This window comes from Thalassospira sp. HJ (genome assembly GCF_000948415.1).
Taxonomy (GTDB): Bacteria; Pseudomonadota; Alphaproteobacteria; order Rhodospirillales; family Thalassospiraceae; genus Thalassospira.
Genome location: NZ_JYII01000020.1, coordinates 115343 through 173013 on the forward strand (window position 1 = coordinate 115343; position 57671 = coordinate 173013).

Here is a 57671-nt window from a genome sequence, read left to right on the forward strand (position 1 = left end):
ATCCACCAATGGATTATCCGTACTAACATCTTCTGTGCCCCCGCTCAAAATATAAGCTTTTTGATAAGAGGCACGCGAGACAGCCCACTCAAAAGATGCTTTTTCATCAGCACTTGCTGAATCATAGAAGTCCACGATCTCACGATAAGCCCGTGTAGGGTTCTGAGGATTAGCGTTAACAATATCGGAAATCCTGTTGGCAACTTCATTCTCAGCAGCCAAGACTTCCATATCGGAAAAGAGCCCACCTTCGTTGCTCTGAACGGCATAAAGCATCTGGCGATCAAACTCAGGGAAACCAACCTCGTCCCATTCGTCCGCCGTGGTGCGCGACGTACCGGTTATGCCTAGCTTGGCATACCCGGCGTCAATCTTTGCCCGGGCATTCGCAGCCGCGTTGGCAAGCGTTCCCGGCGCGGGGGCCTCTTTGCCCGATGCTGGCGCGGTTTCGGAAGTCTTCTCTGATACCCCCGAACTACCGTCCGACGACTTTGCAGTAACAGACGACCGTTGCCCCGCATTTGAGGACAAATAGGAGTAGCTGTTTGCCAGAAACCCTGAAATAGAGGCCATGGTACCACCTTGGACATTAGATTTTACTTACTATAGGAGAGCTAATAATATTCTTTTCAACCTTAAAGTGCAATTAAGTTCAACCAGAGCATGCCAAGCATTTGCATTGCTCTCCCGATAAAATCCGTAAAGAGTCACACTTAAACAGGCGTAGCCAAACCTGCATCAGCCATGCAAAAACGCCTTCCGCCCATGCATGCGACGAAAGTTTCTTTTTAAATTAACTCTTTAGCGCAACAATAACGTGTACGGAGTGGAGCACTGCATTTTAGAAGGGGAATTCCATGCGGTTTCGCGTTGTCACGGGGATTTTTTCTATCCCTGCAATCTGTCTGGTTGTGTTGCTTGCAATCATCGCGACAGTGTCGTTGAACTACCAAACCAGTCTGCGTAACGGGAAGTTCGAACAGATTTCGCATCTGACCGAAGGTGCCGTGTCCATCGTTAATACCTATATCGCCAAAGCCAAAAGCGGCGAAATGAGCGAGGCCGATGCCAAGGCAGCCGCCCTTGCACTGCTCAACGATTATCGTTTTGACGGTGAGAACTATATTTACGCGACTGATTACAATCACTGTATGGTGCTTGATCCGCTGAGCCCCGAAGATGTCGGAAAATGTAATCCTGACAGCCGGGTGCGCAAAATGATCGTCAATGCAGCCAAGGCCGGTGGTGACATTATTACCTATGAAACCAAGAAGCCTGGCGAAGGGGACAAACTGATCGAGAAAGCGGCCTATGTCCGCCCGATCAAGGAATGGAACTGGGCGCTTGGTGCTGGTGTTTACATGGATGATGTCCAGTCCGAATTCATGTCGATTATCACCCATATCGTGATCATTTCCGCCATTGCCATCGTGATTGCAGGCATCCTGTCCTGGATCGTTGGCACACGGATTACGCGCGGTATTATTGGCCTGAATGACAGCATCCGCGCCATCGCCGAAGGCGATTACAACGAACCCGTCGAAACCGATTCCCGTTTCATCGAAATCGGCGATATGGGCGAAGGTGTTCTGGCGCTCCGTGACAAATCGGCACAAGCTCAGCAGCTTGAAAATGATGCCGCAGGCCTTAAGGCAAAATCCGAAGAGGAACGTCGCGCCAATATCCGCGAAATCGCGTCCAAGCTTGAATCCGAAGTCGGCGGCATTGCCGGTGCCCTGGATCAATCGGTTCAGCGCAGTAATGATCTTGCGATCAGCATGGCGCGCAATGCCGATGGCATTCTGGGTCAAAGCCAGCATGCCGCGTCAGCCGCCAATGAAGTGTCGCACAGCGTTGATGCGGTTGCAGCCGCGACCGAGGAACTGTCATCCTCGATCACGGAAATCAATGTTCAGATTTCCCAGATGTCGAACACGGTCGAACGGGCAACCGATGAAAGCCAGAGCGCATCGAATGATGTTGCCGGCTTGTCAGCCACCGTCGACAAGATCAAGGAAATCATCGGCCTGATCAACGACATTGCCGCTCAGACCAATCTTTTGGCACTGAACGCGACCATCGAGGCCGCCCGTGCCGGTGAAGCTGGCAAAGGCTTTGCCGTGGTGGCCAACGAGGTGAAAAACCTTGCCACCCAGACGGCAAAGGCAACCGACGAGATCGCAGCCCAGATCAATGACATCATTGATGGCACCGAACGTGCGGTGACCGGTATCTCGCGGGTTTCGGAAACCATCGAACAGGTTCGAGGGGCTTCGACCGCGATTGCAGCCGCGATTGAAGAACAGGGTGCGGCAACACAGGAAATCTCGGGGAACGCCAACCGCAGTGCGGATGGGGTCAAGGAGATCTCCAACAGTGTTGAAGACACCATGAACAACGCCCAGAGCACGACACAGGAAGCAGATGAACTGAAATCAGCATCGGCCGAACTTTCAAGCCGTTCGAGCGAGCTGACCCAGATCATCAAGCGGTTCTCGTCTGACCTGATGAAGCAGGCCGGGGCGTAAGTTCCAATTTAGGTTCCAAACCACGAAAAAAGGGCCGGACATTCATTTGTCCGGCCCTTTTTGAGTCTTGCTTTTGCTGCGGGCCTATTCCGCCGGGGGATGGTTATCCTTGCGGAAGGGATGGGCCGGATAGACGCCGAGGATGCGGACCTCGTGCGAGAAGAATTGCAGTTCTTCGAGCGCGTGGCGCAGGCCGAGCTGTTCGGGATGGGCTTCGACTTCGGCAAAGAACTGGGTCGCGGTGAAGTGGCCTTCGACCATGTAGCTTTCAAGCTTGGTCATGTTGATCCCGTTGGTGGCAAAGCCGCCCAGCGCCTTGTAAAGGGCAGCGGCAACGTTGCGCACACGGAAGACGAAGCTGGTCACAACCGGGGTGCCGTCATTTGCAATATCAAGCGGTTCGCGGGCCAGGATGATGAAGCGCGTGGTGTTATGCGCCGCATCCTCGACCTCGGTGCGGAGCACATCAAGGCCATAAATCTCGGCGGCGAGCACCGGCGCAATGGCGGCAATGGATTTATCACCACGATCGGCGACTTCCTTGGCACAGCCGGCGGTATCGGGACCGACCACGGCATTCACGCCGAGTTCCTTGCGCAGCTTGCGGCATTGGCCAAGCGCATGAACGTGGCTGTGGATTTCCTTGATTTCCTCGATCTTGGTGCCGGGGACGGCGACCAGCGCGTGGTTAATGCGCAGGAAGGTTTCACCGATAATATGCACACCGGATTCCGGCAGGATGTGGTGCACATCCGCCACGCGACCGGCCAGCGTGTTATCAATTGGGATCACCGCCAGATCGACATCGCCTTCTTCAAGTGCGCCAAAAGCGCCTTCAAAGGTCCTGTACGGTACTGTCGTTGCACCCGGAAAGGCGCGACGGGCTGCCTGATCTGAATAGGCACCGTGCATTCCCTGAAAAGCGATCCTTTGTTGCGCAGTCATCTGGCTGTTTCCTGAAGTAAGCATAAAGACTTGTTATAGAACCGCATCTATTGCGATGCGGTCGGATAGAAAACCCCAATTAAGCGCCCAAGACAAGTCGCGCGCGTTCGAGGTCTTCCTGGGTATCAACACCAAGCGGCACACCATCGACCAGGGCCACCGCGATCACCATGCCGTTTTCAAGCGCGCGCAGCTGTTCGAGCTTTTCGCGCTGTTCGAGTTCGGCGGGCGGCAGGGAAACGAAACGATCAAGGGCCGCGCGGCGATAGGTGTAAAGACCGATGTGATGATAAAGCGGCCCGTCGCCATGCGGTGCAGTCGCGCGCGTGAAATAAAGGGCGCGCGCAACACGCCCAGTGCCGAAGGCCGCAACCGCCTTGACCACGTTGGGGTTGGTGCGTTCTTCATCGCGTTTAATCTCAGCGGCCAGAGTGGCGATATCAACTGCCGGATCGGCAAGCGGTTCAAACACCGCACGGATATCGGCGGCATCAATGGTTGGCAAATCGCCCTGCACATTGACGACGGCGTCAAACTTGCCGTCGGGGTCGAAGGTTTCGAGTGCCTGATGGACGCGGTCCGATCCGCTGGGCAGATCCGGGTCAGTCAGAACGGCGATACCCCCGGCAGCGGTGATGGCATCAGCGATTTCCTGTTCGGCGCAGGCAACCAGAACCGGGCCGATTCCCGCCTCCGTCGCGCGTTTCCAAACCTGAACGATCATTGGTTCGCCACAGATATCGGCCAACGGTTTATTGGGCAAACGCGTGGAGGCCATTCGGGCGGGAATTACAACAACAGGATTGCGCGGGGTCGACATTTCTTCGCTCCAATAAGGCACAAATCACCCGGTTTTTGATCTTGCGCAAAGCGTGATGAGAACAAGCGATGGCAGAACACAGGTATGAATCGGCGCGACATTAGCCGGTTTTGGTGGGGAGGCGAAAGGCGGAATCGTTTTTCAAACAACACCAAGGTCAGGACTTATTAATTTGATTGGAATGGCAGAGCTTATATTTGTAAAATCTTAGGAAAATGCCGCAAAGCGGGTTGGTATCCCGCTTAAGGGATTTGACGCAGGAGTTTGCAAATATAAGCTCTGTCCTTCGGATCGCTCAGATTTGCACGGGCTACTTTGTCGCAAAACCTTGAAAGATATTTATCTTCCTGCAGTTTTGCTTCGCGTATCCGCACAAATCTGAGCGACCATTCAAACCAAATTAATAAGTCCTGACCTTAGACGAAAGTTCTAAAGCATGGATATTCGCCTTGGTGTTTAAGAAAGGTTGATGCAAATCGCTGAAACGTATAGTTTCCCACCGACCAGTTTTGCCTGCGGTTACACGTGTGTTTCTCTTGATCGAGGATTGCCGGGGACGCATGGGTAGAACATAAAGATAAAACCTGAGAGTGATTAGGCTGTAACGGGGTCCCGTCATGAACACGATGGAAATCAACAAGATCGTCGCCGGTGTTATTTGTGCTGTGCTTCTGGTAGTGGTTGTCGGCAAGGTCGGCAGCGCACTGGTCAGTCCCGAGGAACTGGAAGCACCGGTATATCCGTTCTCCGAAGATGTGATGGCGGGTGCCAGTGCCCCTGCTGCTGCTCCGGCGGCACCGGCTGGCCCGGAACCGATTCTTGCCATGCTGGCATCTGCCGACATGGGTGAAGGCGAGAAAGTCTTCAAAAAATGCGCATCCTGCCATGACGTCGAAAAAGGCGGTCCGAACAAAACCGGCCCGAACCTTTATGGCATCGTTGGTGCGGCCTTTGCGCACAAGGGTGATTTCGCCTACTCTGACGGCATGGCGAGCCACGGTGGCAACTGGGGCTTTGAGGAGCTGAACGAGTTCCTTTACAAGCCGCGCGATTACATCGATGGCACCAAAATGAGCTTTGGCGGTCTGAAAAAGGCATCCGACCGTGCCGCAGTTATTGCCTGGCTGAACACCAAGTCTGACAACCCGCTTCCGTTCCCGGATCCGGCAGCAGCCGAAGCTGTTGAGGAAGCCGTCGACGAAGCAGCTGCTGCTGTTGAAGACGCGGTTGAAGAAGCTGGCGAAGCAGTTGACGCGGCCACCGCACAGTAAAGCTTTCGCCTGACCGGATATTTAAGGTCAGCACGGATTTCGCAGGGGACAGGAAACTGTCCCCTGTTTGCGTTTGGGGATTTGATCAGGGCAGGAGCAAAGGGCATCCTTGCGTTCTGGACGCAAAGCGGAAATAGTACCGGCCATATCCCGCCTGACTTCAACCGCCTGCAGGAATGCCTTTATGGAAAATCTCGATCCGTTTTTGGAAATCGCCCACAAGCTGGCCGATGCCGCACGCCCAGTCGTGCGCAAATATTACCGCACCCCGGTCGCGGTTGATGTGAAGGCCGATGACAGCCCGGTCACGATTGCTGATCGTGAAGTCGAACGCACCATGCGCGATATCCTCAATGCCGAGCTTCCCGATCATGGTATTCTGGGCGAGGAACATGGCCGGGAAAATGTCGATGCGGAATATGTCTGGGTGCTTGATCCGATTGACGGCACCAAATCGTTCATTTCCGGCAAGCCGAGCTTTGCGACATTGATTGCGCTTTGCCACAAGGGCACCCCGGTTCTGGGCATTATCGATCAGGCGATCACCGATGAACGCTGGGTCGGTGTGATGGGTCAGGCCAGCACGATGAACGGCACGGAAATCAGCGCGCGCGAATGCGAAGACCTGAAAAGCGCGACCTTCTTTACCACCGCACCGGAACTGTTCAAGGATGGCGCCAAAAAGGCCTATGACGCGGTTTCGAAAGGCTGCCGGGTGCCGATGTATGGTGTTGATGCCTATGCCTATGGCCTGACCGCCCTTGGTCTGGCTGATACGGTGGTTGAGATCGGGCTTCAGGCGTATGATTTCTGTGCGCTGGTGCCGGTGGTTGAGGGTGCCGGCGGGGTAATGACCGATTGGGCGGGCAAGCCGCTTCATATCGACAGTGCCGGTGATGTTGTCGCCAGTGGCGATGCGCGCTGCCATCAGGATGTTCTCGCGACCATCAAGGCGGCGATGGCGTAACCTTACGCCGCCTGCCCCACGACCAATATTCTTGCCCGACACAGGAAATCCGATGACCAACAGCCACCCGTTTCTTGCCATGGCCCACAAGCTTGCCGATGCGGCGCGCCCTGTGCTGCAAAGCTATTACCGCAAGCCGCTTGATATCGATGAAAAGGGCGATGCCAGCCTTGTCACCGATGCCGACCGGGCAATCGAGCGCACCATGCGCGATCTGATCAATGCGGAACTGCCTGACCATGGCATTCTGGGCGAGGAATACGGGCCGGAAAACCTTGATGCCGAGTATGTCTGGATCCTTGATCCGATTGACGGCACCAAGTCGTTTATTACCGGCAAGCCCAGCTTCAATACCCTGATTGCGCTGTGCCGAAATGGCAAGCCGGTGCTGGGCGTGATTGATCAGGCGATTTTGGATGAACGCTGGATCGGGGTCGAAGGACAGCCGACGACACTGAATGGCAAACCGGTCACCGCACGCGAATGCGCGCACCTGAAGGATGCCACCATTTTCACCACGGGACCGGATCTTTTCGTCGAGGAAAAGGCAATTGCCGGATACGAGGCGATCTTTGGCGCGGCCAAGCAGCCGATTTACGGTATCGATTCATACGGATACGGCCTGATTTCCATGGGGTTTGGCGATGTGTTGGTCGAGTCAAACCTGCAGCCCTATGATTTCTGTGCCGCCGTGCCGGTGATCGAGGGGGCCGGGGGCGTGATTACCGATTGGGAAGGCAAGAGCCTTACGATCAACAGTGGTGATCTGGTGATTGCCAGTGGTGATGCGCGTGCGCATGCCGAGGGCTTGGCGGTTTTGCAAAAGGCCGTCGCGTAAGGCCATTGATGCCTTAAGCATTTGGCGATCTGGCACCTTTCGGGCACACTTGGCTTAACGCTCTGGATCAGGCAACAGGTTGGGCAGCGCCATGTTTGAATGGGTGATCATTCTTTTTCTCGGCTCCGGGCTGGTTTATGGGCTGCAATCGCGCCGCCTGCAACGCCGTAATATTTCATCGCCAATGATGATGGTTCTGACCGGGATGCTGGTGGCTGTACCACTTGGTATCTGGCAGGGCGCGCCAATGAATGCGCTTTCAGGCAGTGTTCATTTCACTACCGGCTTTGCCGAGATGACGCTGGCGATCATTCTGTTCCTGGATGCTGCGGTGCTTGATTACCGCCGCGAAAGTGCGGCGCGTAATGTGGCGCTCCGGCTTTTGCTGGTGGGCTTGCCGCTGACCATCGGGGTGACCTGGGCGTTTATCGTCGGGCTTGATCCATCCATCGGGCTGGTGCCAGCCCTGATATTGGCGCTTATCGTCAGTCCGACCGATGCTGCCCTTGGCCGACCGGTGCTGGAAAACAAGGGTGTGCCTGATCCAGTGCGACAGGGCATCAATATTGAAAGCGGGCTTAATGACGGCCTGGTCCTGCCGGTTTTCACAACAGCGGTGTTGCTTGAAGCCAATCTTCTCAGTGACGGGCGTCAGGGCTGGATCGCCGAAGCTGTTCTTGAGATTTCGGTGGGTGCTGTCATCGGGGTTGTCTGTGGCTATGTCATTGGCCAGGTGGTCAATCACGCCGTCCGGCACCGCACCATGGTGGCGCGGTTTGAAAGGTTGCTGGGCGTTCTGGCCGCCCTTTTCATCTTCCTTCTGGCCGAGGAGCTAGGCGGCAATGGCTTTGTTGCCGCCTTTGCCGGCGGGCTTGCACTTAATATTTCCAGTGACGACGTCAGGGACGCGATTGAAAGCTTTGGCGAGGCCGAGTCAGAGCTTCTGACCATGCTGACCTTCTTTGTCTTTGGCCTGATTGTCGTGCCGGCACTTTATGATGCCTGGACCTGGTCGATGCTGGTGTTTTCGATTGCAAGCCTTGCGGTGCTGCGCCCGCTTTGTGTGTGGATCTGCATGATCGGCAGCCCCTATAGCCTGGGCGAGAAGCTTTATATCGGCTGGTTCGGGCCGCGCGGCATTGCCTCGGTGATTTACATGCTGATTATGGCGACCATGATTGATCCGGGCGAGTTCAGGCCGCTGTTTGCGGCGGGCACCATGATCATTTGCATCAGCATCGTCGCCCACGGCATTTCGGCTGCCCCGGCATCGCGCGCACTGGTGCGCTATCTTGGGCGAAAATCCTGAGGGACAGGTTTCGGGTGGGACGACGTTAATCGCGCCCCTGCCCTACACTTATTCGGTTCTGTTTATTGCTGGCTGATGGCCAGCCGCACGCCAAGGGCGATGAACATGGTGCCTAGTGCACGATGCAGCCACGCACCAAGTTTGCGGCTGCCCTTGATCCGGCCTGCGGCCGAGGCCACCGCCAAAACCAGCATGCCCTCGACGACAAAGGCGATCAAAAGCACCATCAGACCCAGCAGCAAAAACTGAACCGCGCCATTGCCGCGCGCGGGATCAACGAATTGCGGCAGAAAGGCCATGAAGAAAATCGCGACCTTGGGATTGAGCACATCAATCATCACCCCCTGACGCCAGGCGCCAAAGACCGTCATCGGTTTGGTTGAAATCGGTGCGGCGGGCGCGTCAGATGCTTCATCTGTTTCGGATTTGGCAAAACTGCTGCGCAGCGCCCCAATCCCAAGCCACACCAGATAGGCCACCCCAATCCATTTGACGATGGCAAAGGCAAGGGCCGAGGTTGCCAGAATGGCCGACAGCCCGAAGGTCGCCGCGAGGACATGAACAAAAGCGCCGGAAATCACGCCAATCGATGAGAACAAACCGATCTTGCGCCCATGCACCGCTGTTTGCCCGACAATATAGGCCATGTCCGGCCCGGGCGAGATGTTAAGCAACAAGGCCGCAATCAGAAACGGCGTGTAGGCAACAAGAAGCTCGATCACGCGAGTAACTCCCGACCGAAATAAATCAGATCGATTTCAAGCGGGCCGGAACCTGCTTCGATCAACATGTTGGAGAGCTGCCCGCGATGATGGGTCTGATGGTTAAACATATGGCCCAGAATCAGATCGCGCGGCATGGTATAGGCGCCTGCGGTGACCGACTGATAGGTCAGATCGGATGAGACTTCGGCATCGGTCAGGTTGCGGGTGAATTCCAAGATCGCCTGATCTTCGGCCTCGCGTGCGGTGCGCAGTTCATCGAAATCTTCATAAAGGACCGTATCAAGCGGCATACTCACCGGACTGCCGAGCAAGCGGCCCATCCATAGGCGATCAGCGACGACAAGATGGTTGAGCGTGCGCATGATGGACGGGAAGAAGGCGCGGCGCGGTACGTCGAGTTCCGCCGCAGGCAATTTGGCGCAGGCGTCATATGCATGCCTGTTGGCCCAGATATTATACTGCGCCATGCGTTCGAAATAGGCCGCACCATTCATCTTTTCTCTCCGTCTTCTGCGATCGCGCGTTTCGGCTTGGGATCAGGATTTCACACCGGGGGTCGGTGTGCAGGTGGCGGGGTTCTGAACCGGGGCCGGGGTAACGTGTTCAAGCACCTGACTTGCCGGTTTGGGAACCCGTTTGGTCAGAATAACCACGTTGCCGACCAATGTCAGCGCAACACCGAAGATGATATTGCCCGTCCAGTGGAAATCCTCAAACCAGGTCGACAGCAACAACGCGACAATCGGAAACATCACGGAACTATAGGCCGCACGATCCGGCCCGATTTTTCCCAGAAGGGTCAGATAAAACCCAAAGCCCAGAACCGACCCGAACAGTGCAAGGTATACCCACGCGGCAAGGAAGCTAACGCTGGCATCAAAGGTCACCGGAATACCGGCAAGCGCGATATAGCCAAACAGCAACAATGTGCCATAGAGCATACCAAAGGCATTGGCCTGCATGACCGGCACACCGCGCGCGTGGTTGCGGGCCGATGCCATATTGCCCAGCGATGCGATGTAACTGCCCGCCAGTGACACCAGAAGCCCAATGCTGCCGCCGGCCGCCAGATCAAAACTGGCAAGATCATTGGCAAAGACCATGGCAATCCCGGCAAGACCAATGCTGGCGCCGATCAGGGTGCGGGTTTCGGGACGGCGGCGGAAGAAGATCGCGCCATTAATCATATTCATGATGACGATGGTCGAAAACACCACTGCCAGAAGCCCCGAGGTCAGATGCACACTGGCAACATAAATCAGCACATAGTTCAGCGAAAACAGACAGACGCCCAGAACCGCCATGAAGAAATGATCGCGTACGTTAAAGCGCATCGGCAAATGACGCACCACACACCAGGCCATCAAGATCAGCGTTGCCAAGGCAAAGCGATAGGCAACAGCCACTTCGGGGGCGACAGAAAGCTGATACTGAATGGCGATCCAGGTCGATCCCCAGATCAAAACAACGGCGGCATAAAGACCAAACATGGCCCGGAACTCCAAAAACTTTGAAGCCGCAATTTAGGGCAGTTCCAGTCCGCCACCAAACCAGCTTTTTTGATCCTGCCATTAGCAAAGCTAATCCATGAAACGGCAATTTAATGCGTTAAGGATCAGGCCTTTTTATCCGAGGCTGCCGAAGCGTCTGTCTCAGACTGATCAGGTTCGGACGCGCTGTCTTCTGTGGCGTCTTCGATCTGATCGTCTGAGACCTTGGTGCCTTCTTCGTCGATCTGCTTGGCTGGCGTTGATTTCGAATCACGGAGTGCCGCGTTCTTTTCAGCCCGCTTGCGTTTCTGCCAGTCCTTCCAGATTTCAAGCAACTCGCTGCGGGACTGGAAGATCGGAATGCGGCGTTTGGGTTTGGCTTTTTGCTGCTCGACCGCAAGGCCGACCTCAAGCAAGCCGTGCTCATCATCGGTGCGGCGCACGATGAGCTCGACGGTGCCATAGGGCATGCGATCACCGAGTTCGAGATCGCCGGGCAGATCGCGATCCATGATTTCGGCAACAGTCAGTTCGGCGTCACCATCTTCAAGTGCGAAGCCATAGAGGCGGGCGATATCGGCAATGCGTGTGTCGGCCGGGAAGCTGAAATCGCCAAACAGTTCGATGTCATTCGCACCTTCGGCCGGGCCGGCAAAGAGTTGGTCGAGCAGTTCGACATGGCGCGGCGGGGTGATGATATAGACCTGATCACCGGCCTGAATGTGGCCAGCGGAATGCGGGCGGAGCGACGCGCCATCACGCAGGATCAGGCTGGGCCGGGCCCAACGTGGAATACGATGGCCGGTGGCAACGGCACTGGCTTCGTGCACGCGATACACAACGATTTCCTGATTGGCGTTGCCCGGCAGTTCAAGGTCGATACGGTCGACCGGGCCATGCTTGGCCGGGACGATAATCCCCAACCAATTGGCGACCTTGCGGATCGTCCAGCCCTGCAACAGAAGGGATGTGATGACGACGATGAAGGCAGTGTTAAACAACAGCTGCCCTTCGGGCACGCCTTCGACCATCGGCACAATGGCCAGCAGGATCGACACCGCACCGCGCAAACCAACCCACGAAATAAAGGCCGTGTCATTGCGCGAGAAGTTAAAGAACATCAGGCACAGCCAGACCGCAACCGGACGGGCGATAAAGACCAGTACAAGGGCCAAGATCACGCCCGGAATAATCACCGCGCCAAATTCGGACGGGGTGGCAAGGAGACCCAATGTGACAAACATCGCGATCTGGGCCAGCCATGTGGTGACATGCTGGAAACGGCGGACGCCGACGCTCATTTGCATCTTGCTGTTGCCGGCATAAAGGCCCGCAACATAGACCGCCATGAAGCCACTGCCGCCAAGGATGCTGGTCGCGCCAAACAGGCTAAGTGCGAGTGCCATGGTAATGATCGGCACCAGACCCGGTTCAAGTTTGACCCGGTTGATCATCCAGACCAGCGCATAGCCGCCAGCAAGCCCGAACACACCGCCCAAGCCGATCTGCAAAACAAAGCGTTGCAGGAGTTCAAGGGCGATATTGTCACCACCACCAAGGATGATGAGTTCGACCAGCGAGATGGTCAGAAACACCGCCATCGGGTCGTTTGACCCCGACTCAACTTCAAGCGTACTGCGCGTGCGATCACGCAGATTGATCCCACCGACACGCAAAAGGAAAAACACCGCCGCCGCATCGGTCGAACTGACAATCGCCCCAAACAGAAGTGCCACCAGCCAGGGCACATCCAGTACCAGCCAGGTGACCCCACCAATCACACCGGTGGTAATCAAAACCCCGAAGGTTGCCAGCACCAGTGATGGCCCGGCGGCGATTTTTAATGTTCGGAACTGGGTTTCAAAGCCACTGTCAAACAGGATCAGGGCGAGTGCGATGGAGCCAATGAAATAGGCCAGCGGCGCATTGTCGAACATGATGCCGCCAATGCCGTCTTCGCCCGCCCCCAAACCAACAAACAGGAACACCAACAGCAAGGGTGCGCCGACCCGGAAGCTGACCAGACTGGTGAAAACGGCAACCACCACCAGAATCGATGCAATCAGGATGACCAGATTCATCGATTCAATCATTTCGGGGGCTCCTGTTTGACGGTGTCAGAATGGGCGGATCAGGCTGTTCGTTGGCAACTCACAAAGCAATAGCACTCAGATACTTAGGAAATGATGACCGACAATGCCATCACCCGGCTGTTGATTAAAATATTTCCGGGCAGCGTAAATTGGTCAGTCCGTTTCGGCCTGGGCCGGAACAAAAAGCGTTTCCTTTGACGTCGACAATGCAATTTCCGGCAAGACTTCGACGACACCGGGCATTTCCTTGATCGTGTCGGAAATGAAGGACTCCAGATGGGCGGTATCGCGCAGGCGTAGTTTGACGAGGAAATCAAAGCGCCCGGTCATGTGATGGCATTCAAGAACCTCGTCAGCCTTGATCAGGGATTTGACCAGTTTCTTGTTCCCCTTGGCCGGATCGGTGCGCAGCCAGACCAGCGCAGTCAAAGCGCGGCCAATGGCGTTTGGGTCGACCGAAATACGATAAGCCTGAATAATCCCCTGTTCGCGCAGTTTGCGCACACGATCATTCACCGCAGAGACCGACAGACCGACCTTGGTTCCCAAAACCGAATAGGACAGCGACGCGTCTTCCTGCAGGATGTCGATCAGTTTGCGATCAATTGCATCCATTAATCTTCCCCCTGAATGGATTTGATGGCGTTGATCTTACACGAAAATCGGTCTCACGCGAACTCTTCGCCAAATTTGCCGGGGCAGCCATGCGCAATCAGCTTGGCATCTCAACTCACGGGTACTGGATTTTTTCCGGATAGCTGCGTAAACCTTTACATGTAATGATTTTACCTCGCGCTACTTCTGACAATGCAGCCCTGATGGGCGCCCTGTTGATGATCAGTGCTGCAATGTGTTTTGCGGTAATGGCCGTTTTCATCCGCTATGTCACAGCCGACCTTCACCCGTTCGAAGCATCGTTTTTCCGTAACCTGTTCGGTTTGTTGCCGATGGTGCCCTGGATGGTGCGTCACGGGCGGAGCGGATTAAAGACCGAGCGGTTCAAGCTGCATTTCCTGCGCGGGGTGCTTGGTTTCGGGGCGATGTCCTGCATTTTTACCGCCCTTTCGCTGTCGCCAGCGGCACAGGTGATTGCGATCAACTTTACCCTGCCGATCCTGACCACAGTGCTTGCCGCCATTGTTGTGCGCGAAACCGTGCGTGCGCGGCGCTGGAGTGCGATTGCGATTGGCTTTGTCGGGGCGATGATTGTTATTCGCCCGTTTGGGCAAGAGTTTGAGACCGGCGCGATCCTGGCCCTTGGCGCGACAGTTTTCATGGCGTGTGCGATGACGACGGTGAAGATGCTGTCGCGGACCGAAAGTGCCAATGCCATCGTGACATGGATGGGCCTGATCATGACGCCTTTGTCATTGGTCCCGGCGCTTATGTATTGGCAGGGGCCGACCATGTGGCAGATGTTCATCCTGCTGGTGATTGCGGTTGCTGGCACCGCCGGGCAGCAATTGCTGGTTCGGGCCTATCGCACGGCCGATCAGTCCTATGTCATGATCTTTGACTTCCTGCGCCTGCCGTTTGTCGCGGCACTGGCCTTTATCATGTTTGGCGAAGTGGTCGATTTCTGGACCTGGGCGGGGGCGGCATTGATTATTGGATCGGCCCTTTATATCGCGCGGCGCGAAGCGGTTCTGGCGAAGCGCGCGAAGACACAAACCCGCCTGCCAACGACGGCCCCGGCCGATCCGCAAGCCATTCCGATCACCAAGATCGATCGCGACGCCCCAGCGGGGGACAAACCCGATGCGTAACTGGTTCAATTCATTGCCGCCTTATTTGCAGGCAACGGCGTTCGGGTTGATGGCATCGTTCAGTGCGGCGGTCTTTTCGGTGTTTGTCCGCCTTGCGACCGAGCACATCCACCCGCTGCAGGCGGTGTTTTTCCGCAATTTCTTTGGGCTTTTATTCATCGCACCGCTTGCGCTTCGTGCCGGTCTGGTGCCGCTCAAGACCAAGCGTTTTCCGATGTTCTGTCTGCGTGCGGTTCTGTCGATGGGGGCGATGAGTTTCTGGTTTTCAGCCATTGCCTATATGCCGCTCGCCGAGGCCACCGCGCTTAACTTTACCGTGCCGTTGTTTGGCACCATTCTGGCCGCGATCTTTTTGGGCGAGACAATCCGCAAATACCGGATCGCCGCCCTTCTGGTCGGGTTCTGCGGGGTGTTGGTGATTATCCGGCCGGGTAGCGAGACCGTGCAGCTGGCAAGCCTGTTTCCGATTGCGGCTGCGGTCTGCATGGCGTGTGCCGGCATGACGATCAAGTCGCTGTCGCGGACGGAAAATCCGACGACCATCATTCTGTACATGATGGTGCTGACGACGCCGATGACCCTGATCCCGGCGCTTTTTGTCTGGCAGACGCCGAGCCTTGAGGCGATCTTGTTGATGGTGGCGGGGGCCTTCATGGCCAACCTGACCCAGATCGGCAATACCAACGCGTTTCGGGTTTATGATTACGGCTTTGTCGTCGGGTTCAATTACCTGCGCCTGCCGTTTGTGTCGGCAATTGCGCTTGTGATGTTTGGCGAAATCCCCGAAATCTGGCTTTTGCCCGGTGCGTGCCTGATTGTCGGATCAGCGCTTTATATTGCCCGGCGCGAGGCGAAGCTGAACCGCGAAGCCAATCGGCTTAAGCGCGGCCTGTCGGCGACGGCAAGCGATCTTGATCCGCCGCCAGCACGCGATGAAGAGCGCAAATGAAAATCTGGTTTGCCAATCAACCTGCAACCATCAAGGCCAGTTTCTTTGCCTTGGCCGCAGCGATCCTGGCAGCCTGCTTTACCCTGACGATACGCTATGCCACGGCAGAATTGCACCCCTATCAGGCGGTGTTTTTGCGCTTTGCCTTTGGCCTGATCCTGATGATCCCGCTTGTGATGCGGCGCGGGATTGGCAGCCTTGCCACCAAGCGCCTGCCGCTGTTTGGATTGCGCGGGGTTTTGTCGGCGGCAGAGATGTGTTTGTGGTTCATGGCGGTTTTGTATTTGCCGCTGGCAGAGGCCACGACGCTTAACTTCACCGTGCCCCTATTTGGCACCATCTTGGCCGCCGTCATCCTGCGCGAACAGGTGCGCATTCACCGATGGCTTGCGATTGTGATCGGGTTTATCGGTGTGGCGCTGATTATTCAGCCCGGAACGGATACCATGCAGGCGGCCAGTATCCTTCCGATTGCAGCAGCCATCTGCATGGCATCGGCCGGGATGATCACAAAGCAACTGGTCGCAACCGAAAGCACCACATCGCTTTTATTCTATCTGATGATCATCACGACACCGGTGTCACTGATCCCGGCCTTGTTTGTCTGGCAAACGCCCAGTCTTGAGGCGCTGGGTCTGATGGCGGTTGCGGCCCTTATGATGAATGTGATGCAGGTTTGTAATGTCAAAGCCCTGCAACTGGCCGATTACAGTTTCTTTGTCGGGTTCTCCTATTTGCGTTTGCCGATCATTGCCGTGCTGGCGCTGATCTTGTTTGGCGAAGTGCCCGATATCTGGATCCTGCCCGGTGGGGCGATGATTATCGGGGCAGCGATCTATGTCGCCCTTCGTGAGCGCAAGCTTTCCAGACAGAAAGACTAGGGCAAAGCCCCAGCTCGGAACCATCCCAGAATAGCCCTTGCAGGTAAAAGATATAATTTGGTATACAAATACCAAATTAATCAGAAATACACGCGTCTGGAGGCGTCACGTCATGCGAATCAAGGGCTCGATTGCCATTGTTACCGGGGCTGCGTCCGGCCTGGGTGCGGCAACGGCAGAGACACTGGCAAATGCCGGGGCAAAGATTGCGGCCTTTGATCTGAACGAAGAGGGCGCCAAGGCCACGGCGGCCAAACTTGGCGGGATTGGCTATGGCGTGGATGTTTCCAATGCCGAAAGTGTCGAGCACGCGATTTCCGAAGTGGTCAAGGAACAGGGTATTCCGTCGATCCTTGTGAACTGTGCCGGGATCGTGCACGGCGAACGCATTGTCGGGCGCGAAGGCGCGGCCGATCTTGCGGCCTTTTCCAAGGTGATCACGGTCAATCTGATTGGCACATTCAACATGATGCGGGTTGCCGCCACCGCGATGAGCCAGAACACCCCATCCGGATCCGGCGAGCGCGGGGTGATTATCAACACCGCATCGATCGCGGCCTTCGAAGGCCAGATCGGACAGGCAGCCTATGCCGCGTCCAAGGGCGGGGTGGCGTCGCTGACCCTGCCGGCCGCACGCGAATTGGCGCGCCATGGGATTCGGGTGGCATCCATCGCACCGGGCCTGTTTGGCACACCGATGTTGATGGGCCTGCCGGATGAAGTTCAGGAAAGTCTGGCGGCCAATACGCCATTCCCGAAACGCTTGGGCGATCCGTATGAATATGGCCGTCTGGCGATGCATATCTGTGAAAATGAAATGATCAATGGCGAGACCATTCGCATTGATGGCGCGGTCCGGCTGGAACCGAAATAGTCCCACACCATTTCGCTTCTTATCACCGCAGCCAACGCGCCCTGCCGACCCCCAGCGGCAGGGCGTATTTTATTGCGCCCGTCTCAGGCTAGCAGTGTCAGTTGCTTCTCAATGTTCCTTGAAACCATCAATGGCCATCCAATATACCCAAAAGGGCATCATAAACCTTCTTAAGTAATAATATAAAATGCTGCTCATTCCTGCGTGACCAACGACGTGACAGGATGACGATCAATGAATTGTTTTCTCAGGCGCTCGGCGTTTGCAACGTTCGTGTTTTTGTTGTTCTGCAATGTGCAAAGCGCGCATGGGAGTGAAACTCTTGATGTCGTTTATCCCTTGCGCGTTGCACAAGAAAAAGGTCCGCACGATTTCGTAAAAGAAACACTCAAACTCGTGCTTCAAAAGTCAGGCGTGCCATTTCACATGCGTCCGTCGGCCACACCAATGCAACAAACTAGGGCCGTAAAGGAACTGCAGGAACATGAAGAGCTGACTATTCTCTGGGCTGGAACAAGCCCAGAACTCGAAAGAAAATTTCTTCCGATCCGTGTGCCGATTATGCGAGGACTTCTTGGGTATCGGCTATTTATCATCCATCGCGACCAACAACCCGTTTTTGACAAAATCAGGACAATTGAACAGCTTTGGTCGATGCATGCGGGTCAGGGACTGGGATGGTCAGATATCAGGATTCTGGAGAATGCCAACCTGACGGTGACCGAAGCACCTTATGAACTTATCTTTAAGCTCATAGACATCGGGAGACTGGATTATTTTCCACGCGGGCTATTGGAAATAGAACCAGAATTAAGAGAGTTCGGTCGCGACAATCCCAATATTACAATCGAAAAACGCCTGCTACTTGTATATCCGTTCTCAATGTTCTTTTTTGTTAATCGTGAAAATACAGCACTAGCTGATGCGATCTCGCGCGGATTTGAAGTTGCATATGCCGACGGCTCATTTGAGCGATTATTTAATCAGCATCCAAATATTCGGTCTGCTTTACAAATGGCGGACATATCAAACCGAAATAGAATTGATATCCCAAATCCATTCACGACACCTGAAACCAGTCAAATCCCGGATCGGTACTGGTACAAAAACGACCTGCATTCCTATCACGAAGGTGCATTTACGACCGACATGACGGAATAGGGTTCGAGGTTGAGCCTATGAGCGCGTTTTCATTCTAACTTTTTATAGCTTCGATGAAGCGGGCGAGATCAATGTCCTTTTGCGTGACACCGCCATCACTATGCGTGGTCAGGGTGACATCGACCTTGTTATAGACATTGAACCATTCGGGGTGGTGATCCATTTTTTCGGCCATCAAGGCGACGCGGCCCATGAAGCCAAAGGCAGCGTTGAAATCGCGGAATTTATAGCTGCGCGCGATGGACAGGCCATCTTCGGCAAGGGTCCAGCCGGGCAGATCAGCCAAAGCGGCTTCGATGGTGGATGTATCGAGTTTGGCCATGGGGTGCCTCCTTTTCGCAACGTTCTTGCGCATTGAAACATATGATCCGGCACAGCCCAAATCGGGTTAACCGAGCAAGTCCTGCACTCGACCGCGCAGCACTGGCAACAGGTCGCTTTCAAACCACGGGTTCTTTTTCATCCAGGCGGTGTTGCGCCAGCTTGGATGGGGCATCGGCAGGATTTCGTCACCCAGAAACGCCTCAGACCGCTGCACGGTTTCGGTCATGGTTTTGGCGCGGCGTTTGCCGAGATAGCGGGCTTGGGCATATTGCCCGATCAGAAGCGTCAGGCCGATATCCGGCAGATGCTGGCGAAGGGCGTCATGCCAGGTCGGGGCGCATTCCGGGCGGGGCGGCAGATCGCCCCCACGATCAAAACGGCCGGGATAGCAAAAGCCCATCGGCATGATGGCAAGCTTTGCCGGATCATAGAAATCATCAACCGACAGCCCCAGCCAGTCCCGCAACCGATCACCCGACGCATCATTCCACGGCAGGCCGGTTTCATGCACACGCGTGCCGGGCGCCTGCCCGATGACCAGAATGCGGGCCGATTTTGCCATGCGGACAACCGGGCGCGGACCAAGTGGCAGATCACCGGCACAGATGCGGCAGGCGCGGACTTCTGCCAACAGCTGATCAAGGGCGGCATCGCCACCCATCGGATCAATTTCGGGCAATTGTCCGCTTAGCCCCGGCATAGGTTATTTAACCTCTTCTTCCGCGATCACCCATTCTTCTTCTGCGGCGGCCTTGTACCATTCCTGCATCTCCGGCAGGGCAAGCATGGTTTCCATATAGGCATTGCCGATCGGGTCCAACGTCACGCCATAGGTTTTGAACCGCGAGACGACCGGGGCATACATCGCATCGGCAATCGAGAAATGGCCAAACAGGAAATCACCACCCTGCCCGTACCCCGTGCGGCACATCTTGAAGATTTCGCCGATGCGGTTGATGTCCTTATCGACACCCGGATTGCGGCCAAGACCCGGCAGGCTTTTGCGGCAATTCATCGGCATGGAGCTTCGCAAAGACCCAAAGCCGCCATGCATTTCAAGCGAGACCGCGCGCGCAATCGCGCGCACATCGATATCAAGCGGCCAGAGCATGGTGTCGGGCTGCTGATCTGCAATATATTCGAGAATGCCAAGTGCCTCCCAGATGGTTTTGCTGCCGTCAAAGAAGGCCGGGACCTTGGCACTTGGTGAGAAGACCGGGGCCTTGGCCGCCCATTCCTCTGTGCGGAGCGGAACGAGCTTTTCCTCAAATTCCACACCCGCCACGCGCAGGCCAAGCCAAGCACGCAGCGACCAGGAGGAATAGTTTTTATTGCCGATATAAAGAACAGGTACGGATTGCATGGCGGGCCCCTTGGAGCGTTTTGCGGATGGCGCGGATAATGAGCGGGACGAATACTATCTGGTCTTTGGCCGGCGGGTTCAAGCAGACAAACGCCCCTTTGAAACGCGATTGTTTCGCCGATTGCCCTTAGGGGGTGGCAGCCGTAAGATCAGGCAACATATCTTGTAAACGCATCCTGATGGGTCGCCAGCTTTGGCCACGGCCCTTTCAGTCGATTACCACACGCCACCAGCAGGGAAGTCCTAAATTGTACGAGCACATCATCGCACGCGATCCTTCTGCCAATCCGACCCTTATCACCCCGATCCTTGAAAGCGGCTTTGAAAGCTGGCTTGCCACGCAATCCGACGCGACCAAGTCATGGATCACTGCGAACGGGTTTGAGGGCAAGCGCGGAACGCAACTTTCCCTTCCCGGTGCGGATGGATCGGTGGGATCGGTTCTGATCGGGTACGCAGATGATGCCAAGGCGATCTGGGATTTTGCCGGTCTGCCGAAATCTCTTCCAGCCGGGACCTATGCCCTTTCCGACGATTTGGCGAAGGACGATGATCTTTATGAGAAGGCCGCCCTTGGTCTTTATCTGGGCGGATATCAGTTTGATCGGTATCGCAAGGATGACGGCAAAAAGGACAAGCGCGCCAAATTTGCCCTGCACGACAATGATGCCACCAAGCGCGCCGAAAACATTGCACGCGGTATTGGCCTTGCGCGCGATCTGATCAATGTGCCGGCCAATGACATGGGCCCGGCCGAGCTTGAAGAGGCCGCCAAGGCGCTGAGTGCCGAATTTGGTGCAAACGTGAGCGCGATTGTTGGTCAGGACCTGCTCACCCAAAACTACCCGGCCATTCACACCGTTGGCCATGGCAGCGATCGTGAGCCGCGCCTGATTGACCTTAAATGGGGTGAGGAAAGCGCACCGAAGATCACGCTGGTCGGCAAGGGTGTGTGTTTTGACACCGGGGGCTATGACCTTAAGCCGTCAAGCAACATGCTTCTGATGAAAAAGGACATGGGTGGTTCGGCACAAGTTTTGGGCCTTGCGCGCATGATCATGGCGGCCAACCTTCCGGTGCGGTTGCGTGTTCTGATCCCGGCAGTTGAAAACATGGTGTCGGGTCGTGCCTATCGCCCGAGTGACATTTTGCAAACCCGCAAGGGCATCACGGTCGAGGTTGGCAATACCGATGCCGAAGGCCGCATTGTGCTTTCCGATGCCTTGACCGAGGCGGCCTCGGAAGACCCGGACATGCTGCTTGATTTCGCGACCCTGACCGGGGCGGCGCGTGTGGCCCTTGGTTTGGGTCTGCCGGCCCTGTTTTCCAATGATGATGATCTGGCGAATGGCCTTATGGAAATGGGCTTGGCTGAAAATGATCCGCTGTGGCGCTTGCCGCTTTGGGATGATTACCGCAGCCAGCTTGATAGCAAGGCCGCAGATATGAACAATATTTCCGGCAGCCCGTTTGGCGGAGCAATCATTGCTGCCCTGTTCCTTGATCGCTTTGCCGAGGGGGCAAAAAGCTGGGCGCATATCGATCTGATGGCCTGGAACCCGTCGGACCGTCCGGGCCGCCCGACAGGCGGCGAAGCACAAGGCATCCGGGCTGCCTTCAAGCTGATCAAGGATCGTTACGGGAACCCAACCAAACCGTAAATTGTTTTTTTGGCAATTACACCTTTGACATCAAGGCAGGGGTCAGGTAGAGATTACGTATTCGTAACAAATAAATTATTGGGCACAAACATGTCGATCGAGATCAAACCGTCTCAGGCGCTTGACCTTTGGCGTATCGCGATTGTTGAAAGTGTGCGTCGGGATTCCCCCGACCTGTCGGCCCGACAGATGGCCTTGTTGCTGAGCGTTTACCTGACCCCGGCCCCGCATACGGTGCGTGGCCTTTCCGAAGCGCTAAACATTTCCAAGCCCGCCATTACCCGTGCGCTAGATCGTCTGAGCTCGCTTGGTATGGTCAAACGCAAGGTTGATGAAGAAGACCGCCGTTCGGTGCTGGTTCAGCGTACGGTCAAAGGCTCGGTCTTCCTGCGTGAATTCGGTGACATCATCGTCGCCGCCGGTCTTGAGACCGATTGATCCGGCTGTAAAACAAATCTGCCGACAGCCAAGCGCGGATTTCAACAGCGAAAAACGCCCCTATCCAAGGCCAGCCTTACGAAATCGGCCATTTAGGACAGCAAATCTTCCCCATCTTAAATGCATGACATCTGATATGGCGAAAAATCGCTATATACAGACCGGTTGGTCCGTAATGCGCCTACCAAAGACCACGGACAGCGCGTTCTTTCTTCTTTTTTGATCAATGTGTTAGGCAACACCCCGGCGACCCATAATTGGTCTATGGGCGCTATTCGGCTGAGTATTGGCTTGCAGGGGCTTCCGGGGCCGGATGAGGGCCCGCCATGGTTTCGGGCATCTCAATCAGGGCCAAAAGGCCTGCTGCGACGATCAAAACACCACCAGACAGCCGCGCGATGACGTTCGTGCCACCGCGCCTGACCAGCCAGGGCATCACCCGCGCAGCACCCATTGCGTAAATCATTACGAAACTGTAATCAAGAAACACGAAGGTTGCACCAAGGATCACCAGCTGCATTGCGAGCGGCTGACCGGGATCGACGAATTGCGGGAACAGTGCACCGAAAAAGGCAATCGCCTTGGGGTTTCCGGCCGCAACCAGAAAGCCTTCGCGAAACAGACGCAGGCCATTTGCCGGTTCAAAGCGCGCCTGACTATTCGTTTCGAATCCGGTTTTGATGCTGATTTCCGTGGGCTTGCGGAAGAAGGACATCAAACCGAGTACCAGAAGAAAGGCAACACCGCACCATTTGACAACGGCAAAGGCAGTTTCCGATGTTGCCAGGATCGCCCCGACACCAAGGGCTGCAATCAGCATCTGGATCATGTTTGCCGTGACATCGCCAAGAGCGGTCATCAGGGTCGGCCGCGCGCCATAACGCAGCGCATGCGACATGCCGATCAGGATGTTAGAGCCTGTTTCGATTAGCTTGCACCGCTTTTGTTCGTGTTTGGCGAATTGTTTGGCAAGGCACAGCGCGCCGGACGATGAGGTGCATCGTTCAAGCGGTGTAACGCCGCAAAACATCGCCAAACCGAACCCTCCGGGCCGGGACATTCCTCTGCCCCGCAGCGTCAAGGCCCTGGACCGTAGCACCGCTACGCTCTGCGATCCTTTCCTTGCCAGACAGAGGAATGTCCTCGGCAAAACGGTGCAAGCTAATCGAAACAGGCTCTGAGCCCGGTGTCAGGACAAGCAAAAAGACCAGCAGGGTAAAACTGAGCCAGATTTCAAAGGACATGGTTGGGGCAACTCCGGTGACGATCCGTCCCGGATATCACACACAGCCCGACAAATTGACAAGTGCCGGTTTGGCAATGGGCCATGCGTGAACTGCGTAAGGCCACGTCTGGCTGCGCCCCAAGATCACTGATGGGTTGGATAGAAGGTAAGCGCGCCGCCCCTAGCGGGGTTTGGCGTCGCCCGGCCAGAAGTCATAGAACATACGGATCTGGACCGAGCGCAGGGTGTCGGGCGGAAGGACGTTCTGCCCGGTGCGCAGGAGCTTGTTCTGAAGGGCGGCGAAATAGCGATTGCCGGCCGGCTGGAACGGGCTAAAGGGTGGTTCCTTGACGAGCTCCTCGCCTTTTTCCTCGGCCTCGGCGGCAGCTGCGGCTTCAGCGGCCAGCTCTTCCTCGGTCTTGGGTGGCGGGGGCGGGAGAAGATCGGGACCGACATATTTAAAGCTGCGCTTGCCCGGTTCGCGGCTTTCATAGCGCTGTTCGGTATCGCGATACATCAGACGCTGCAGATCGACCAGGAAGGCGTTGATGACCTTGGGCAGGCGTTGTTCGATCAACCCAGCCGCCTGACGCGAGGTTCCTTCAAGCCAGATATTAAAGACGATCTGGCGAATGGCACCGCTTTTGCGCAAGACGATGGTCAGGGAGACCGGATCAGGCACAACAACTGTTTCGGGAATTTCTGGAACAGCCGGTTCTTCGGGTTCTTCGGTCTTGGCGTCATCTGCGGGCGGATCGCTGGCCCGAGCGGCCGGGATTGCCAAAGAGAGCATGGCAAGCACCAGTGCCGTGATCAGCAGATGGCCAAAAAGTCGATGTCCGGTTCGATTTTGGATCGCACGTGACAACATATTTACCCTTAAACCTGACTTTACAGTCCTGTTTTTATTACCTTTTCAGACGGGTTGCAACCGATCAGGCGTCAAACTTCCGGCCTAGCTTGCAACAAATTCCGTTCCCGCCGCCCGAAGATCAAGGGCCGCTGCCAGCAGGGCCTTGGTGTAGGGCTGCGTCGGGTTGTCAAAGACATCAGCCGCCGCGCCGCTTTCGACCAGTTTGCCACCCTGCATGACCATGACGCGATGAGACACTGCACGCACAACGCGCAAATCATGACTGATGAACAAGTATGCCATTTTATGGCGCGCCTGCAAATCACGCAGCAATTCAACAATCTGCGCCTGTACCGACATATCAAGGGCAGAGGTCGGTTCATCCAGTACGATGAAGCGTGGCTTTAAGACCAATGCACGGGCAATCGAAATACGTTGACGCTGCCCGCCGGAGAATTCGTGCGGATAACGGTCCATGGCATTTTGCGGCAGGTCGACCTCCGACAATGCCTCGGCAATGCGGGCTTCGCGTTCGGCCTTGGACAGGGTTGGTTCATGGATTTCAAGCCCCTCGCCGACGATCTGGGCAATCGACATGCGCGGGCTGAGGGATCCGAACGGATCCTGGAACACGACCTGCATATCGCGACGCAGCTTGCGCAAATCCGCCCCAGCAAAGCCACGAATGTCCTGCCCGGCAAAGCGGATATCGCCACTTGATTTCAAAAGCCTGAGGATCGCCATGGCAAGTGTGGTCTTGCCCGAGCCACTTTCCCCGACAATACCAAGGGTTTCCCCCTGCTTGAGCGTCAGCGAAATCTGATCGACCGCATTGAGGTAATGATCAGGACGCCCGAGGATGCCCTTGCGGCCAATCGGGAACTGCACATGGATGTTGCTGGTTTCAAGCAGATCGCTTGCGTTTTCGGGCAAGGCAGGTGCTTCGCCACTAGGCACAGCCGAAAGCAGCTTTTTGGTATAGGCGTGCTTGGGCGCTTCAAAGAGCGCGTGAGCTTCGCCGGCCTCGACAATTTCGCCGTCCTTCATGACACAAACGGTCTGCGCCATTTTCTGAACGATCTGCAGATCATGGGTGATCAGCAAAAGCGCCATGCCGAGTTTGTCCTGCAGCTCCTTGAGCAGTTCAAGGATCTGCGCTTGAATGGTGACATCAAGGGCCGTGGTCGGTTCATCGGCAATCAGCAATTCCGGCTCGTTGGCAAGCGCCATGGCGATCATCACACGCTGGCGCTGGCCGCCGGAAAGCTCATGCGGCAGGGCCTTGAGCCGGGATGCCGGATCGGGAATGCCAACCAGTTCCAACAGTTCAAGAATCCGCGCCCGTGCCTTGGCCCCACGAAGGCCCTTGTGGAGCAACAACACCTCGCCGATCTGCTTTTCGATATTGTGCAGCGGGTTGAGTGACGTCATCGGTTCCTGAAAGATCATCGAGATCCGGTTGCCACGGATCTTGCGCAGCGGGCGTTCCTTGGCCCCAACCATTTCCTGCCCGTCAAAGACGATGGAGCCGGACGGGTGGCTTGCGCGCGGATAGGGCAGCAATTGCAGGATCGAAAGGGCCGTGACCGATTTGCCCGAGCCACTTTCACCAACAAGCGCCATGGTCTGACCGCGTTTCAGGCTAAAGGACACGTCCTTGACCGCCGTTACATCGGCGAATTTGACCGAGAGATCCTTGATCGTCAGGAGCGGTTGCGTATCAGTTGTTGAGGTCATTTCCGTCTCCTAAAACGTCTTGCGCGGATCAAACGCATCGCGCACCGCCTCGCCGATAAAGATCAGAAGACTCAGCATCACCGCAATGGCAAAGAAGGCCGTCAGACCAAGCCATGGTGCCTGCAGGTTGTTCTTACCCTGCGAGAGCAATTCACCAAGCGACGGCGAGCCGGGCGGCATGCCAAGCGACAGGAAGTCGAGCGAGGTGAGCGCAACAATCGATCCATTCAGCACAAACGGCAGGAAGGTGATGGTGGCAACCATCGCATTGGGCAGAACATGGCGATACATAATCCGGTAATCGGTCATGCCCAGCGCCCGTGCAGCCCGGACATATTCAAAATTACGCGCACGCAGGAATTCTGCACGGACAAGACCAGTCAAACTCATCCAGCTAAACAGCACGAGGATGAATAAAAGCGTCCAGAAACCCGGCGCAAACAGGCTTGCAAGAATGATCAGGATGAAGAGTTGCGGCAAGCCCGACCAGATTTCGATCACACGCTGGAAGCCGAGATCGACCCAGCCGCCGAAATAGCCCTGCACAGCCCCGGCGGCGATGCCGATTACGGAACTGACGGCAGTCAGTGCCAAACCAAACAGGATGGAAATCCTGAAACCGTAAATCAGGCGTGCGAGAACATCGCGGCCCAACTCATCGGTGCCCAGCAAATGGCGCATGGAGGGCGGGGCCGGTTGCGGTTCGCGCATTCCGAAATCGATGGTGTCATAGGAAAACGGAATAACCGGCCAGATGGCAAAGCCGTTCTCAGAAATCTTGCCCTGAATATAGGGATCATAGAAATCGGTCTCGACGTCAAAATCGCCGCCATAGGCCGTTTCGGGATGGTCGGACAGGATCGGGATATACCAGTCATCGCCATATTTGACGAAGATCGGTTTGTCATTGGCGACCAGTTCGGCCACCAGACAAATGACAAACAGGATGGCAAAGATCACAAGCGACCAATAGCCGCGCTTGTTGGCCTTGAAGTTCGACAGACGCCGACGGTTAAGCGGTGAGAGAACAGCATTGAACATGATCAATTCCCCCGCCCTTCGAAGTCGATCCGTGGATCAACGAAGTGATAGCTGAGGTCACTGATCAGGTTCATGATCAGGCCAAACAGCGTGAAGAAATAAAGGGTGGCAAACATCACCGGATAGTCACGCGTCATTACCGCGTTAAAACCAAGCAAACCGAGACCATCAAGTGAGAAGATCACCTCGATCAGGACCGAGCCGGTAAACAGCATACCAACCAGGGCACTGGGGAACCCGGCAATGATCAGAAGCATGGCGTTACGGAAGACGTGGCCATAGAGCACGCGCTTTTCGGTCAGGCCCTTGGCACGGGCGGTCACGACATATTGCTTGTTAATCTCATCCAGGAACGAGTTCTTGGTCAGCATGGTCAGGGTGGCAAAACCCGAAATCGTGAGGGCTATGATCGGCAGGGTCAGATGCCAGAAATAATCAACGATCTTGCCCCACAGGGACAGTTGTTCCCAATTTGACGATGTCAGCCCGCGTAACGGGAACCAGTCAAGATAGGCCCCACCGGCAAACAGAACGATCAGCATGACGGCAAACAGGAAGCCCGGAATGGCAAAGCCGACAATGATGGCAGCAGACGACCAGATATCGAAGTTCGAGCCATCACGCACCGCCTTGGTAATGCCAAGCGGGATCGAGATGATGTAAATGATCAGCGTCGACCATATCCCCAGCGAGATCGAGACCGGCATTTTATCAAGCACCAGATCGACGACATCGCGATCCTGGAAGTAGCTTTGGCCGAAATCAAACGTCAGATAGTTCTTCATCATCATCCAGAAGCGTTCGTGTGCTGGCTTGTCAAAGCCAAACTGCACTTCGAGCTGCTTGATGACTTCGGGATCGAGCCCTTGCGCACCGCGATAGTTCGATGTCGATGAGAAGTTGTTGCCCGAGGCCGATGGTGCGCCTGATGCAGAGCCCCCACCGCTATCCCCGCCCTGATTGGTAATGCGCGCGGTTGAAGAAACAGCCGTTCCCTGAAGCTGGGCTATCACCTGTTCAACCGGACCGCCAGGCGCAAATTGAATGATCGCGAAGTTCAGTACCATGATGCCAAACAGCGTGACCGGGATCAGCAGCAAACGCCGCAGAATATAGTTCAGCATGGCTTAGAATCCCCCCATCTTGAGCTTGGCTGATTTTTCGGGGTCGATCCACCAACGCATGACCGATGCCCCCTTAAGCGGGACATCCTTGGGACGGCCAAACACATTCCACCAGGCCAAACGTTCACCACCAAGATAGTATTGCGGAATCACGTAGTATCCCCACAACAGAACTCGATCGAGCGCATGGGTGGCAGTGACCAGCTCGTCCCAGCTATTTGCCGAGGCGACCTTGTCAATCATGGCATCAACCACGGGGCTTTTGATGCCAGCAAAGTTACGCGATCCGGGTTGATCGGCAGCTTCCGAGCTCCAGAACACGCGTTGCTCATTGCCCGGTGTCAGAGATTGTTGCCACCAGAACGTGATGGCTTCAAAATCGAAGGCCTGAATACGGTTGATCCATTGTCCGGTATCGATCAGGCGAATGTCCATGGTGATGCCAAGCTGTTTGAGGCGGGCCTTCATCACCAAAGCAATCTTTTCAATGCCCGGCTGACGAATGATCAGCTCGAACCGGAAAGGTTGCCCTGTTTCCTTATTGACCAGAACCTTGTCGCGCACTTCCCAGCCAGCTTCGTTTAGAAGCGTCATGGATTCACGTAGCGCCTTTCGACGCCCGTCAGCTTCGTCAAAGTTTGGAAGCTCGAAGGGTTGGGTAAAAAGTTCGGGCGGCAATTGATCGCGGTAAGGTTCCAACAAGGCCAATTCATTGCCGGTCGGGATGCCACTTGACGCCAGATCAGAATTGACAAAATAACTGTCAGTCCGCTTGTAGGCCCCATAGAACATGGCCTGGCTTAGCCATTGGAAATCAAAGCCGTATTGCAGTGCCTTGCGCACCCGCCAATCAGAAAACAGCGGCAAGCGGTTGTTAAAGACGTAGGCCTGCATGCCGACAGGCAAGTGATCCGGCAGGAATTCTTTCTGGATGTCCCCGCGTTCGACCGCAGGTGTTTTATAGGCGGTACTCCAGTCACGCGATGAATGTTCTGACCGCACCATATATTCCCCGGCCAGAAACGCCTGACGCTCGACCTCCGGGTCGAGGTAAACATCGTAGCGAATGGTATCGAAGTTACTCTGGCCGCGATTTACCGGAAGATCGGCCGCCCAGTAATCGGGATTGCGTTTATAGGTGATCCGGCGTCCTGCTTCGATGCTGTCGACCATGTATGGTCCACTGCCAACCGGGATTTCGAACGTGGTTTTTGAGAAATCCTTACCGTCCCAGAACTTCTTGGGCATGATCGAAATGCCGGCCACGGTCATCGGGGTTTCGCGGTTATTTCCGGGTTTGAAAGTGAATTTGACCGTCAACTCATCAAGCGCCTCGGCCCCGTCGATCTGGGAAAAATACTGCCGGTAAACCGGGCTGCCTTTTTCGACCAGGATTTCATAGGAAAACACCACGTCTTCGGCGGTGATGTCGCTGCCATCCTGAAAACGCGCGCGCGGATCAAGGTGGAAGATGGCAAAGGATCGGTCTTCGGGGACTTCGATCGAGTGCGCAATCAGACCATACATTGCATAGGGTTCATCCGCACTCGAAGTCATCAGGCTATCATAGATCAGGCCTAGGCCTGCGGCGGGCGTCCCCTTAAGGGTAAAGGGATTAAGCGTATCGAACGGCGAGATCGAGGATTGCACCAGCGTGCCGCCCTTGGGCGCGTCGGGGTTCACATAATCAAAATGATGGAAGTCCGGCCCGTATTTCAGATCGCCATAAAGCGAAATGCCGTGTGATCGGGTGGTCAGCGGCGCGAGATCGGCCTCATCCACCGGGACTGTCGGTGCCGGGTTAATTACCGGTGTTTCGCCGCCTTGCGCGTTCGCGGGGTTGATCGGCACCATGGCCGTAAACAGGGTGAGTGCACCGGCAAACAGGATGGATGTCATGGTCATGGCCAGACGTTCCCTGCCCGGCATTTTCATGCTGGCTGCATACGAAATCATGTGATTGTCGACTTCCCCTGATGCAAGCTGATCACTGCTTTATTATGTGGACTTAATCTGTGCGGTGCAATCGGTGGTCGGGCATTGACAATGTGTCATGCCGTCCACCTGTGAAAGATGCCACACTAGAAGTATCTGATAGTCACTACTAAATCGTTCAATTTCAAGGCACCATCACGTGACTTTGCCGTAGGACGAGTCTTTTTGGCTCAGTTTTCGCCGGGAGGTTTCAAGCTTGATCTCGGCCATCAACCAGTCGCGAAATGCCTTGACCTTGCGGCGCTCCAAACGGCCGCGCGGATAGACCAGCGAATAGGCATAGGGACTGTCGACCGGCAGATCAAACGGCACCGTCAAACGGTTGGTGACAACATATTCCCCGATCATCGCCGGATCGGAAATCACCACGCCAAAGCCGCTTGCCGCGGCCTCCATCGCCATATCAAGGGTGGCAAAAACCGGCCCCTTGGTGCCATCGACGCCCTGAATGCCCGTACCTTCAAGCCAGATGCGCCAGTCTTCGCGCTGGGCCGAGCAATGCAGAAGCGTCACACCCGCGAGGTCTTCGGGGGTTTTGAGTTGCTTGGCTAGGCTTGGGTGGCACACCGGCAGCAGGCGTTCACCGGTCAGGAATTCATGAACGAGCTGTTCGTTCGCGTGGTCGGCAAAACGGATGGCGATATCGACCTCGTTAAAATCGACCGAGGCCAGATCATCGTTATAGGTGCCCAGCTGGACCTGAAAATCGGGATATTCCATCTGAAAACGACCCAGCCGTGGCACGATCCAGCGCATGGAAAACGTCAGCGGGGCGGACACGGACAGCAAGGTGTCATCCGCGCGATCTTCGACCTTGGCCACCGCATCTTCGATGGCATCAAAGGCGGGTGTCAGGGATTCCAACAGGTTCTGACCCGCGCGGGTCAACCGCAGGCTTCTGTGGTGGCGTTCAAACAGCTGGCGACCAAGCACCTCTTCGAGATGCTGCACCTGTCGACTGACAGCCCCTTGGGTCACGTTAAGCTCATGTGACGCTTTGGTGAAACTTTCGAGTCTTCCGGCTACTTCGAAGGCACGAAGCGCATTTAGCGGCAATGGACGGCGTTTCATGACAGACACTTTGCATGAGTTTTAGTCATGCAATGATGACAAAAGGTGGTTTGAGCGCAAGCATTTTTTCCGGTAACCCTGAGTTAAGAGCGTGTTGTACTAAATCTGCTTCACTTTGTTTGTTTTTGGCGTGCCCTTTGGCAAGGCACAGCGTGCAGAGCGATGCGGCGCATCGGTCAAACGATGTAACGCCGCGAAAGGCCGCCAAAATCAAACCCTTCGGGCCGGGACATCCTTCCGCCCCGCAGCGTCAGGATCTTCGACCGTAGCCCCGGCTACGCTCTGCAGACCCTTCCTAGCAGGACAAAAGGATGCCCTCGGCAAAGGGATGCAGGTTTAGTACAGCACGCTCTGACAGAGATTATCGATGCAGGGCCGCTGAATTGTTGAGAGCAGGCCTAGTTTCAAAAGGATTAGAGCAATGGTTGCTATCACCAAAGAAGTTGGCGCATTCACCGCCACCCATCGTCATCACAATGCCACCAGCCTGCTGGAGCTGCCGCGTACTTGGGTCAAACGTTACGACCTGCGTCAGAAGCTGGCCGACATGGACGCACACATGCTGCGCGATATCGGTTGGACCGTCTATGACGCGAAACGCGAAGCGGCCAAGCCGTTCTGGAAAGCTTAACCCGCGCGCAAGCGCATTATACCGAGTATTTTGTCATGCAGAACAATGTATCCCCGCTGCACAGCGCAATTACTTTCCCGCTCCAGGTTCTGATTGAAGCCCTGATGGACGCGTGGAAAGGCCTTAGCCTTAAATAAGGCTTCAGGGTCAGAACCATTCAAACCAAATTGACTGGTTCTGACCCTGCGAATCCCTGAGCGCATGTTCCAGCCTCCCCCCGGAGGAACATGCGTAGATAAATGCCGGTCACAATCCCCTTGTGACCGGCATTTTTTATTGGCCTTGGCGATACGCTACTTCTTCTCGGGATAGCGCAGATACATCAGGTTTGCCGCGTTCAGCACCGAATACATCACCGCGAACTGGGCGTTGAATTCGAACTTTTCGGGCTTGGGATCAAACATGTCATAGATCTCGCCAATCGAGCGCTTGCCATCAATGCGCGACAGGATCGCAGGCGATGCCGAGGGCATGGTACGCGTCACGGCAAGCCCTGTGAAGGTGATCTTGATATTGCCGGTCTTGGCAACCGAACGCGCCAAGTTTGCCCCTTCTATACGAGTGAAGGTTGGAATCAATTCAGGCGACGGGACCGGTGGTTTGACCTTGTTCTTGGCCTTAACGACATAAAAAATGTGCTTGGTGATGTTGCCCGCCATCAGCTCTGCCAGCGCAGCGCGATCTCGGAACGGCACATGAACCGCCTTATCAAGCACATCATGGCGCGAACAGTAGGTGGTCGGGTCATAGCGCATCGGTTCGATAAAGTTCTGCAGGCGCAGGCCAGCGCCCTCGACAAAATCAAAGACTTCATCGACGCGATAGGCGCGGTCCTGCTGATGCAGAAGAAGGTCATAGAACCCGGCATCGCCACCATGGATGTGATCGCCGACAAACGGATTGCGTTTGAGCCAGTTGGTCCCGGGAAGCGAATTAAACAGCGCCTTGCCGAAATGAAGGCGTTTGGCCCCGCCGGCCTTGGCATTAAGGCGCTCCATCATTTCCTGCATGTGATAGACGCCCTGGCGACCAATCTCGCCATAGACCATTAGCCCCATGCCACCATTGGGTTTGAGCGCATCGGTCAGTGCCTTGAGCCCGGCATCGGGATCGGGCAGGTGATGGAGCACACCGCAGCAATCAATATAGTCGAACGGGCCGTATTCTGCGGCCAGATCAACAAAGGATCCGGTGACAAAGGTGACGTTCTTTTCAAGATTGCGGCGCTTGATGCGGGCTTCGGCAATGGCGCGCGAGCTTTCGGACAGATCGATATAGACGATCTCGGCCTTGGCTTTGCGGTCACGCGCCTGCTGGGCCAGCATAACCAGCGCATCGCCGGTGCCACCACCTGCGACAAGGATTTTGATTTTGCCTTTGGCCGATGGATCGCGCCCGCCAAAGACAAAATGAACGACCTCGTCCCAGTTGCCCGGCGATCCGGTAATCAGGCGCTTGTCCTCATCCTCCGGATTCCGGTCCGGATAGGGATAGGTTTCATACTGATCACGGGTCTTTTCAGAAGACTGGACGTGATCGGGCCTGTTTTTGTCGTCGGGCATTGCGGCGAAATCCGGCAGAGAAGTGGTTGGGACGCGGGTATCCTATACCAACGAATCAGAGCGTGTTGAGCGAAATCTGATTAACTTTGTATGTTTTTGGCGCGCACTTTGGCAAGGCACGGCGTGCAGAGCGATGCGGCGCATCGGTCAAACGGTGTAACGCTGCGAAAGGCCGCCAAAAACATACCCTTCGGGCCGACCAACCCTTTGCCCCTCGGCGTCAAAGTCCTTGCCCGTAGCACCACTACGCTCTGCGGACCTTTCCTTGCGGAACAAAGGGTTGCCTTCGGCAAAGTAAAACAGATTTCGCGCAACACGCTCTTGTTAAGAAAATCCGCGTATTTACCTGTTTGCACGACAATCGATCACAAGCTTGCCGGTTGCACTGCGATCGCGGATAGACGCCAGGGCCTCCATCGCGCCTTCAAGGCGATAAATGTGCGAAATCATCGGGCGGATCGCCCCGGATTTCAGGCGATCGAGCAGCTCTGCCATGCCTGCTTGTGCGATATCGGGATTCTGTTCGAGATAGGCGCCAAAATAAAAGCCGATGGCGGTGACATTCTTGACCAGCAGGATATTGGCCGGGATTTGCGGCACCGTGCCGCTGGCAAAGCCGATGAGAAGCATGCGCGCACCGGGCGCAACACAGCGCAGGCTTTGATCAAACACATCCCCGCCGACCGGATCATAGACGACATCGACCCCTTTGGGCTTTCCAAGCGGGCTTGTGATCTCAAGCACCCGATCGCGGATGTTTTCGGACTTATAGTCAATGACATGATCCGCGCCATGTTCGCGCGCGATCTGGCATTTGTCCGCCCCACCCGCCGTGGCGATTACAATGCCCCCCAGAAGCTTGGCGCATTCGACCGCCGTCAGGCCGACCCCGCCGGCCGCACCATGGACCAGAACAACCTCGCCCGGTTTGACTTCGGCGCGATATTTCAAGGCAAACCAGCTTGTGCCATAGGCAACCTGGAAGGCAGATGCACTTTCGAAATCCACACCATCTGGCAGCGGGATCACAAGACTGCCATCGGCAATCACCTGTTCGGCATACCCGCCCCAATCGGGCAGCGCCATGACCGCATCGCCGGGTTTGACATGGGTGACACCATCGCCAACGGCGCGCACCGTGCCACTGACTTCAAAGCCCGGAGAAAACGGACCAACGGGACGTTTTTGATATTTGCCGAGCAAAATCAGGGTATCGGCGAAATTGACCCCGCAGGCGGCAACATCAATCAGGACCTGACCGGGCCCGACGACGGGATCCGGGGCATCGATCCATTGTGGTTCTTCGCCAAATGCGTTGCACACCCACGCCTTCATCCCGGTTTTCCTGCCTGTTGTGATCCTGATGCCCGGCAGTGTGCCGTGCACAATAGTCCGAGACAAGCCGACAAAGGACTAAACCCGCGCGGGATCGGGCGGGTCGAACAGCAAAAATCGAACGGGATCAGAAAATGCGCTGACGCTTGCGCTTGCGGGTCAGCAGAAGAAGAATGGCAGAGGGTACAAACAGCACGACAAGCGCCGGGGCCAACAGAACAGGCACAAAGATGGTGTCCCACGCCCAGACAGAAATATAGCGCTGAATGACGGATTGCAGCAGGTTCAGGCTGCCGGTATCAAGGCGATACCAGAGCTCGCCCGCGGCGACCAATCGAAAACTGCCTGTTTGAAGCGCGGTAATGGAATCATCGACCAGCACGGCGATGCTGGCGAATAGCAGTAACCATCCCAACGCCCGGAAAAACCACATTATCCTCTCCAAACTACCTGTCAGGGTCGGTATATTAGCAAATATTGCCGATACCCTAACGGGTCTGTGCGACTGTCGTAAAGGGGGCTTTCACGGACCCCTGTTTCGCGTAACAGTCGCAAACGCTTACCTCAAACCTTACGGATGAGACCTCAACAAGAAGTAAAGATTATGGCAAGGCCTTCATTACCAAGGGTTTCAGACGGTTAAGTACCAAAACAGCAGGGTGCTTTACGGGGGTATTCAGGGGGATTTGAGCAAAGTGAAAAAAGAGGCTGATTGGGCCTTGTCAAGCGCGGGCGTCTCGGCTAATGTCCGCCCGCTTTCGCGATATATCAAAGATCGCATGTGGAGAGGTGGCCGAGTGGTTTAAGGCGCACGCCTGGAAAGCGTGTTGGGGTGTAAGCCCCTCAGGGGTTCGAATCCCCTCCTCTCTGCCACTTAGCTCAAAAAACTATTTCCTATCTGCAAAAACAAGATCTACCCGCCAGCTTCGTTGTGTCGAGGTTCGTTTTCCGTGGATTTGGCACATTTCCCGATAGCAAGCCATTGAGCAGATTGAACTAAGGGCTCTACATAACCTCTCTTAGTCCTGATCATTGCGGCGAATAAAGAACCCTGCAGTAATCCAACCCTGCCTTACGTCTGCGATCCAAGAACTTTGGACATCTGCAAGTGAACGACCACACCAGAGTGCCATTTCTTCGAGCGCTGCATCGATACTGCCCAATCGCTGGATCGAAGTCAGAAAACGAAAGTGAAACGGGCTGAGGGGAAAAGTCGTCGTTTGGAAATCCTTGCGCACAATCGCAACCAGTTGCTGCACTGGCGCAGGATAGAGCGGAGATTTTCCGGCGCGCACTTCGTGATAATACCAGGCAACCGGAAAACGGAACTGTGCCAGAACGAGACCGGGTAACAGAATCAATTCATTGTCTGGCGTTTGGATTGACGGCCACGGTTTACCCTCGTGCCCAGGGGCATCGAAAAGATGAAACAGCATTCGTTCGTAGGTTGCCAGATCAATCATGAAATCGACCCAGGGCTCGCGCTCTTCTGGGTGCAAATCACGATCGGGGCGGTTTTCTTCCATCCACGCGGCAAAACGCCGACCAAGTTCGTAGAGCGTGTAGCTATCAGACGGACAGGTTCTCAGATACTCATCGGCAAAATCACAAAAAAGGTCCTCTCCGAGCGCATGGAGCGTGGCAGGAAATTGTCCCATCAAGCAAATTCTGAGCCGGATGATGTAGCTACGCTGATAAATGCCAAGGCATGACGCCGCATCCAGTTGCGCACCGGGCAAAAAGGTTTCGGTCACGCTTTCCCCATCGACCCTGCCGGGCGCAATCAGCGCACTCATCATCCAGCGCTGAACCTTTGACAAAGAGCCGCCATCCGCTGTCATGGTATTTGGATCCTGCTGTCATTCATGACGTTCGGCACCAGGAAATCTACCGGCGTGGAAGTGGTTGTTTTGCGTCGTTGCGGTACCATTTGTTCAGGGAGCGGGGCAATGTCATCAATATAGGCCTGCGCACGCAAGACTTCTGCATGAACACGTTCAAACTCCGGCACGTCACCATCCCATTCCAAAAGCACGGCAGCACCACCAGTCTTCTGCCAGGCTGTTCGGAACAGTTGCCATACGTCGTCACATACGGGGCTGTCATGGGTGTCGACTATATGCGTGCCGCAATGCTGATGCCCGGCCAGATGCATTTGAACCACCCGATCAAACGGGAATGCCTTCATATAGTCGGATGTACTGGTGCCAGCATTAAAACAGGTAACGTAGACATTGTTCACATCGAGCAGAAGCCGACATCCCGTGGCATCACAAAGGGCACGCAGGAAATCCGGCTCGCTGATTGTTGACTTCTGGAACTGCACATAGCTGCTGGGGTTTTCAAGAACCAGTGGTCGCTCCAAAACATCTTGTGCCTGCCGGACCCGCTCAACGACATGGTCGAGCGCCTCTTCTGTCAACATCATCGGAAGAAGGTCGTGGCTGTTAAGCCCCAAAATGCCTGTCCAGCAGAGGTGATCACTAACCCAGCGGGCGCTGACATCGTCTGCAAGCTTTTTGAGTTTTGCCAAATAGGCCATATCAAGCGGATCGGTGCTCCCGATTGACATGGAGACACCATGCAACACAACCGGATAACGTTCGGCAATCTGGTCTAGTACCCAACGGGGTCGCCCACCTGAATCCATGAAGTTTTCCGAGATTGCCTCGAACCAATCAACTTCGGGCCATTCCGCCAAGATATGGTCAAAATGACAATTGCGCAGCCCTATGCCCAGACCCAGCAGCTCGAAAGCCGGGTCCGGGTGGGAGGATTGCACTTCGCTTTTATCAGCAACCTTATCCATCAGGCACAGCTGCCCGCGCCACTCATGCCACTGGCACCACAAGCCGTCATACCCTGACCACTATAGTCCTGAATCCACTCAATAATGGGACCATATTTAAACAGATGAGGATGCGGAACGGATGGCGGTGTTTCTGGCAGATTTGGGTTCTTGGCTCGTAGTTTTGGATAAGTTTCTTTCTCAAAGATTTCGCGCGCGCGCGACCAGACGCCCTTACCCTGGTTTGGACCCATCGTGCTGAAGCGTTCAGCATTGATTGGCGTCGCACACGAGCCAAGGGTTGCACAGTCATTGCCACCAGGATTGTTTTGTTCCTCTGCCGTGCCATACAGGCCACATCCCCCCTGACCGGCACAATTGTTTTTCACATGGCAGGTATGGTCTGCGACAAGTGGCTGGGACGGATTGGCATAATTGTAAGCCAGTGCTGTGGAACAATAACCCTGCCCTGCACAATCATTCTGACGAGTCCGGCCCTGATTGGCACAAGAATTCAAACCCATACAGGCGTGCCGAACTTCATTTGCACCAATTTCCGCTGGCGGGTTCGCCGGAAATTGCGGAAGCCCTCCCCAATAAGGGCTGACATCAAACAATGTCGGGATCATATCAATATAATACTTGATATAACTATCCGTGTACCACTTGGCGGTGCCATACTTATTATCGAGCTCGGCGCACATTTTTTTCAAGTTTGAAAATGCCTGATCGCGCGTGCCCAAGTCGATATTTTCAAATGACGGTGCGAAAGCAACCTCCCTTACCAGAGATCCACACGTTACCGTCGCCTGCTGCGTACGCATGGCTTGGAGAACCTTATCCAGGATCCAGATCATCGAACGATGCAGGGCCTGATTGAAATAAACCTTCTGAAATTTAGGCCCAACCTTAAAGATGGTCTCGGTCATGATCAGCATATATTGGTAAAGACCATTCACCACATCTGCACATTCCTTGAAACCTTGGCCATACTGTGCTGCCTCAGGATTGGTTGGAACGTTATAGACAAAACACTCCAAATTTTTGTTCGTGATAGGGTCCTGTGCAGGCTTCGGCGGCTTAGGATTGGCCGGGATTTTTTCATGCTTCGGGTCATAGCCCTCAAGTTTCGATTGCAACGTTAGAAACTTGTAATAATGGGACAATTCTTGGTCTGACGGATCGTCAAACTTACTTGGACCATAACCTTCACCCTGCGCATCGATGGTTTGAATTGCCAGAAGCGCACTTTCGCAGCTGTCAACCGTCAGCAATGCCACACCACCGGCATGGCTGTCATCATGGCTGGTAAAATCTGCAACGCGGGCTGCTGAACCCACGACCGGTGTTGGAACAGGACGGTTTTTATTAAAGTTGCCGGTCGGATAAACCGTATCGATATTGTTCGGGGAATAGTTGGTATCCTGAATCTGCCAAGCACGCGCGCCGACCTGGAAATCCTCATCAAGGATATATTTCGAAAGGATAATGCAGCGGACATAGGAATAAACTTGGCCGATTGTGTCCCAGTTATCGCTTTGCGGCGGCGCGTCGGATGTGGCCGGATATTCGATCTCCAGGAACTTCCACATCTGTTCGAGCGAAAACGGCGCGAGCGGAATTTGCATTGGCTTGCAATCAGGTCCCAGCTTCTCATGGTGCGGCAAATTGGCCGGATAAGGCCACGGGGACTTGCCATAGAGTTGCGGCTCCCCCCCCAACGAAAAGAGGATGTTGCATGCCAGCGACATGTGCAGCATTTCCTCGACCGCAACGCTCATGATCAGGGCACCGGCCTCGTCAGCAAAACGGGAAACAGGTGTTGCCGGAAAGCCATCCGGCGTCCGGTCAATGGAATAATAAGTGTAAAGATAGATTGGCAAGGTCGCGAGTTCGATCTCCACAGCGATTTGAAGATGCTCTTTGAGTTCCTTGAGGGCCCGATCACGATTCCATTTTGCAGATTTGTTGATCTTGTTAATCAATATCTTTTCCGCCTTGGTCGGCGGCAGAAGCTTATCGCTGCTAGCTGTGGTTTTTGTCATGGGAACATCCTTTAACTTGAACAGAGTATGTCGGATGATATGCGCGCACATTCATGGCGACTTGCCCAAGCACACATAATCAACAAGCGACCTCAGGCATTCTAAACCTTGGTCATCGTGTTCGCTGTCACATGTGGGAAAGTGAGCAACCTGCCACCCACCGGAAGCTGCATCCAGATGGTCTGGCTGTATTGCAGCTGGGTGAAATTGTCTGTGCCATCGAAAGCTTCGAGCCAGTATGTAAAATCGTAGCCTTGCACATTCGCATGTTGCTGCTCGAACCCGATATTGGTTACCGCGCCCTTACCGTTGGATGTGCTCATCGCCAAAGTAAGGAAACCAGAACATGGCCGCGCGGCAAGGGCTTCGTTCAGAACCAGGTTCGGGTTGGCTGTATAGTTGGGCTGGGGATTCATGACAGGATCAAGGTTGGTGTATTGCGGCGGCAGACTGGAAAAACCCTCTGGCAATACGCTTACGGGTAGAATTTCTGGCACCCCATTGATGGGGCCGGCATTTAGATCATAGTTTCCCAGCGCAAGGATAGAGTTGCCATGCGGCACAGATACCTGTTTCACCAGATTGAAAGCCTGCGTGGGTGGCATGCTGTTGGTGACATTCTTGTTGCCGATTCCCGGGCTGTCGCCGTTTCCGTAAGGTCCGAGTTGCTGGAACCCGTCGCGGAGGAACAACAAAGACCCATTTTCGGCGTGAACGAGTGCGTCGGTATTCGGACCTTCGGCGAAATACACGCGCTGTTCATAGAAAAGGGTATAGGCCGTCTGAGCGCCAATTCCGCCGCGATTTTCGGCGTTACCGTGAATGGCCGAAAAGGTTAATTCTTCATAGTATGAGAAGTTCTTGAGGATGAAACCCGATGGACTGGTCGGGTCCACCTGCGGCAATGGCATCACATTATAGGAATATGGAGATTTGGAATCACCTTTTTCCGTGCCTGGCAAGTTCTGGTTTGTCCATGTACCGATCAGATAATGCAGAGGTCCAAGATCGGTTATTGGTACACCGGGTGAGGTTTGAACTGGCTCTGTGATGAGCGGCTTAGACAAGTCCGGCTGGGTATTGGGCGAAGTATCCTGCATATTCATAACCTTTCCGGTTGATGAATACCCCCCAAACAAACAGATATGACATTGTCGCAACGACCAATACGCTTCTCTTAACTCCTCGCAAAGCAGTTATCTTTCGAGGAAAATCAGTCAGTGCGAGACCTTGTTTGTCCATTATGAAGTGCGGGAAGCATTTCATTTAAAAACGATATTTTCGCAATATTCTCTCTATTGTTTTCTACTTATAGGTTTATATAATTTTTCTAAATTAATAGCAATGAAAACAATTATTACGAGATTATGATTGTTAAATTTCTCCGAAATATTGCGTAAATTATCGCTGGGCACTGGACCCAAACAGATCAAGATCGTAAATTCTTGGTCTGTTCATCGATGTGAGATACTTAGAAAATTGCTTAAGTTTGGGCAGTTCGTATGCCCGATCTATCCTGCGTCCGGATTACCGGTCGCGAGCGCAAAAAGCCATTTGCGCAACAGACTATCAAGCTGTTCGCGTTCCTTCTCGCTTAGTGCTTCCATAATTTGATGCTGGTTGGCGACATGGTCGGTGACGGCGGCGTCGATCAGCTCGAACCCCTGATCGGTGAGGGCAATGACGAAGCCGCGACCGTCTTCCGGGTTGCGCTGGCGCGTGACGAGCCCGGCCTTTTCAAGCTTATCGAGGCGATTGGTCATGGTGCCCGATGTCACCATGGTCCAGTCGATGAGTTCCGACGGGCTTAGGGCATAAGGCGGGCCGGAGCGGCGCAGGGTTGCCAGGACATCAAAGCTTGCCGGTGACAGATCGTATTTTTTGAAAACACGTTCGTGGGCAGCGCTTAACTGATTGCGCAGCCGCCCCACCCGGCCAATCACGCCCATTTGCGTGACATCGAGGTCGGGTCTTTCACGGCGCCACTGCGCGAGAATGCGATCAACTTTATCCATGGTTTGATGTTCTCCCAAATATTTATCTTGACGTCAAGATTTCTGAATATATCTTGACGTCAAGATAAATGGAGGTATCCCATGAGCCGAACGACTGATTTATGCCTCACAGCACTTGCCCCGATCATCTGGGGAAGTAGCTATATCGTCACAACGGAAATGCTGCCCGACGGCTTTCCGCTGACCGTTGCGCTTTTGCGGGCGCTGCCGGCGGGTTTGATCCTGTTGCTTGTTGTGCGGCAATTGCCGCCTGCGGGATGGCGGACCCGGGTGTTTATCCTGGGTGCACTGAACTTTGCCGTGTTCTGGTCGATGCTGTTTGTCGCGGCCTATCGCTTGCCGGGCGGGGTGGCGGCAACGCTTGGCGCGATCCAGCCGTTGCTTGTGCTGTTTCTGGCCCGCTTCGCGCTTGGATCGGGCATCACGATGCTGGGGATTGTTGCCGCGGTTTCGGGATTGATCGGGGTGGCGATGCTCGTGCTTGGCCCGACCAGCAGCCTTGATCCGGTTGGCATTGCGGCTGCCCTTTTGGGGGCCGCATCGATGGCAGCCGGCACCGTGATGACGCGTAAATGGCAGCCGCCGGTTTCGCCACTGACCTTTACCGCCTGGCAATTGACCACAGGCGGGTTGCTTCTGATCCCGGTCGCGCTGGTCGCTGAGCCCGGCTTTCCGGCCCCTAGCCTGACCAACCTTGCCGGACTGGTGTGGCTGGGTCTGATCGGAGCGGCGCTGACCTATTACCTGTGGTTCAGGGGTATTGCGCGACTGGGTCCGACGACCGTGACAAGCTTTGGCTTTTTAAGCCCGACCAGTGCGGTTTTGCTCGGCTGGATCATTCTGGGCGAGGCGCTCAGTTCCCTTCAGATGTTTGGGGTGATTGTCGTGCTGGCGAGCATCTGGCTTGGCCAACGCGCCGCCCGCCTCAAAGCGTCACCAGCCGCAATTCAGCCCGCGATAACCGACCCTGCCCCTCGCACCACCTGAAAATTTACGCCCCACATATATAAGGAAACGTCCGATGAAAATTGTCCTGTTTGGCGCCACTGGCGATGTTGGAACCGCCACCCTGCATGAAGCCATCAAGCGCGGCCACAGCGTCACTGCGATTGCGCGCAATATCGATAAGTTGGCGCATATGCCGGGTGAGGTTGCACGTGAAAGCCTTGATGTGCTGACCAATCCTGAGCGGATCACCGCGCTGATGGCAGAGCATGACGTCGCGATCAGTGCGCTGCGCCCGATCACGGGATCGGAAAGCCTGCTGGTCGATCTGAGCAAGGTGCTGCTGGATGCGGCACGTAAAACCAAAACCCCGATTTATCTCACCGGTGGCGCTGCGACCCTGAAGCTGGCGAATGACAGTGGCCACACGGTTCTGACCGCACCGGACTTCCTGCCCGATGCCGTGCGCCCGATTGCCGAGGCCTGTGCGAAGCAGGATGCACTGTTTGATCAGTATGACGATGTGCAATGGACCTGCCTGCGTCCGCCCGCGATGCTGTTCCAAGGTTCGCTGACCGGTCAGTATGTGCGCGGCACCGATACGCTTGTGCCCGATCATGACGGGATGGCGCGGATCAGCTTTGCCGACTTCGGCTATGCCATGGTCGATCTGATCGAAGCCGGCAATGGCGGGCAGCAGCGCCTGACGGTGGGGTATCAGAACAAGGCGGCTGCCTGAAGAACCACCTGCACTGTAATATAGAACAGAAAAACGGGCGGCTTTCATGGCCGCCTGTTTCTCGTTGCATAAATATGATCAGGAAGAAGCTTTGATGCGGGCAAAGACTTCATCAAGGGCAATATGAAGGGCATCGGTGCCCTTTTCGCGGATGAAGGTTTGCGCGACCTGTTCGTTCAGGCCGCCTGCGGTGATGTGGCCGTCATAGAGATCGGCAAAGCTTTGATCCGGGGATTTGTCGGTGTTTTGCGCAAGGCCGGAAAACAGGGCCGCGAGGTAACGGCGTGCATCGGCATAGTCGGATCCCTGTTTGACCATCCATTGTGCGGCACTTTCAAGCACGGTGAAATAGGTCGCCATCAGGGCACTGCCCGCCGCATAGCTATCAAAGGCATCAATGGTCGCGGCCGCCACTGCGCCGCCGAGCTTTTCAAACAGGGTCATGACATCGGGCGAGCCCGGATAGACCGCCGTAACGCAGGCATGATGTTCGACCGGCGGCAGGGGAATGGCGCGGTCACATTGCGCGTTGGTGCCAAGCCAGAACTTAAGATCAGCAATCGGAATGGTCGCGATCAGACTGACAATCTTTTTGTCGTCGGGTACGCGCAGTGTTGAGAGAACATCCCCGGCAATTTGCGGCAAGACCGCGAGAAAGATCATGTCCGACTGATCAATGATTGTCTGATTGTCGTCTTCGACCCGCACCCGGTCAAAGTCGGCGGCGAGTTTTTGCGAGATATGTGCGCTTCGGCGTGAAACGATGATTTCGCTTGCCGGGTAGTCACTGGTCAAAAGACCGCGAATGACCGCATCGCTGATTGCGCCGGTTCCGATAAAGCCAAGTTTCATTGAAAATCCTCTGTGACGAAGGCACCGGTCAGGTCCGGCTCCTGGATCGGGCCGTCCTTGCCATCGTAGGCGGCGATCACGCGAAATTCCGGACCATCGACGGTGGAATGGCTTTCATACAAACAGAAACGATCAACAGTGAACACCCGCGAACTCACATCGCCATGATCGACAATCGCCTGTTCGATGGATGCGCGCGCCGCATCGCGATTGCGCCCGAGCGTGATGTGCGGGGTGAATTTGCGCATATCCATATCCGGGCATTCATCCAGCGCCACAAGCGCGTTTTCCACCCGGTTGGCAAGTAGGCGGAGTGCCGGTTGATCCTTTACCCCGGCCCAGAAAATGCGGACCTTGCGGCTTGAGGCAAACATATCAAGCCCGGACACCTGCAGATCAAACGGTTCGAACGCGACCTGCGACAATGCCTGATCAATTTCGCCAGCAAGGCCTGGATCGACATTGCCGATGAATTTAAGCGTAATGTGCATGTTTTCCGGGGTCTGCGCATCCAGCCCCTTGATCGCGCGCCCCAGCGGATAAAGCTCCACCGCAATATCGTGGGGAATTTCCACACCAACAAACAAACGCATGTCTTAAGTCCAATTCAGGTTCGGGGTGGAAGTAAACGACGTCACGCCAAAAACGTGACGTTTATCCGGTTGAGCGTTCCGGCAGCGGCAAGGCGTCATCCTCGCCATCGATCTGCGGGAACTTGCCCGCGGCCCAGTCGGCTTTGGCGGCCTCGATCCGATCCTTGCTGCTTGATACAAAGTTCCACCAGATATGACGTTTGCCAAGTGGCAAACCGCCGAGCAGCATCACCCGGCAATCGGTTTTGGCAACGATATCAGGGATTTCTTCGGGCGCGACATAGGCAAGGGTTTCGCTGTCATAGCTTTCGCCATCAATCAGAAGTGTGCCGGAAACAACATAGACCGCGCCTTCCTGATTTTCGCCGGGCAGAAGCAGCTGTGCGCCTTCGTCCATGGCGACATCAAGGTAATAGAGCTTGGATTTGACCGGCACGGGGGCGGTTTTGCCAAAGGCCTCGCCTGCGATCAGGCGCATGTGAAGACCGGCATCCTCGATGATGGGCAGGTCATCCTTGGGCACGTGATAAAAGGCGGGATCAGATTCTTCGTCCTCTTCGGGGAGGGCGACCCAAAGCTGCAAACCATGCAGGGCGTGAACGGAATTGCGCACAATCTCGGTTTCGCGTTCGGAATGGGTGATGCCCCGGCCCGCATGCATCCAGTTGAGATCACCCGGGGTGATTTCAATATTGCTGCCGAGACTGTCGCGATGAAGGATCGCACCATTGAAAAGATAGGTGACGGTAGCCAACCCGATATGGGGGTGCGGGGGCACATCAACGCCGTGGCCAGTTTCGAATTTCACCGGGCCCATGTGATCAAAGAACACAAACGGGCCGACCGCGCGCGCTTCGCGATGGGGCAGAATGCGCCGGACCGTCATATCCCCAAGATCAGCTTCCTTGCCAGTAATGCGGGTCACCATGGGTCGCCTCCGTCTTGGATTAAAGGGATACGGCAGGTTTCCCCGCCGTATCTCTGAAGTCTGGGATCAAAATCTGACGATCCTGTGACCGAAGGGCGAAGGCCTTACGGGCAGGGATAGGTGTAGATTTGATGGATTTTCTCGATCTCTTCGAGAACGTGATCCGAAAGCGTGATGTTGGCCGAACCGATATTGGATTTCAGCTGTTCCATGCTGGTCGCGCCAATAATGTTCGACGTCAGGAACGGGCGCGAATTGACATAGGCCAGCGCCATCTGGGCCGGATCAAGACCGTTATCACGGGCAAGCTTCACATAGGCCTCGGTCGATTTGATGCCGTTTTCCTTAAGGTAACGACCGAAATATTCCGGCCATTTGGAAACGCGCGCGCCTTCCGGACGGGCACCACCAAGATATTTGCCCGAAAGGGCCCCGCCACCCAGCGGCGAATAGGCGAGAAGTCCGGCATCTTCGCGGATCGAACATTCAGCCAGACCAACTTCATACTGACGTGTCAGAAGGCTATAGGGGTTCTGAACCGAAGCCACACGCGGCCAGCCGTTCTTTTCAGCCAGGGCCAGAAACTTCATCAGGCCCCACGGGCTTTCATTCGAAAGCCCGATATGGCGGATCTTGCCGGCCTTGACCAGCTCATCAAGGGCCTCAAGGGTTTCCTCGATCGGGGTGAATTCTTCTTCCGGGTCGTGGGTGTAGCCCAGTTTGGAGAAGAAGTTGGAATTCCGATCCGGCCAGTGGAGCTGATAGAGATCGACATAGTCGGTTTTAAGACGCGCGAGCGATCCGTCGATTGCCTCAAAGATCTGCCCGCGGGTCAGACGCGGCCCGCCACGCACATACGGGAAGCGATCCGCCGGACCGACGACCTTGGTGGCAATCACCAGATCATCACGACGGCCGCGTTTTTCGAGCCAGTTACCGATGATGGTTTCAGTGGCGGTAAAGGTCTCTTCCATCGCCGGGACCGGATACATTTCGGCGGTATCGATGAAATTGACTTCGTTGGCAGTGGCGTAATCAAGCTGTTCGAAAGCTTCTTCCTGTGTGTTCTGCTGGCCCCAGGTCATGGTGCCAAGGCAGATCACGCTGACATCAATGTCAGTCCGCCCCAGTCGACGATATTCCATATGAAATTCCCCTGTTTTGCACCGCGCGACCCACTGGATCGATGCGGCACATGATTTTGCAATGGTATGAATATATCCGCTTGATCGCGTGATGAAACCGCTGGCGGGGAAATTTCTTGTTATCGGGTGTCAGGCGGGCTTGGCGATGCCCTAGATAAACAGGGTCAGAACCCCAGTATAGCCATAGAAACGGTCATTGCAGATTTCGCCATTGCCGTAAAAACCGGTCAGCGGCAAATCACCCAATTCATCACGGATGATCATCATTTCGCGGCTTTCGGTGCCAAAAAGATGCGGGCCACGGGCGACACAACTGCAATAAAGCGCCCCGCGCGGTTTACCCGGCAGGCGTTTTTGCAAATCAGCCAGCATGCGGCGCAAATCCTGTTCGGCGGCCGCCCCATCGCGGCGGACAAAGCGGATGGCGTCACCCGCCTGCACATCGCCGCTGATCGCGATCATGTTGTTTTGCGGATCAATGCCCATCAGATTGCGCACGACGAAATCACCGGTATCAGACCCCGGCACCATCAGGGCGGCGTGATAGCGGCCCGATGCCATGGATTGCTCACCGCCGTCGGAATCAAGCTCTTCCTTGAGCACCTCAAGTGCGGGGCGATCATCAAGGGTGGCGACAATGCCTTCGCGGCCTTCGGTCACGCGATGGACCGGACCGACGGGGGTGCAGGCCTGACTGATGCCGACCTGAACACTGGTCTTGCCATCAAACAGAACGCCCGAAAGACCACCATCCACCACACGATCAGCAATCTGTGGCGCGCCACGCTCGCCCGAGGCAATACCGCCCACCAGATAGGTCGACCCCAATCGCGCCAGCTCAGCCAATTGACCAAGGCTGTCGGGGGCACCCGGATCGCCATGCACCAGACCAAAGATCGGCTGCAGACGATCAATCGCGCTTTGCAGATCAGGGGCATCAAGATCGGCATCGGATTTGAGCGGTTGGAAGATATGAAATTCGTCACGGGCAAAGGGGGCGACCATGACAGAAGCCGCCGGAACGCCGAAATAGGCCCGGCCAGAACCGCAGACCCCGACACCGGACGTTCCAATCCAGTGTTCAATCGACAGGCGGGAACGCAGGAAGGTCAGGATACTGCCAAGATCTTCGGCAAGCGGTTCGGAGACATATAAAAAAGCCAGCGCCTGCTTTGGCAGCGGTTCCTTTTCGAGAAGTTCTGCAAGCTCGGATGCGACCGAGGCCCAGTTTTCGCCGCTGGCATGTGCCGCCCGAAATTCCGCCGTCATGCTGTCTCCCGTTACTGACTGGTCAGGCTGCCCGGGTCTTGTGCCCGGTCGCGAACCAGAAATCCACTTTCCTACATCTAAGCATTGCGCCAACCCTTCGACAAGGGCCAGCAGGGTGGTTTGTCACCAAGCCCGGGCCAACCGTCAGGCGACATGTTTGCGCAAAATCTCCATCGCGGCATTTAGCTGCGTCATGCGCTGGTGGGAACCATAATTGCTGTCGGGATGATGGATAGCGGCAAGAACGCGGTATTTCGCACGGATCGCGCGCAGGTCCGGACGGGCACTGGGCGGAAAGCCCATGACATGAAGGGCCTCATTAAAGGTCGTGACACCGCGATCCAGCGGATCAAAGGCCAGATTATCAACAATCTGACGCAGACGTTCGAGTTCTTCGCGCGATTGCAGAAGCTCAACAGGTGGTTCTGCCTGACGTTTCTTGAGCGCGCGTGCCTCTTCGAGGGCAGCCCGTTCGGCGGCGAGAACATCAGATTTCTCGACGCGCATATTCACATCACCGGCATCAAAATCGATCGCCATCTGCAGTGCCTTGCGCACCGTGACCACCGAAAAGCCCGGCGGCAGGCGCAATTGCAGGCGTGGCTTGCGCCGCCACGGGCGCCCTTCGGCCGGGCCGGATTTCAAAACGATGGTTTCGCGGTCGCTTTTCGGCGGGTCGCCGGGATCCTGATATTCCTCAATCGCCTTTTCCGGGACGATCAGCATGACCGAGCGCGCCAGATCGGCGGCATTCACGCCGCGCCGTTCTGCCAGTTGTAGCACCGCATCGCGAAAGATCGAGGAACAGGGAATGGTGTAGGACTGCTTGACGGTGGAAGAAGACGACACAGAACAATCCCTTTAAGGCATTGAAGTATTTGACTTAAACTAACGAAACCGAACGTTGAATGCGCAGATCACACTTGCCGTTCAGCTTGATATTTAGGAAGTGTATCGACGGATTCCGGCCCCTGCAACTGCATTTGCAGTCAAAATTGAATCGCTTCCGATTCATTCACAGGCCAATTGGCGACTCGTTGGGAATCAATGGAATCCCCTTAGGACATTCAACACATTGATATCGCTGATAATTTGTTAGTCGACGTGTATTTCCCACACCCGCTACGCCTATTTCGGCCAGTTGGAAGTTATCCACAGAGCGCACATTGCGAGCACAAGTGCGAATTTGATCTAATGTATTGAATTATAACGATTTATCGTAAGTTCACTGCAAAACACGGTCAACCTCCCGGCAAAGCCAAAACCTCCAAATTCCGAATTTGCAGGCTGCCTTCTGTCGGGGAAGATTTTCAAAAACAACATACGCAGTTAACCGAAAGACAGTTCGGAACATAACCGAAAGTAAATGAGGTGTTAATTTCACACCAAACACCCTGTTTTGGTCCCCAAATGGGGATTTTCAGGCGAGATTCATGGGGCGAACACCACTCCATGGGGTTACATAACTTGTTGAATTTAATCGATTATATATCTTCCAACTGTAATCCCCAGGCCTTTGGCGGGTGCGTCGGGGTAATCGTTTCGGGTTGTTGATGTTTTCTATCTACATATGCAGTTTTTCACTGCTTTGATGCGGCATAATTGCGCTGATTTGCGGATTTGTGAAATTTTATAACCTGCTGAAAGCCGCATAAACCCTTGGAAAGCGGTTGATTTTCCGCATCGCCGTCAAACCCGGCGCAAGAATTGTTCAGGCATCCTTTTCCCTACCGCCTGTTCGCAGCTGCGGTGATGCGAAGCATGGATGTGTTAGCAAAAGCGGGGTTTGGTTAAGGCTATGGCGTGCCGAATTCATCCCGATCGCCGAAATTGGCTGTTTTCGGGGGATTTCGCGCCAGGCGCCTGCACGGCAACGCAGGGTTTTCGCTGTTTAGCTGGCGTCCGTGGTTTGCAGCAGGCCAATTACGGCGGGCAGGATCCGCTTGACAATGACCTCGACACCTTCGGCATTGGGATGCATGCCGTCATCCTGATTAAGGCCGGGTTCCGCTGCAACGCCTTCAAGGAAAAACGGATAAAGATCAACCTGATAGCTGCTGGCAAGGTCAGGATAGATGCTGTTGAATTCATCACCATAGGCCGCCCCCATATTGGGCGGGGCCATCATGCCAGCCAGCAAGACATCGACATCCATGCCGCGCAGTTTTTCAAGGATTTCTGCCAGGTTCTCGCGGGTTTGGGACGGTTCCATACCGCGCAGCGCATCATTGGCGCCCAGTTCAAGCAAGACGGCATCAGGCTTTTCAACCAGTGCCCAGTCAAGGCGGGCAAGGCCCGCTGCCGTGGTATCGCCCGAGACGGAGCTGTTGATGACTTCGACGTCATGGCCAGCTTCCTTAAGCGCTGCCTGAAGTTTGGGGGCGAAGCCGTTTTCATGGGCAAGGCCATAGCCCGCCATCAGGCTATCGCCAAATAAGACAAGGGTTTTTGGCGTTTGATCGGCATCCTGCGCACGGGTTTCATAGGCAAAACCGCCCACCCCAAGCGTTGCAACGGCAAGGGTCGCAAGCGCCAAGCGCGCGGATTTGCGCGCCCGCGATGACAGCTTGTGCGTGAACTTGATTACAGTGTGACCTTGCCCAAACGCCAAATTCATTACAAATCTCACCTTGATATGCTGCGATCTTGCGAGAACGGTTTGCAACCGTTTACCCTTATAGAACGCAGACGGAAGTCATTCAGATCAAAAGAAGTCTGAACCAGAAACGTCCTGATCCGTAAGCTTATGTAACCTGCTTTGTTGATCTTGCAACGGACAACCCGATAGGACCTGAAATGAGTGTGACCGAAACCACCACGATACCGGAACAAAATATTGCGGCATCTGGTGAAGTGCCAAAACAGACAATTGATGTGCAAAACCTGAAGCTGCGGCTGCAGGGTCCGGCCGGGATTGTCGAGATCCTAAAGGGGGTCGATCTTTCGATTGGCGCTGGCGAGCGCGTGTCCCTTGTTGGTCCGTCCGGGTCGGGCAAGACATCCCTTTTGATGGTTATTGCCGGACTGGAACAAGCCCAGGAAGGTGTGGTGAAGGTCTGCGGCAACGACTTGCGCGCCCTTGATGAAGATGGGCTTGCACTTTATCGCCGCCATCATGTCGGCATCGTGTTTCAGGACTTCCATCTGATCCCGACCATGAGCGCATTGGAAAACGTTGCGCTTCCGATGGAATTTGCCGGACGCAAGGATGCCTTTGAAAAGGCGCGCGAGGAATTGGAGCATGTCGGGCTGGGTCACCGTACCGATCACTATCCGGGACAGCTTTCAGGCGGGGAGCAGCAGCGCGTGGCACTCGCCCGTGCGCTAGCCACCGATCCGGAGCTTTTGCTGGCAGATGAGCCGACCGGCAACCTTGATGGTACGACCGGTGAAACGATTATTGAATTGCTGTTTGATCTGACCAAACGGCGCGGGTCGACTTTGCTTTTGATTACCCATGATCCGGGGCTTGCCGAGCGGTGCGATCGCACGGTGATGCTGCGCGACGGCGAAATCGTTTCGCATCTGGAATCGCAGTCATGAGCACAGCGGTTACTCCCACAGATGGCGCGGACCGCCTTTGGTCCATTGCCTGGCGGGTCTGCCGGCGCGAGTTGCGCGGCGGGCTGTCGGGTTTTCGTATTTTCCTCGCCTGCCTTGCGCTGGGTGTCGGCTCGATTGCTGCTGTCGGAAACGTTTCGGAATCCGTTCTATCAGCACTCGAGCGCGACGGACGGAAGCTTTTGGGGGGCGATGTCGAACTCCGCCTGACCCATCAGGAAGCCACCGGCGATCAGATCGAGTGGTTAACCGCCAACACCGAACGGGTCGCCGAACTGGCCACCATGCGCACCACGGCCTATGGCCCGGACCAGCGCCGCCTGGTGGAGCTTAAGGCGGTTGATGATGCCTATCCGCTGTTTGGCGAGATGGTGCTTGCCGATAGTGTGCCCTTTGAGGGCATCCTTGATCAGAAGGATGGCGTTTGGGGGGCTGTGACCGAGGCAGGCTTGCTTGAACGGCTTCGGATCAATGTCGGTGATACGGTTGCCCTTGGCGATATTGATGTTCAGATCCGCGGCGTGATCGCAACGGAGCCCGACAAGGCAGTTGGCTTTTTCAACTTTGGCCCGCGCCTGATGGTGTCGATGGACGGGTTGATGGAGACCGGGCTGGTGCAGCCGGGAAGCCTGATCCGCTATTATTACGCTTTGGATATCAATGATAATGAAACCCCGACCGCCTTTCGCGAACGGCTTGAAGAGCGGTTTGAGGATGCGGGCTGGCGCATTCGCGATACCGCCAATGCAAACCCGGGGCTGAAACGCTTTATCGAACGGTTGACCCTGTTCCTGACCCTTGTTGGTCTGTCGGCCCTTCTGGTCGGCGGCATCGGGGTGGCCAATGCGGTGCGCAGCCATATCGAAAGCAAAACATCCGTCATTGCGACACTTAAATCTATCGGGGCGTCGCATGCGCTGGTGCTGCGGATTTACTTCCTGCAGATCCTTGTGCTGGCCCTGATCGGGATTGGTATCGGGCTTCTGATCGGTGCAGTGACACCGGCACTGATTGCGCCGCTTCTTTCCGGGCGGTTGCCGATTGATGTGACACTGGGTCCGGCATTGCCGTCGCTTGTCATTGCGACCAGCTTTGGCGTTCTGACCACTTTGGTCTTTGCCCTGCCGTCGCTTCTGCGCGCACGTGAGATTCCGGCAGCGCGATTGTTCCGGGCCAGTGCCGGCCTGTTTAGTGGCAGTCCGGTGCGCAAGCGTGACCTGCCCTATATCGGTGTGCCGCTTGTTCTGTTGCTGATCCTGACTGTGCTGACTGCGACCGACAAGGCGATTGCCCTTGGCTTTATTGGCGGGTCGGCCGCGGCCGTGGTGATTTTCACCTATGCCGGGCAAAGTATCGTATCCCTTTCGAAACGGTTGATCACGGGACGCAGTGCCTTTTCCAGACTGGCGCTGGCCAACCTGCACCGTCCGGGGGCAAGCACCGTGCCGGTTGCGCTGTCGCTTGGATTGGGATTGACGTTGCTGGTGACGATTTCGGGGATCGAGGGCAACCTTGATAACGAGATCAACGAGAACCTGCCGGACTCTGCCCCGGCCTTCTTCTTCCTGGATATCCGCCCGGATCAGATTGATCAGTTCCGCGGTCAGCTTCTGGCACAGGATAATGTTTCGGATATCGAACAAACACCGATGTTGCGTGGTCGGGTCACAGCGGTCGATGGCGTTAATTCCAACGATGTCGGGCCGGGCGATGATCGCTGGTTCCTGCGCGGTGATCGCGGTTTGACCTTTGCGGCCACCCCGCCGCCCGAAACCAAGCTGGTGCTCGGTGAATGGTGGCCGGCTGATTACAATGATGCGTCCAAGCCGCTTGTTTCGATCAGTGCGGATATCGGCAATGCCTTTGACCTTGAGCCGGGCGACACATTGACCGTCAATGTGCTGGGCCGTGATATCACGGCCGAGATCGCCAACTGGCGGGAGATCGAATGGCAAAGCCTTCGCATGAATTTCGCGATGGTGTTTTCACCGGGCCTGATCGACAAGGCGCCCTATAGCCTGATCGCGACTGCGCATATGCCGCGCGAAATGGAAGAACCGGTTGATCGCATGATCGGCCTGGACTTCCCGAATGTCTCGGCGATCCGGGTGCGTGAAGCACTCGAAGCGGCCAACGCCATTCTGGCCGGGATCGGAACGGCACTTAATGCGACCAGCATGATTGCGATTGTCGCAGGTGTGCTGGTGCTGGGCGGGGCGGTTGCGGCCGGTCGGCGCAAACGCATCTATGATGCCGTGGTGCTCAAGACCTTGGGCGCAACACGGGCCAACATCCTTTATGCCTATGCGCTGGAATACGGGATCCTTGGCCTTGCCACCGGCGTGATCGCGGCCCTGGTCGGATCGGTTGCCGCTTGGTCGGTGTTGGTTCTGATCATGGAAGCCAACTGGGTATTGCTGCCAATGACCATCATCGGACCGATTGCGATTGGCCTGTTTGCCACACTGGCAGCCGGCTTCGTCGGTACCTGGCAGGCACTGCGTAGCCCGGCCGCCCCGTTGTTGCGCAACGAATAAGCCAGCCGACACCAAAGACCTTAAGCAGACAAGGCCGGATCCATGGGGACCCGGCCTTGTTTTTTGCAAAAACCGTTTCGTAAACGATTTGAAATCAGGGACTGAAGATCAGGCCATATCGCGCAAGACACGGCGGACCACCTTGCCGGTCGTCGTCATTGGCAACTGATCAAGGAAGGCGATCTCGCGCGGGTATTCGTGTGCCGCCAGTCGGGTTTTGACGAAGTCCTTGATTTCGCTTTCAAGCTCCGGGCTTTGGGCAAAACCATCGGCCAGCACGACAAAGGCCTTTACGATCTGGCCGCGCTGATCATCGGGTTTGCCGATGACACCAGCCATGCGGATGGCAGGATGAGCAATCAGACAATCTTCGATTTCGCCCGGGCCGATGCGATAGCCCGCCGAGCTGATGACATCATCATCGCGCCCGACAAAGCGGATATAGCCATCGGCATCGACACAGCCCATATCGCCGGTCAGCAGCCATTCACCGACAAACTTGTCACGCGTGGCTTCGGGATTGCGCCAATATTCAAGGAACATCACCGGATCGGGCGCACGCACGGCAATGCGGCCCATTTCACCGGGCTCCAGCACCTTGCCACCGAGATCAATCACCGCGACATCGTGCCCGGGTACCGGACGACCCATAACGCCGGGCTTTGAGGCCATCATCGACTGACAGGAACTAACGACCATGTTGCATTCAGTCTGGCCATAAAACTCGTTGATCGTGACGCCAAACACCCGGCGCCCCCAATCAAGGAGTTCTGAGCCCAATGCTTCACCACCACTTGCAATAGAGCGAAGTTTAAAGTTGAACTTTCGCGCCATATCGTCACCGGCGGCACGCATCATCTTAAGCGCCGTTGGCGGCAGGAAGGTATTGCGCACGCCATATTCGGCCATCAGGCGAAAGGCATCTTCGGGGGTGAATTTTTCAAACCGGTGGGCCACCACGGGCACCCCGTGATGCCAGGCCGGCAACAAAACATCCAGAAGCCCGCCGATCCAGGCCCAGTCGGCCGGGGTCCACATGACATCGCCGTCTTCGGGGAAGAAATCATGCGACATTTCGACACCGGGCAAATGGCCGAGTAACACCCGATGGGCATGCAAGGCGCCCTTTGGCTGCCCGGTGGTGCCCGATGTGTAGATGATAAGGGCTGGTTCATCGGCACGGGTATTGACCGGCTCGAACTCGTCACTGGCTTCTGATGACAGGGCCTTGAAGTCAAAGCAGTTATCGGGCGCACCATCGATCACATAGACATATTCAAGGGCAGGCAGCAGATCGCGGATTTCAGCGATTTTGGCCGCCCCTTCCTTATCGGTCACCAGCGCCTTGGCGGCACAGTTGCCCAACCGGTATTCCAGCGCATCGACGCCAAACAGCGTAAAGAGCGGCACGGCGATGCCGCCCATTTTGTAGGTCGCAACATGGGCAATCGCCGTTTCCGGGCTTTGCGGCAATAGGATGCCGACCCGATCACCGCGCCTTATCCCATGACGGCGCATGACATTGGCAAAGCGGTTCGACAGGCGCTTGATCTGTGAAAAGGTGTAATCACGGCGCGTGCCATCGCGTCTGCGATGCATCAGTGCCAGACGATCCGGATCGTCCGCCCATTTGTCGCAAACATCGACACCGATATTAAAGTGGGTTGGCACGTTCCATGAGAATTGCGAACGCACCGAAGCATAGTCAGAACGACTGCCCAGCATATTTCCTCCCTGAATTCGCCGCTGTTATTTGTTTTTGGCTGCGGCAAATGTTGCGATGCATGCTAGTGGCAATCGGGAGAAATTGGAAGGTCTCTGTTAAGGGGACTTCTGCTTGCGGTTCTTTAGCTGCCCGTGTCCAGCAGGAAGGTGAAGTTCGATATCTGCCCGGCATCGCTGGTGGCACGTGCGTGACAACCAAGGCAGGTGGCGTCATCCTGATCCTGCATGAAGCTTTCAAGCGTGCTGTTGGTCAAAAAGCGCGGCACCTCGCCAACACCAAATGGCGCACCACCGGGATTACCGATCCATTGCGTGCCAAGCAGCATGTAGTTTGCCAAGACATTGCCAGACAGTTTGCTCTGCCAGACAAAGTTGCCTTCGGCTGTGCCGGAGAACAAGCGCCAGCAGCGCACGATATCAGGTGATGTTGGCGTCTCGCCCGAAGACAGGCGGGCATAAGGCGCGGCATCCGCCCATTTCAATGCGTCGGATATCGGTTGATTGGCCGGGCTGCCACTGGCGGTCTTTCCACCATAGAAAGCGTAGGCCTGATCGAGGGCGCCGGGGGAAAGGCAACCATTTTCAAACGGCTCCTTGGTGATGATGCTGTTGGGGCGTCTGGCATTGGCGGCCAGGGGGACATTGTCGACATGCTCGAAACTCGCCCAGATCCAGCGATCCCCATTGCCACTGGCCACCCGTTGAACCAGATGCATACCAACCAGCCCGACCGTGACATCAAGACACTTGACCTGCCCATCAAGCGTCTGATCCCCGCCAAGCGAGATCCGTGCTGGTCGGGTGACATAGCGGTTGTTCTGTGTTGCTTCATCGTCGGGCAGAATTCGCCATGCGAATTTCAGCAGTTGCGCGCCCATCTGACCGGGCGCCGAAGCCGGAATGACCGAATCAGCGTTGGGTGCGGGATTGACCGAGGCCAGCTTCACCGCATCGGCCATTTCGGGGTCCAGATGGCCGGTCGGGAAGTCGATGGCCTGCCCGGATTTGGCGAATGCTGCCCGCCCGAGTCGGGTCTGAAGGGTGTTGGCAGTGATATAATCGGACGCAACCGGATTGATGCGGGTTTCAAACAGAACGAAGTTGCCCGCCTGATCAATCAGGACATCGCCCGTCGATTGCAGATAGCTTGCCAGCAGCAAATGCCCGTCGGGCAGATCGTTGGCACAGGCCGGATTGGGATAGGTGACCTCGTCAAACAGATCGCGACGTGTCGGGAAGGTTTCCCAATGGGCTTTTTGATCCGGCTGATCGAGCGGGGCCATTAGCGATGTAAAGGCCTGCCATGAAAAGCGGTCAAACGGGCGCTGCGCGTGATAGGCGAGAAAACGATAGACGAAACTGGCATCAAATTCCGGTACATCGACCGGGGCAATGGCGCATGGGGCATTGCCACTGCCATCAGCGCAGAATTCCGATCCGGCATAAGTATCGGTAAAGACCGGAATGTCGCCATCACCGGGCGTGCGTTTAAGGTTGGCATTTTGCGCCTGCCCGGCTGAGGCGATAGCACAGACAAACCCCGCAATCAGCG

52 protein-coding genes and 1 tRNA gene (2 of these 53 running past the window's edge) are annotated in these 57671 nt (G+C 55.6%); 18 read left to right on the forward strand and 35 right to left on the reverse strand.

Going from position 1 to position 57671, the window contains the following annotated elements:
- Positions 1-573, reverse strand: partial view of a hypothetical protein gene (locus tag UF64_RS16280; RefSeq protein ID WP_044829679.1) — the 5' portion only. Its footprint begins 141 nt before the window's first position; the window shows 573 of its 714 coding nt (coding positions 1-573); the start codon lies at positions 571-573; the stop codon falls past the left edge of the window.
- Positions 574-857: 284 nt separating this feature from the next.
- Here UF64_RS16280 and UF64_RS16285 point away from each other — a divergent pair, with 284 nt between their 5' ends.
- Positions 858-2528 (forward strand): methyl-accepting chemotaxis protein, encoded by a 1671-nt coding sequence (locus UF64_RS16285; RefSeq protein WP_044829680.1) that lies wholly within the window; start codon positions 858-860, stop codon positions 2526-2528.
- 84 nt (positions 2529-2612) lie between these two features.
- Here UF64_RS16285 and UF64_RS16290 read toward each other — a convergent pair whose 3' ends face one another.
- Positions 2613-3473, reverse strand: a complete 861-nt coding sequence (locus UF64_RS16290) for a prephenate dehydratase (protein WP_044829681.1) — start codon at positions 3471-3473, stop codon at positions 2613-2615.
- A gap of 79 nt (positions 3474-3552) precedes the next feature.
- Complete coding sequence (locus UF64_RS16295; RefSeq protein ID WP_044829682.1) at positions 3553-4293, reverse strand: 3-deoxy-manno-octulosonate cytidylyltransferase; 741 nt, start codon at positions 4291-4293, stop codon at positions 3553-3555.
- A gap of 617 nt (positions 4294-4910) precedes the next feature.
- Between UF64_RS16295 and UF64_RS16300 the strand changes: the two genes are divergently transcribed.
- The 4 genes from UF64_RS16300 to UF64_RS16315 all read left to right on the forward strand — a co-directional run bounded on the left by UF64_RS16300 (position 4911) and on the right by UF64_RS16315 (position 8678).
- Positions 4911-5564, forward strand: coding sequence for a cytochrome c family protein (locus tag UF64_RS16300; protein ID WP_044829683.1), 654 nt, complete (start codon positions 4911-4913; stop codon positions 5562-5564).
- 184 nt (positions 5565-5748) lie between these two features.
- Positions 5749-6531: a histidinol-phosphatase gene (gene hisN, locus UF64_RS16305; RefSeq protein ID WP_044829684.1), complete on the forward strand. Its 783-nt coding sequence runs from the start codon at positions 5749-5751 to the stop codon at positions 6529-6531.
- Between the two features lie 52 nt (positions 6532-6583).
- Positions 6584-7369 (forward strand): histidinol-phosphatase, encoded by a 786-nt coding sequence (hisN, locus tag UF64_RS16310; protein WP_044829685.1) that lies wholly within the window; start codon positions 6584-6586, stop codon positions 7367-7369.
- A 91-nt stretch (positions 7370-7460) separates the two neighbouring features.
- Positions 7461-8678 carry a sodium:proton antiporter gene (locus UF64_RS16315; protein ID WP_044829686.1) on the forward strand — a complete coding sequence of 406 codons (1218 nt, stop codon included), beginning with the start codon at positions 7461-7463 and terminating at the stop codon, positions 8676-8678.
- 62 nt (positions 8679-8740) lie between these two features.
- Here the strand turns inward: UF64_RS16315 and UF64_RS16320 are convergent, their stop codons facing one another.
- From UF64_RS16320 to UF64_RS16340, 5 genes are all read right to left on the reverse strand, one after another.
- Positions 8741-9400 carry a LysE family translocator gene (locus UF64_RS16320; RefSeq protein WP_044829687.1) on the reverse strand — a complete coding sequence of 220 codons (660 nt, stop codon included), beginning with the start codon at positions 9398-9400 and terminating at the stop codon, positions 8741-8743.
- Positions 9397-9897 carry a DinB family protein gene (locus UF64_RS16325; RefSeq protein WP_044829688.1) on the reverse strand — a complete coding sequence of 167 codons (501 nt, stop codon included), beginning with the start codon at positions 9895-9897 and terminating at the stop codon, positions 9397-9399. Before UF64_RS16325 ends, UF64_RS16320 begins: the two co-directional genes overlap by 4 nt.
- Positions 9898-9939: 42 nt before the next feature.
- Positions 9940-10893: a DMT family transporter gene (locus UF64_RS16330; RefSeq protein ID WP_044829689.1), complete on the reverse strand. Its 954-nt coding sequence runs from the start codon at positions 10891-10893 to the stop codon at positions 9940-9942.
- A gap of 125 nt (positions 10894-11018) precedes the next feature.
- Entirely contained in the window at positions 11019-12986 is a 1968-nt protein-coding gene (locus tag UF64_RS16335; RefSeq protein ID WP_235285116.1) for a potassium/proton antiporter, read from the reverse strand.
- Between the two features lie 153 nt (positions 12987-13139).
- Positions 13140-13601: an Lrp/AsnC family transcriptional regulator gene (locus UF64_RS16340; RefSeq protein WP_044829690.1), complete on the reverse strand. Its 462-nt coding sequence runs from the start codon at positions 13599-13601 to the stop codon at positions 13140-13142.
- 203 nt (positions 13602-13804) lie between these two features.
- On the opposite strand from UF64_RS16340, the gene UF64_RS16345 reads away from it, so the two are divergent.
- The 5 genes from UF64_RS16345 (at position 13805) to UF64_RS16365 (ending at position 18617) form a co-directional block, all read left to right on the forward strand.
- Entirely contained in the window at positions 13805-14752 is a 948-nt protein-coding gene (locus UF64_RS16345; RefSeq protein WP_255353111.1) for a DMT family transporter, read from the forward strand.
- A complete protein-coding gene (locus UF64_RS16350) occupies positions 14745-15701 on the forward strand; it encodes a DMT family transporter (RefSeq protein WP_044829692.1) in 957 nt (318 codons plus the stop codon). The genes UF64_RS16345 and UF64_RS16350 overlap by 8 nt, the downstream gene beginning before the upstream one ends.
- Positions 15698-16582: a DMT family transporter gene (locus UF64_RS16355; RefSeq protein ID WP_044829693.1), complete on the forward strand. Its 885-nt coding sequence runs from the start codon at positions 15698-15700 to the stop codon at positions 16580-16582. Before UF64_RS16350 ends, UF64_RS16355 begins: the two co-directional genes overlap by 4 nt.
- A 112-nt stretch (positions 16583-16694) precedes the next feature.
- Positions 16695-17456, forward strand: coding sequence for an SDR family NAD(P)-dependent oxidoreductase (locus tag UF64_RS16360; RefSeq protein ID WP_044829694.1), 762 nt, complete (start codon positions 16695-16697; stop codon positions 17454-17456).
- Positions 17457-17690: 234 nt separating this feature from the next.
- Positions 17691-18617: a hypothetical protein gene (locus tag UF64_RS16365; RefSeq protein ID WP_052657676.1), complete on the forward strand. Its 927-nt coding sequence runs from the start codon at positions 17691-17693 to the stop codon at positions 18615-18617.
- A gap of 34 nt (positions 18618-18651) precedes the next feature.
- Here the strand turns inward: UF64_RS16365 and UF64_RS16370 are convergent, their stop codons facing one another.
- The 3 genes from UF64_RS16370 to UF64_RS16380 form a co-directional block, all read right to left on the reverse strand.
- Positions 18652-18939, reverse strand: coding sequence for a 4a-hydroxytetrahydrobiopterin dehydratase (locus UF64_RS16370; protein ID WP_044829695.1), 288 nt, complete (start codon positions 18937-18939; stop codon positions 18652-18654).
- A gap of 66 nt (positions 18940-19005) precedes the next feature.
- The gene (locus tag UF64_RS16375; RefSeq protein ID WP_044829696.1) at positions 19006-19641 is read right to left on the reverse strand and encodes a uracil-DNA glycosylase family protein; all 636 of its coding nucleotides are present in this window, start codon (positions 19639-19641) and stop codon (positions 19006-19008) included.
- Positions 19642-19644: 3 nt separating this feature from the next.
- Positions 19645-20304 carry a glutathione S-transferase family protein gene (locus tag UF64_RS16380; protein ID WP_044829697.1) on the reverse strand — a complete coding sequence of 220 codons (660 nt, stop codon included), beginning with the start codon at positions 20302-20304 and terminating at the stop codon, positions 19645-19647.
- A 248-nt stretch (positions 20305-20552) separates the two neighbouring features.
- Between UF64_RS16380 and UF64_RS16385 the strand changes: the two genes are divergently transcribed.
- Together UF64_RS16385 and UF64_RS16390 are read left to right on the forward strand one after the other, a co-directional pair.
- A complete protein-coding gene (locus UF64_RS16385; protein ID WP_044829698.1) occupies positions 20553-21965 on the forward strand; it encodes a M17 family metallopeptidase in 1413 nt (470 codons plus the stop codon).
- Between the two features lie 90 nt (positions 21966-22055).
- On the forward strand, positions 22056-22403 hold the full coding sequence (locus tag UF64_RS16390; protein WP_044829699.1) for a MarR family transcriptional regulator: 348 nt from the start codon (positions 22056-22058) through the stop codon (positions 22401-22403).
- A gap of 271 nt (positions 22404-22674) precedes the next feature.
- Here UF64_RS16390 and UF64_RS16395 read toward each other — a convergent pair whose 3' ends face one another.
- The 7 genes from UF64_RS16395 to gcvA all read right to left on the reverse strand — a co-directional run bounded on the left by UF64_RS16395 (position 22675) and on the right by gcvA (position 31449).
- Complete coding sequence (locus UF64_RS16395; RefSeq protein ID WP_235285118.1) at positions 22675-23463, reverse strand: LysE family translocator; 789 nt, start codon at positions 23461-23463, stop codon at positions 22675-22677.
- Positions 23464-23809: 346 nt separating this feature from the next.
- Positions 23810-24499, reverse strand: coding sequence for a hypothetical protein (locus UF64_RS16405; protein ID WP_044829701.1), 690 nt, complete (start codon positions 24497-24499; stop codon positions 23810-23812).
- 84 nt (positions 24500-24583) lie between these two features.
- Positions 24584-26218 (reverse strand): ABC transporter ATP-binding protein, encoded by a 1635-nt coding sequence (locus UF64_RS16410; RefSeq protein WP_044829702.1) that lies wholly within the window; start codon positions 26216-26218, stop codon positions 24584-24586.
- A 9-nt stretch (positions 26219-26227) separates the two neighbouring features.
- Entirely contained in the window at positions 26228-27259 is a 1032-nt protein-coding gene (locus tag UF64_RS16415) for an ABC transporter permease (RefSeq protein WP_044829703.1), read from the reverse strand.
- A gap of 2 nt (positions 27260-27261) precedes the next feature.
- Positions 27262-28383, reverse strand: coding sequence for a microcin C ABC transporter permease YejB (locus tag UF64_RS16420; RefSeq protein ID WP_044829704.1), 1122 nt, complete (start codon positions 28381-28383; stop codon positions 27262-27264).
- A gap of 3 nt (positions 28384-28386) precedes the next feature.
- Positions 28387-30339, reverse strand: coding sequence for an extracellular solute-binding protein (locus UF64_RS16425; RefSeq protein WP_235285119.1), 1953 nt, complete (start codon positions 30337-30339; stop codon positions 28387-28389).
- A gap of 174 nt (positions 30340-30513) precedes the next feature.
- Positions 30514-31449, reverse strand: coding sequence for a transcriptional regulator GcvA (gcvA, locus tag UF64_RS16430; protein WP_044829705.1), 936 nt, complete (start codon positions 31447-31449; stop codon positions 30514-30516).
- 421 nt (positions 31450-31870) lie between these two features.
- Between gcvA and UF64_RS16435 the strand changes: the two genes are divergently transcribed.
- A complete protein-coding gene (locus UF64_RS16435) occupies positions 31871-32080 on the forward strand; it encodes a DUF1127 domain-containing protein (RefSeq protein ID WP_044829706.1) in 210 nt (69 codons plus the stop codon).
- A gap of 293 nt (positions 32081-32373) precedes the next feature.
- On the opposite strand, the gene UF64_RS16440 is transcribed toward UF64_RS16435, so the two are convergent.
- The 3 genes from UF64_RS16440 to UF64_RS16450 all read right to left on the reverse strand — a co-directional run bounded on the left by UF64_RS16440 (position 32374) and on the right by UF64_RS16450 (position 35410).
- Complete coding sequence (locus UF64_RS16440; RefSeq protein ID WP_044829707.1) at positions 32374-33642, reverse strand: bifunctional 2-polyprenyl-6-hydroxyphenol methylase/3-demethylubiquinol 3-O-methyltransferase UbiG; 1269 nt, start codon at positions 33640-33642, stop codon at positions 32374-32376.
- Between the two features lie 342 nt (positions 33643-33984).
- Positions 33985-34977 carry an NADPH:quinone oxidoreductase family protein gene (locus UF64_RS16445; protein ID WP_044829708.1) on the reverse strand — a complete coding sequence of 331 codons (993 nt, stop codon included), beginning with the start codon at positions 34975-34977 and terminating at the stop codon, positions 33985-33987.
- Positions 34978-35104: 127 nt separating this feature from the next.
- Positions 35105-35410 carry a hypothetical protein gene (locus UF64_RS16450; RefSeq protein ID WP_044829709.1) on the reverse strand — a complete coding sequence of 102 codons (306 nt, stop codon included), beginning with the start codon at positions 35408-35410 and terminating at the stop codon, positions 35105-35107.
- Positions 35411-35760: 350 nt separating this feature from the next.
- Here UF64_RS16450 and UF64_RS16455 point away from each other — a divergent pair.
- Positions 35761-35850, forward strand: a tRNA-Ser gene (locus tag UF64_RS16455).
- Between the two features lie 146 nt (positions 35851-35996).
- On the opposite strand, the gene UF64_RS16460 is transcribed toward UF64_RS16455, so the two are convergent.
- The 5 genes from UF64_RS16460 to UF64_RS16485 form a co-directional block, all read right to left on the reverse strand.
- Positions 35997-36818, reverse strand: a complete 822-nt coding sequence (locus UF64_RS16460) for a DNA-binding domain-containing protein (RefSeq protein ID WP_052657677.1) — start codon at positions 36816-36818, stop codon at positions 35997-35999.
- Positions 36815-37786, reverse strand: coding sequence for a DUF692 domain-containing protein (locus UF64_RS16465; protein WP_082049838.1), 972 nt, complete (start codon positions 37784-37786; stop codon positions 36815-36817). The genes UF64_RS16460 and UF64_RS16465 overlap by 4 nt, the downstream gene beginning before the upstream one ends.
- Positions 37786-39810, reverse strand: coding sequence for a ferritin-like protein (locus UF64_RS16475; protein WP_052657678.1), 2025 nt, complete (start codon positions 39808-39810; stop codon positions 37786-37788). The genes UF64_RS16465 and UF64_RS16475 overlap by 1 nt, the downstream gene beginning before the upstream one ends.
- Before the next feature lie 101 nt (positions 39811-39911).
- The gene (locus tag UF64_RS16480) at positions 39912-40916 is read right to left on the reverse strand and encodes a heme-binding protein (RefSeq protein WP_200892692.1); all 1005 of its coding nucleotides are present in this window, start codon (positions 40914-40916) and stop codon (positions 39912-39914) included.
- 405 nt (positions 40917-41321) lie between these two features.
- The gene (locus tag UF64_RS16485; RefSeq protein ID WP_044829710.1) at positions 41322-41825 is read right to left on the reverse strand and encodes a MarR family winged helix-turn-helix transcriptional regulator; all 504 of its coding nucleotides are present in this window, start codon (positions 41823-41825) and stop codon (positions 41322-41324) included.
- An 81-nt stretch (positions 41826-41906) separates the two neighbouring features.
- On the opposite strand from UF64_RS16485, the gene UF64_RS16490 reads away from it, so the two are divergent.
- Together UF64_RS16490 and UF64_RS16495 are read left to right on the forward strand one after the other, a co-directional pair.
- Positions 41907-42812 (forward strand): EamA family transporter, encoded by a 906-nt coding sequence (locus tag UF64_RS16490; RefSeq protein WP_044829711.1) that lies wholly within the window; start codon positions 41907-41909, stop codon positions 42810-42812.
- A 34-nt stretch (positions 42813-42846) separates the two neighbouring features.
- The gene (locus UF64_RS16495; protein ID WP_044829712.1) at positions 42847-43509 is read left to right on the forward strand and encodes an NAD(P)-dependent oxidoreductase; all 663 of its coding nucleotides are present in this window, start codon (positions 42847-42849) and stop codon (positions 43507-43509) included.
- A 78-nt stretch (positions 43510-43587) separates the two neighbouring features.
- Here UF64_RS16495 and UF64_RS16500 read toward each other — a convergent pair whose 3' ends face one another.
- From UF64_RS16500 to UF64_RS16530, 7 genes are all read right to left on the reverse strand, one after another.
- Positions 43588-44361, reverse strand: a complete 774-nt coding sequence (locus tag UF64_RS16500) for a pyrroline-5-carboxylate reductase (RefSeq protein WP_044829713.1) — start codon at positions 44359-44361, stop codon at positions 43588-43590.
- Complete coding sequence (gene thpR, locus UF64_RS16505; RefSeq protein ID WP_044829714.1) at positions 44358-44954, reverse strand: RNA 2',3'-cyclic phosphodiesterase; 597 nt, start codon at positions 44952-44954, stop codon at positions 44358-44360. Before thpR ends, UF64_RS16500 begins: the two co-directional genes overlap by 4 nt.
- Before the next feature lie 61 nt (positions 44955-45015).
- Positions 45016-45882: a pirin family protein gene (locus UF64_RS16510; RefSeq protein WP_044829715.1), complete on the reverse strand. Its 867-nt coding sequence runs from the start codon at positions 45880-45882 to the stop codon at positions 45016-45018.
- Positions 45883-45986: 104 nt separating this feature from the next.
- Positions 45987-47027, reverse strand: a complete 1041-nt coding sequence (locus UF64_RS16515; RefSeq protein WP_044829716.1) for an NADP(H)-dependent aldo-keto reductase — start codon at positions 47025-47027, stop codon at positions 45987-45989.
- A gap of 150 nt (positions 47028-47177) precedes the next feature.
- Positions 47178-48296, reverse strand: coding sequence for an FIST C-terminal domain-containing protein (locus UF64_RS16520; RefSeq protein WP_044829717.1), 1119 nt, complete (start codon positions 48294-48296; stop codon positions 47178-47180).
- Between the two features lie 144 nt (positions 48297-48440).
- The gene (locus UF64_RS16525; protein ID WP_044829718.1) at positions 48441-49145 is read right to left on the reverse strand and encodes a J domain-containing protein; all 705 of its coding nucleotides are present in this window, start codon (positions 49143-49145) and stop codon (positions 48441-48443) included.
- Positions 49146-50187: 1042 nt separating this feature from the next.
- Positions 50188-50913: an arylesterase gene (locus tag UF64_RS16530; protein ID WP_044829719.1), complete on the reverse strand. Its 726-nt coding sequence runs from the start codon at positions 50911-50913 to the stop codon at positions 50188-50190.
- Between the two features lie 179 nt (positions 50914-51092).
- Here UF64_RS16530 and UF64_RS16535 point away from each other — a divergent pair, with 179 nt between their 5' ends.
- Together UF64_RS16535 and UF64_RS16540 are read left to right on the forward strand one after the other, a co-directional pair.
- Positions 51093-51839: an ABC transporter ATP-binding protein gene (locus UF64_RS16535; RefSeq protein WP_044829720.1), complete on the forward strand. Its 747-nt coding sequence runs from the start codon at positions 51093-51095 to the stop codon at positions 51837-51839.
- A complete protein-coding gene (locus UF64_RS16540; protein WP_044829721.1) occupies positions 51836-54394 on the forward strand; it encodes an ABC transporter permease in 2559 nt (852 codons plus the stop codon). Before UF64_RS16535 ends, UF64_RS16540 begins: the two co-directional genes overlap by 4 nt.
- Before the next feature lie 108 nt (positions 54395-54502).
- On the opposite strand, the gene UF64_RS16545 is transcribed toward UF64_RS16540, so the two are convergent.
- On the reverse strand, positions 54503-56119 hold the full coding sequence (locus UF64_RS16545) for an acyl-CoA synthetase (RefSeq protein ID WP_044829722.1): 1617 nt from the start codon (positions 56117-56119) through the stop codon (positions 54503-54505).
- A 122-nt stretch (positions 56120-56241) separates the two neighbouring features.
- Positions 56242-57671, reverse strand: partial view of a hypothetical protein gene (locus UF64_RS16550; RefSeq protein ID WP_235285120.1) — the 3' portion only. Its footprint extends 76 nt past the window's final position; 1430 of the gene's 1506 nt are visible here — the last part of the coding sequence; its start codon lies beyond the right edge, outside the window; its stop codon occupies positions 56242-56244.

Excerpts from the sequence above, each read along its gene's own strand:
- UF64_RS16285 (WP_044829680.1), top strand. The coding sequence starts at position 858 with ATGCGGTTTCGCGTTGTCACGGGGATTTTTTCTATCCCTGCAATCTGT.
- UF64_RS16290 (WP_044829681.1), bottom strand. The coding sequence starts at position 3,473 with ATGACTGCGCAACAAAGGATCGCTTTTCAGGGAATGCACGGTGCCTAT.
- UF64_RS16295 (WP_044829682.1), bottom strand. The coding sequence starts at position 4,293 with ATGTCGACCCCGCGCAATCCTGTTGTTGTAATTCCCGCCCGAATGGCC.
- UF64_RS16300 (WP_044829683.1), top strand. The coding sequence starts at position 4,911 with ATGAACACGATGGAAATCAACAAGATCGTCGCCGGTGTTATTTGTGCT.
- hisN (WP_044829684.1), top strand. The coding sequence starts at position 5,749 with ATGGAAAATCTCGATCCGTTTTTGGAAATCGCCCACAAGCTGGCCGAT.
- hisN (WP_044829685.1), top strand. The coding sequence starts at position 6,584 with ATGACCAACAGCCACCCGTTTCTTGCCATGGCCCACAAGCTTGCCGAT.
- UF64_RS16315 (WP_044829686.1), top strand. The coding sequence starts at position 7,461 with ATGTTTGAATGGGTGATCATTCTTTTTCTCGGCTCCGGGCTGGTTTAT.
- UF64_RS16325 (WP_044829688.1), bottom strand. The coding sequence starts at position 9,897 with ATGAATGGTGCGGCCTATTTCGAACGCATGGCGCAGTATAATATCTGG.
- UF64_RS16330 (WP_044829689.1), bottom strand. The coding sequence starts at position 10,893 with ATGTTTGGTCTTTATGCCGCCGTTGTTTTGATCTGGGGATCGACCTGG.
- UF64_RS16335 (WP_235285116.1), bottom strand. The coding sequence starts at position 12,986 with ATGATTGAATCGATGAATCTGGTCATCCTGATTGCATCGATTCTGGTG.
- UF64_RS16340 (WP_044829690.1), bottom strand. The coding sequence starts at position 13,601 with ATGGATGCAATTGATCGCAAACTGATCGACATCCTGCAGGAAGACGCG.
- UF64_RS16345 (WP_255353111.1), top strand. The coding sequence starts at position 13,805 with ATGGGCGCCCTGTTGATGATCAGTGCTGCAATGTGTTTTGCGGTAATG.
- UF64_RS16350 (WP_044829692.1), top strand. The coding sequence starts at position 14,745 with ATGCGTAACTGGTTCAATTCATTGCCGCCTTATTTGCAGGCAACGGCG.
- UF64_RS16355 (WP_044829693.1), top strand. The coding sequence starts at position 15,698 with ATGAAAATCTGGTTTGCCAATCAACCTGCAACCATCAAGGCCAGTTTC.
- UF64_RS16360 (WP_044829694.1), top strand. The coding sequence starts at position 16,695 with ATGCGAATCAAGGGCTCGATTGCCATTGTTACCGGGGCTGCGTCCGGC.
- UF64_RS16365 (WP_052657676.1), top strand. The coding sequence starts at position 17,691 with ATGAATTGTTTTCTCAGGCGCTCGGCGTTTGCAACGTTCGTGTTTTTG.
- UF64_RS16370 (WP_044829695.1), bottom strand. The coding sequence starts at position 18,939 with ATGGCCAAACTCGATACATCCACCATCGAAGCCGCTTTGGCTGATCTG.
- UF64_RS16375 (WP_044829696.1), bottom strand. The coding sequence starts at position 19,641 with ATGCCGGGGCTAAGCGGACAATTGCCCGAAATTGATCCGATGGGTGGC.
- UF64_RS16380 (WP_044829697.1), bottom strand. The coding sequence starts at position 20,304 with ATGCAATCCGTACCTGTTCTTTATATCGGCAATAAAAACTATTCCTCC.
- UF64_RS16390 (WP_044829699.1), top strand. The coding sequence starts at position 22,056 with ATGTCGATCGAGATCAAACCGTCTCAGGCGCTTGACCTTTGGCGTATC.
- UF64_RS16395 (WP_235285118.1), bottom strand. The coding sequence starts at position 23,463 with ATGTCCCGGCCCGGAGGGTTCGGTTTGGCGATGTTTTGCGGCGTTACA.
- UF64_RS16405 (WP_044829701.1), bottom strand. The coding sequence starts at position 24,499 with ATGTTGTCACGTGCGATCCAAAATCGAACCGGACATCGACTTTTTGGC.
- UF64_RS16410 (WP_044829702.1), bottom strand. The coding sequence starts at position 26,218 with ATGACCTCAACAACTGATACGCAACCGCTCCTGACGATCAAGGATCTC.
- UF64_RS16415 (WP_044829703.1), bottom strand. The coding sequence starts at position 27,259 with ATGTTCAATGCTGTTCTCTCACCGCTTAACCGTCGGCGTCTGTCGAAC.
- UF64_RS16420 (WP_044829704.1), bottom strand. The coding sequence starts at position 28,383 with ATGCTGAACTATATTCTGCGGCGTTTGCTGCTGATCCCGGTCACGCTG.
- UF64_RS16425 (WP_235285119.1), bottom strand. The coding sequence starts at position 30,339 with ATGATTTCGTATGCAGCCAGCATGAAAATGCCGGGCAGGGAACGTCTG.
- gcvA (WP_044829705.1), bottom strand. The coding sequence starts at position 31,449 with ATGAAACGCCGTCCATTGCCGCTAAATGCGCTTCGTGCCTTCGAAGTA.
- UF64_RS16435 (WP_044829706.1), top strand. The coding sequence starts at position 31,871 with ATGGTTGCTATCACCAAAGAAGTTGGCGCATTCACCGCCACCCATCGT.
- UF64_RS16440 (WP_044829707.1), bottom strand. The coding sequence starts at position 33,642 with ATGCCCGACGACAAAAACAGGCCCGATCACGTCCAGTCTTCTGAAAAG.
- UF64_RS16445 (WP_044829708.1), bottom strand. The coding sequence starts at position 34,977 with ATGAAGGCGTGGGTGTGCAACGCATTTGGCGAAGAACCACAATGGATC.
- UF64_RS16450 (WP_044829709.1), bottom strand. The coding sequence starts at position 35,410 with ATGTGGTTTTTCCGGGCGTTGGGATGGTTACTGCTATTCGCCAGCATC.
- UF64_RS16460 (WP_052657677.1), bottom strand. The coding sequence starts at position 36,818 with ATGACAGCGGATGGCGGCTCTTTGTCAAAGGTTCAGCGCTGGATGATG.
- UF64_RS16465 (WP_082049838.1), bottom strand. The coding sequence starts at position 37,786 with ATGGATAAGGTTGCTGATAAAAGCGAAGTGCAATCCTCCCACCCGGAC.
- UF64_RS16475 (WP_052657678.1), bottom strand. The coding sequence starts at position 39,810 with ATGACAAAAACCACAGCTAGCAGCGATAAGCTTCTGCCGCCGACCAAG.
- UF64_RS16480 (WP_200892692.1), bottom strand. The coding sequence starts at position 40,916 with ATGAATATGCAGGATACTTCGCCCAATACCCAGCCGGACTTGTCTAAG.
- UF64_RS16485 (WP_044829710.1), bottom strand. The coding sequence starts at position 41,825 with ATGGATAAAGTTGATCGCATTCTCGCGCAGTGGCGCCGTGAAAGACCC.
- UF64_RS16490 (WP_044829711.1), top strand. The coding sequence starts at position 41,907 with ATGAGCCGAACGACTGATTTATGCCTCACAGCACTTGCCCCGATCATC.
- UF64_RS16495 (WP_044829712.1), top strand. The coding sequence starts at position 42,847 with ATGAAAATTGTCCTGTTTGGCGCCACTGGCGATGTTGGAACCGCCACC.
- UF64_RS16500 (WP_044829713.1), bottom strand. The coding sequence starts at position 44,361 with ATGAAACTTGGCTTTATCGGAACCGGCGCAATCAGCGATGCGGTCATT.
- thpR (WP_044829714.1), bottom strand. The coding sequence starts at position 44,954 with ATGCGTTTGTTTGTTGGTGTGGAAATTCCCCACGATATTGCGGTGGAG.
- UF64_RS16510 (WP_044829715.1), bottom strand. The coding sequence starts at position 45,882 with ATGGTGACCCGCATTACTGGCAAGGAAGCTGATCTTGGGGATATGACG.
- UF64_RS16515 (WP_044829716.1), bottom strand. The coding sequence starts at position 47,027 with ATGGAATATCGTCGACTGGGGCGGACTGACATTGATGTCAGCGTGATC.
- UF64_RS16520 (WP_044829717.1), bottom strand. The coding sequence starts at position 48,296 with ATGACGGCGGAATTTCGGGCGGCACATGCCAGCGGCGAAAACTGGGCC.
- UF64_RS16530 (WP_044829719.1), bottom strand. The coding sequence starts at position 50,913 with ATGAATTTGGCGTTTGGGCAAGGTCACACTGTAATCAAGTTCACGCAC.
- UF64_RS16535 (WP_044829720.1), top strand. The coding sequence starts at position 51,093 with ATGAGTGTGACCGAAACCACCACGATACCGGAACAAAATATTGCGGCA.
- UF64_RS16540 (WP_044829721.1), top strand. The coding sequence starts at position 51,836 with ATGAGCACAGCGGTTACTCCCACAGATGGCGCGGACCGCCTTTGGTCC.
- UF64_RS16545 (WP_044829722.1), bottom strand. The coding sequence starts at position 56,119 with ATGCTGGGCAGTCGTTCTGACTATGCTTCGGTGCGTTCGCAATTCTCA.